Genomic DNA, 57,671 nt, shown 5'->3' on the forward strand with positions numbered 1-57,671 from the left:
TCATTTGAGCAGATGAACAGCTAATAATATCAATTGGCCCCCATGCACAATACGCAAAGACATTTGCTCCATCATACATTGCTTGTTTCATTGCAGATATATGGGCAGAAAGATAAGCAATGCGATAGTCATCATGAACTTTTCCATCTTTAAGTTCATCATACATCCCTAAACCATTTTCAGCTATCATTAATGGTTTCTTATAACGGTCCCAGTAAGTTGAGAGACTAACATATAATCCCTGTGGATCTATTGCCCATCCCCACGGACTTGACTCTACAGCCGGGTTAGGTGTGACAGATACTTGTTTTATTGTATTTTTAGAAGCATCTGCTGTGTCTGTATAATAATAGGACATCGCTAAATAATCCATTGTGTTTTCTTTTAATAATTGCTTATCTTCTTCCGTTATGTCTAAGTGAATACTATTTTCAGCAAAATAATTTAACGCATATTGAGGATATTCTCCAAAGAACTGTACATCGGTGTAGTAAAATTCCATGCGATTTTTCTTTAATGCCAGCACAATATCATCTGGCTTAGATGTTGCTGGATAAACCGTTACATCGGAAACCATTGTACCAATCTGCATTTCTGGATTAACTGATTCAGCATACTTTTTTAACATGGCACTTGCCACAAACTGATTATGAACTGCTTGATACGCTGCTTCCTCATAATTATCTACTGCATCAGAAGGAATTGCTGTCGAATTAAATGGCTCATAACCAATTAAATTAATTTGGTTGATGACAATCCAATATCTCACCTTATCTTTATAACGATCTAATACGACCTTACCGTATTTGTAAAATAAATCGATAACTTTACGATTATGCCAACCACCATATTTTAATGAAACATTAACCGGTGTTTCATAATGTAATATTGTAATGATAGGCTCCATACCAAGCTCAACAATTTTATCTATTAAATTGTCATAATACTTTAGCCCCGCTTCATTTGGTTCTTCCTCATCACCTGTCGGGAAAATTCTTGTCCAATCAATCGACGTTCTGAAATTTTTAAATCCCATCTCAGCAAGTAGTTCCAAATCTTTATCGTAAGTATGATAAAAGTCAATACCATATCTCTTCGGATAATAACCTTCTTTATCTTCTAAATTAGCTTTAATTTGCGAGATTGTCATACCTGCTTTTTGTTCAGCCTGAATTTCGAAATTGGATTTATCAGGATAATATTTATGAACATCCGCAAGGCTCTTCCCTTTTCCTCCTACATCATGAGCCCCTTCTGCTTGATTTGCAGCAATTGCTCCACCCCATAGAAAATCCTTTGGCATTTGATAATTATTAAGCATTCGAATACCCCCAATTATTTTTTCATTAGCTTCTCAAAAATTGCTATTAAATTTTCAGCTATTAATATCTCACTTTGTGCAGTCATCATTGTATCTTGTGCGTGAGCAAATAGAATCGAGTATCGAATTTGCTCTCCCATTGCTTCTTTTTGAATAGTGCTCGTTTGAAATGAGTGAGATATGGTAACCTCTTCTCTTGCCTTCTTTAAATAGTCATTCGCTTCCTCAAAGTTTTCATCATGAATGCTTTTTAGTGATTTAACCAAATAGTCACGTGCATTTCCAGCGTGTATTAAGACATTCATTGAAACCTGGGTTAACTCATCAATCTCTTCATTATGATCTAAATCTGACATGATCTAATTTTTCCTCCTTACAAATTGCTATTTTCTTCCTCTTCCTTTTTCAACAAGGATTTATCATATACTTTAAAGAATGGATAGAATACTGCCCATGTTATGGCAAATAGGACGATACACCAGATTATTGCCATAAAATCTTGCGTTGCAAAATAGGAAGCAAGTGGGTATGGCATATACCATAACAAGAAAGTTGATGATGGGATATCTACCCATCCCCAAGACATAATACCGTATACAATCGTTGGAACTAGTAAACCGTTTATCCACATAGGTACCATCAAGTATGGGTTAAAGGCAATAGGTGCACCAAATACCAATGGCTCGTTAATATTGAAAATAGATGGAACCACTACCGCCTTACCAACCGCTTTCAATTGCTGTGATCGACTAATAAATGCCATCATGATTGCTAATGCTAAGGTTGTACCTGTACCACCAATATAAATTAAAGCGTATAATGTTTCCTGGGTAGCAACATTAGCAGCAACCCCACCGCTTGCTACAGCATCAATATTACCTGCCAAGTTAGCCATGTAAATAGGATAGAATACCGGGAATACAGCCCATCCTGAAATACCAAACGAATATAAGAACACTGGAATAAATACGGATAAAACAAATCCAGGATATGTTGAAACAATACCAGCAACAGGTTTGAAAATACTTTGAATTACTTGGAATAAATCAACCTGGAATTGAATTGTAATCAACCAACCAACAAAAAGAAGGAATGTGATTGGTAATAGATTATCAAACCATCTTATGACAAAATCAGGAATAGAAGAATCTTCATCAAAGAATGATTTTGATGCCATAAAGTTCATAATCACCGCTACAAATAAACCAGTTATAATAGCTACTAACATACCTTCAATACCAAAACGAGATAAGGTAAACGAGATTTGCCCTTCCTCAATGGTTGGAAATAATAACAGTAGATACAAAACTAATGATGCTGCTCCAGAGATTAGTTTGTTATCCGAATGCCCCTTGTTTTCCATCACATAATACGGAAGGAAAAAAGCAATAATTAAACCAAACATACCAAATGAGAAAGTACTCATTAGTGAAAGATCAGGCATCCAGTCAAAAAAGTTATTCAAAATAGAAATCATCGTAATTAAAGAACCAACAAATACTAACGGTAAACCTGTAAGCATTGAACTTTGAATACCAGACACCCATGGGTTTGCAACAATTTTGTTCACTCGTGGAGCAAACTTAGTGCTCATAAAGTTCATTAATTTAGTCAGCATTTTTTATTCACTCTCTTCCAAGCTTAGAGCTAACTCCAAAGCTTTTTCTCCGTTTAATGATCCATAAATTAGTTGCGGAATAATAGCAACCTTAACATTCTTCCCTTGCGCTTTTTCTCTAATTTCATCTTCTTTATAAGCCAAATGAGGACCAATTAATAAATAATCTATATTATCAATTACTGAATCTAGTTGAGATTCACTTGCAGCTTTAACAGTGACCTGTTCACCTTTCTTCTTAGCAGCCTTCCGCATAGATGCGGCCATAAATCCACTTGATGCGCCAGAACCACAAACTAAAAATATATTTTTCATATAAATTCCTCCTTTTTCTTATCTGTCTTCATCTTATCTACGTTTGGGACCGCTTACAAATTTATATTTTTCCTAGTGATAGGAAACTAGATTAGGTCTTTTCCGATTATTAGAAAAGCGATATACGTCAAATATTGGGAGAAGTGAAGAATTTTTTAGTAAAACGGGGGATCTAATGGATTTAGAGCATGATAGACTTCAGCTTTCCTAAAAGGAAGAGCGATAAATATTATATAGTTAAAAAGATTGACATCCCATAGACTACAAATGTAATATAGGACTACAGTTGTAGTACTCGACTACATTTGTTGTCGAAATTTAGATAGAAGGAGGTAAGGTTTGGCTATTAATGACTACATCTGTGATTGTGAATATGTGCGAAAAGTAAAAGGACAGTAGACAGCCTACAAATTAATGACTATTTGGCAAGCATTGAAGACACATACTTCATCAGTGCTATGCAAAAGAAGTCAGTTTTATATTGGATAATAGAAACTAGAAAGAGGTCATCAAGTTGATAAAAAAATATAAAAATAAGTTCACCATGCGTCCATTTTCACTACTTTTGCTACTAGTCGCAGTGTTAACACTCACTGCTTGCGCGGATAAGGACGGTTCAAATAATGATTCTCCCAGTGAAGGAAATGAAGTGGAACAAAGGGAAAGTATAGATGAAAAATTTGCCGAGCTTGAGAATGAGTTTAACGCTCGAATTGGTGTCTATGCGATTGATACAGGCACAAATCAGACCATCGAATATCGCCCAGAGGAGCGCTTCGCTTTTGCATCGACCTACAAAGCCTTAGCCGCAGCCATCTTGCTGCAGCAAAATTCTTTGGAAGAGCTTGAGGAAGTGATTTCCTTCACCGAGGATGATTTAGTTCCCTATTCTCCAATTACAGAGAAACACGTGGATACCGGGATGACCCTTTTGGAATTAAGTGAGGCAGCGGTTCGATCCAGTGACAACACGGCAGGAAACCTCTTATATGAGGGATTAGGGGGCCCAAAAGGATTTGAACAAGCTTTAAGACAAATTGGTGATAACATCACCCATGCAGATCGCTTTGAACCAGATTTAAATGCATTCACCCCAGGAGATAATCGAGACACCAGCACACCGAAAGCTTTTGCCACCAATCTTCAGGCTTTCGCACTTGGTGACGTACTTTCCGATGAAAAACGTGAATTGTTCATTGATTGGCTAAAAGGCAATGCAACAGGAGATACACTCATTCGTGCAGGATCACCTGAAGAATGGGTGGTTGGTGATAAGAGTGGTGCTGGAAGCTACGGAACGAGAAATGACATTGCTATTGTTTGGCCACCAAACAGAGAACCAATCGTCATTGTAATTATGTCCAACCATGACACAGAGAATGCCGAATATGACGATAAGCTAATTGCACAGGCTGCCAAGGTTACACTAAGCTTTTTAAGGTGAAGATTGGATAATTCGGATTTGGACATTTAAGTTCTAAGGAGTCTTTAACTACAGAGCGCGTATAATATCCTTAAACAATGATATTAAGCGCTCTTTTTTTATTTAGCTATGTTAAAGGATAATGTTGATTTTTCATATGAAAAGATGGAACTCCATTAGGGTTTGGGGCTCCATTCTAGGTTAAAGACAGTTTTTAGGTTAAGGGCAGTAATTAACCAGACTATAATTGTAATATATCTAATTAAATGTATCTGCCACTATATTACTGAATTCCCTTAGATAATGAAGATAATTGTCTCCACCATAGTTATATCGCTTATTATACATTTTTGCTACGACTAAATTATGTTTAGGTATAACTAACAAAGTTGGACCAGTTATTCCTAATATTTGATAAGAGCCTTTAGGTACTCTTTCCCCAATTTCACTTTTAAGAGAAGGCGTATCTTGAACATACCAAAACAAGCCGTTAAGTGGTATCTCTATGTCATTGTAATTTGGGCTTTGTACTTTGGTAGCTAATTGTATTACTTCTTTTGGCACTATTTGTTTGCCATTCAAAAATCCTTCGTTCAAATGAAGATTACCCCATAATGCAAATTCACGGGCTGTTGTATGAAGGTTTGAGTCGCTTCCATCGTTTGTACTTCCTATTTTGAAGTTCGCAGCTTCGTTTGGATTATCAATCACTTTTACTAGTTCATCATTAGGGTTTGTATACCAGGCAGTTTCATATAAACCTAACGGCAGGAATACTCTTACTCTTAGTAATTCGGGAAAACTCTTTCCATATAGCTTATTTATTAAGTCCGTCATCATTAATACATTAATTCCTCTGTAAGCCCACCCTTTACCTGCGTCAAACTCTCTAAAAAGAGTCCCATCATCTTTCAGATGTAATCCGTGAGAATGTGTAACTAAATGCCTTATAGTTGTGTTTGCAAGTAATTCTTTATCATATCCATCAAAGTAATCTACTGCATAGTCATCTATACTTTTAATTTTCTTTTCATACAAAGCAAAAGCTACCGCTAGTCCTAAATAGCTTTTCCTTGCAGATGCTATGTTAAATTTAGAGGCTTCCGTAATGGGTACTGAACTAACTAAATTAGAATGGTAGCCGCCGTAGTGTTCTAATACGATTTCATTGTCCTTAATTACAACCAATGCAGAAGCACTGCTATGATTAAGTACCATTATTTCTTCTACATATGAAATTAATCTTTGATAGTTTACTGTCACTTTCTCCATTACCCCCGATGTTACTTATTTGGAAAGTTCTGATAGTCTAATTGTTTTAGTGGAAACGGAATAAAGAAACGCGCTTAGACAATCTTCTTTAATCACTTCTGTAAAAAAATACTAGCTTCCAACAGATAGCAACTTATCCTTATAAAGATTAAAAGTAATCAATAGGTAATTGTTACAACTATCATTTTAGTTTAATGCTAATGTACCTTCTTTTGTAGTAGTAAAAATTCTTCTAAGTTTGGTGATTGATTATATTTCATTGCGGCTTGCTTATCCTTTTTTATAATGGCCTTTGTTAAATCAATATGATTTATACTTGCAATGGCCACAGCGTAATGTATAACATCAACTAACTCTTTTTCTAAAGAAGTATCCCCTTTATTTTCCTTTCGCCCTTCCAACTGGTTCAGTACCTCTGCTACCTCACCAATTTCTTCTACTAGTTTCATAAACAAAGAAGATGAAGTGCGTCCTTCTTTATATTTTAGTGCTAGGTAGCTCTGTAGCTCTTGAAATGTTAGTTGCTTCATATGAGTCCTCACTTTTAATACTACTTTTTCTTTTAACTAGTCAAACAATAGTTTTCTTTATTCTATAGTTTCGAACAGCCTGTTTGGAAGCTTGATGATTACGCACATTGGTTTAGCAACATCTGAATCCGCGCACTGTTTTCACCTTCGTCTAAAATAAATTAGTTCGACAAATACTTCTCCCTAATCTAATATCCCTTACTAATCATTGTTAAATTAGCCTACACTTCGTACTATAGGAGTTCAAAAGCAACCTTTACTTGAATAGCTCCCCTGCTTTATTTTTTTCTTTTAAATATTCTTCTGTAAGTTTTCGCAGTTTTTCTTCGTTATCAAATTTACTTAATTCTTTTCCGTACCATGCTTGGAGATTTTCTTTTGTTATTTGATATTCTTGGTTATCAAAATTAAATGTTATCCATTCTGCATTTTGAACTAATGCAAATAAAAACGTAGCATTATATATCGCTGTTTCTTTATAATCTTGTTCTGATGCTAACCAATCATAATTTAAGATTATTCCATACGGTTTCTCTTTTGTTTTCAGTTCAAAACCTTTTAAATTCTCACCACTTCGCAACTGATTTGCAATGTTTCCTACTGCACTGTTATCCCCTACAAATGAATCTTTAAATTGAAATATATCTTCGTTTTTATTGTTCGAATTACATCCATATAAGAAAATCACTATCGTTAATGAAAATAACATTAATTTAATCATTTTTCCCAATTGGATTCCCCCTTTTTTGAATTGTCTATACAAATTTACCATACCATTTATTTATTTACAAAGACAGATTTCACAAAAAGATTAAGTACATAGCTGTTTTATCTGCCACTTATGAAAGTCATCAACATTGTATGACTTGTTGATATGGAGGAGGGAAATAGCAAGATACCCACTTAATTGTACATTTGCTTACCAGCTTGATTTCTTTACTCCGGGAATTTGTCCATTATGGGCGTATTCACGAAAGGCAATACGAGACATTTTAAACTTTCTTAAATAGCCTCTTGATCTTCCAGTTAGTTCACAACGATGATGTAAACGTGTAGGTGATGAGTCGCGTGGCAGTTTCCTTATTGCATCATAATCACCCTTTTCTTTTAATTCCTTCCGAAGCATCGCATATTTTGTCACTATCTCTTGCCTCTTTTTTTCCTTTATAATCTTAGACTTCTTAGCCATTTAATATTCCTCCTTCACTTTAGTCATTTAAAATGTAACCATTACACTTTCTATCAAAAATTATGAAATCGCTGAAAAACTCATGATTGCTGTAAATGCATTCGCTCAACCATTAACGAAGTAGTAGTTGCAGTTTTGAGAGGCACAAAGTTCGACACTCCCGCTTTCTATCCCTCTTTTTACCAAATCAATACCCAAAATAGACTTTGATATATGTCAGATTAAAATCTTTCATTCGTAATATCTGTATTTACGGCTACAGCTGCCTTGTTACCTTCTGCAGCTGCAATCATTAATGAAGATGGTGCTGATCGTGCAACCTCCCCAGCAACATAAACATTTTTCTGTGAGGTACGGTTAAAATCATCCGTTACAACTAGTCCATTTTCTTGTAGTTGGCAACCAAGGTGCTCAGCAAATTGATTTGGTCGATAAAACGATGGTGCAATGAATCCACCCTTTCTATTGATTTCAAATCCTGAGGTAAACACCACCTTTTGAAGGTAACCACTTTCCCCATATAAATTTTTTATTGGTTCTGTGATAACTGAGATGCCCTTCCGATCAAAATCATTCCAAATATGCTGAGATATTTTGTGACCATTGCTTGCAATTACTAAATCATTAGACCAATTACTAATTAATTTTCCCATATGATAAGCTGCATCTTCATATTCCGCGATGACAATTAGTGGTTGATCTCTTAATTCCCATCCATCACAATATGGGCAACTAAACAAGCTCTTTCCGTAATACTTACTGATTTCTGGAACCATAGGATATTTTTCTTGTATTCCCGTAGCTAGAATTATCCTCTCAGCGAGATACTCTCGTCCCCTAGAGGTAACGGTCTTGAACATTTGATCACTTGTTTGTTTTGTGACCTGTGTTACCGTTTCTTTGAAGAATTGAACAGATGGATACTTACCTAGCTCAGCTATTCCCAAATGCCTAAACTCTGCTGGGCTTACTCCATCTCGCGTTAGGAATCCATGTGATTCTTGAGTAACCTGGTTTCTATTTGTTCCATTATCAAATAAAGCTACATTTCTACGTGATCTTCCAAGTATTAAACTTGCACTTAATCCTGCAGGTCCAGCACCTAAAATTACACAATCAAATACTTTTTCCATTGTTAACCTCCTAATTCAAATTTAGTTACAAATATTTTGTTAGTATATTTAATTACAGATATAAACACTCTCTAATATCCGTTATTTACACAAAAAAATAACGATTGATAAAAGGGATTATTCATACAATAATACAGTCGAAAACAACCGTGTTTTAAAAAACGACAGTTGCTTTCTTAGCAAGATCAGAAATTTTATGCTGCCTCAACTCCTCCTCCATTTTTTCCTCTGCTGAAATCATTACCTTTTGAATCAGGCAATCGGGATTATCGTTCAAACAACCGCCGAATAAAGATGCAGATCCTTCAATAGCATGAATGACATCAAGAAATGAAATGCTCTCCCAATCTGGTTTTAACTTATATCCACCGTTTGCGCCAGTGGAGGATTCAATCATTCCTGCTTTGACCAGCTTAGTGAGGATTTTAGACAAATACGTCGGCGAAATATCTTGCTGCTCTGCCAGTTGCTGCACGCCCACACGTTGATTCGGAGTAGCAACTGCAAGATGAAGCAGAATGTGAAGGGCATAGTTCGTTGCTTTCGAGTATTTCATTTCATTACGCCTCCTTTAAAGACCTTTAATGTCTATAATATGACTCATAATAACTATTGTCAAACTCTTAAAATTGTAAAATTACAATGTAGATTCTTTATTCAACCCCATTATTCTTCTATAAACGAAACAGCCGTATCTATTCTCAACGAAACTGCAATATAGCTTTACTAAGCCTAATAAAAAGAGCGCATTACCTTGTTTTAGGTTAGCGCCTCTTAACTGAACGGACTCTAAGATAGAGCATTACTTAACCCCTTGATATAGTTCATACCAATCATGATACCAAGAAAATATTTTATAACGTTTCAACAATTGATAAAAAATCAGGCAGTGCTTTTTCATGCTTATCAAGCATAATCTGTTCTGGCTTAATGCCCTGTTCATACAGTACTTCAATGTTCTGAACTAGGAACTCGTCGCTACCGACAATATAGAAGAGTCCATCCTTATCTGTAGCAAGATTTTTCACTTCTTCATAGTAGTCTTTACGGTTATCAACGAACTGTGATGTGAAATTCTTGTCAGGTGCTGATTTAAAAATATTTGTAAATAAGAAGTCTTTTGATGAATCGATATTTAAGGAATGAATTTGATTGACGTTGTCAGCACGTTCGAAATAATCAAGTACAAGTGGACGGAAAGTTGCCAGGCCGACACCTGATGATAACAAGTAAACATTTTTGTTTTCTCTTTTAAGCGGGACATTCGAATGCGTTTTAAATATCGCAACTTCATTGCCGACCTCAAGATTTCTTAAAATCGCCTTAAATTCAGAGCAGTTCTCTCTGATGCGTGTTGTGATACCGATTAAATTTTCGTGCGGCAAAGTAGATATCGACATATGGCGAATCAAACTGCGGTTTGGTTTATCTCCCGCATTGAAACCTTCTAGTGCAAAGTGGGTGTGGGAACCTTCTTCCCATATAAAGTCTTCCGGACAGTCGAGCAGGTATGTTTTAACTTCAGCCGTTTCTTCAATAATCCTATTTATTTTAGTCCAGTATATTTGCATCATATATTCTCCTTACTCAATTATATGTATCGTTACTATTTACTATACAATAAGTGATAACGATTCTCAATTAAATAAGGTAATTATTTCGGGCTCGTAATCTTTACCATCAAAATAAAAATGGTGCAATACCATAGAGAGCACCATTTTTTTTGATCTTGCCTACTATTTTTTAACGTTGATCATTCTTCCAACACTTTCTCAGTACGGTCACCTTCAAACCATACTAATAGCCCAAACCCGAAACCTGTACTTCTTAATAAGAGCCCATAATCTTCCACATCTTCAGGTACAGAAAAGTCTAATATTGCTCGCATCTTCCCGTATAGCAATTTTTCATCCTCCCAGTCCTCAACTTCAAGAATCGTTACATTAATGGGGTAATAGCGTTCCTCATCAACTAGAATTAAGAACTCTTTATCTGGTCTCATCCTATATCCCATATCGTCTAGGTTTTCAAAATAGAATTCTATTGAAATATTCTTCATTCCTTCTTCTGGTTGTGGTTGTTCGCTTTTGATTTCTTTTGCGTAATAAGAAAGTATCGAATTTCCCGTATCCTTTATATCTTCACCTTCATCTAATACCTTATAGTACTTTTCATCTACAATATCATCTCTGCCCCAGCTGGAATCATTTCCCAAAAGTTCTTCCGATTCCTCTGGAATTTCATGATCTACAGATGTCTCTACACCAATCTCCCCCTCAGTTGGGCTAAATTCCTGCTCTTTGCCAACTTCTGGATTGGTATATTCGATATTTGGAGCTACCTTTATCATCGTAAATAAAAATGTTCCAACTAATGCGATGGCTGTAAAAATAACGATAAGCTTCATCCGCTTTTCGGTTACCTTTCGATTAGAATAGATTCCACCCATCCCTTGATTCGGTACAATCTGGACTGCACGTTCTGCCGGGAATACGGTTCCAAGTAAACCAATAATGACAGGAATTAATCCCGTAGCTAAGAGGAAGCCTATTTCTTCTGCAGGAAAAGAACCATATAATCCCCATATCATAAGGAATGCGATAGTAAGACCAATCACCGCTGCAAACAGGCCACTGAAGAGTCCCTCTGCTAAAATTAGCCTACGAATACTCCACCTTCTCCAGCCGATTGCTTGAAGTAACGAGATTTCTTCTTTTCGCTCTGATACATTTTGCCAGGTAATTTCTGCTGTTGTTAGTATCGCTATAATTAAGGATACAATAATAGCTACGTAATGTGCTGGCCCAACCTCTAGTGCTACGTACTCTCCTAGCAACGACGTGTACATAATTCCTCTTAAACGGAAGGTAATATAGAGGAAAATAGCTAGGAGAGCAGTTGGCAATGCAATTGAAATTACTGATAAAATGCTCCTCTTCCATTTCCCAATAAAGTGGTTAAAGGCCATGCGATTGATCCCTTTAGCCTTAAACAACCGTTTACTGCCACCCGTTATTTCCCCTGTTCGCATTGCTTCATAAGGAGAAATATTTTGTGTTAATAGCATTGGAATAATCGATCCAAGCATATATACGATGAGTCCAAATAATCCAGTCCATACAAATCGAGTTAAGGAAATAGTTCCGTCACTCGACACATAAACAAATGCCAACATCATCCAAGAAATTAATGCGACAAATAACCCAATTATGCTAGATTCCAAGAATAACAACCGACTTAACTGACTTGGCCGCCAACCTACAGAAAGAAGGACAGCAAATTCCTTTCTTCTCGCTAATAAGCTCACTATTCCTGAAGCCCATACATATACGACTGCAACAGCAATAACACTCGCCACAACTCCAGAAAAACTAACCTTGGTCTCTCGAAATATAGAAATAGAAGACCCAATATTTACCCAAGGTTGTTGAATCCAACCAAGGTCTTTTTCACCATTTAAGCCTGGCACATAGGTTAATGCCAGTTGCGGAGAAGAACCTAGCGTAATGTCGGTAATTAGTCCAGTTCTATTCTCAATTTCAGCAGCTATTTGTTCCAATAATGTTTGACTTTCATCACTCATATCAGTAACTCCAGCTACTTTAATCCGAATTGCTGAAATTGGTTCATCACCTAATAACATCTCTGCTGCTTCAATAGTAGTTAACATGCCAGGAGGATCTGTTAAGAAGCTATAGGGATCACCTGTAGGCTTTAATTGTTTTGGTGGATTGATTGGATTACCCTCTTTATCCATCACAAACTCTGCTGAAGCAGGACGATACGTTTCCATCGGCAATTCAGTAGTAGGATCTTTTGAGATTTTTAGATTACTTGGATCATAAAATCCTATCCAATTCGGCTTAATACGAGGAAGATCCACAAACTCCTCCGCCATTAATACAGGCTCTCGAAAGGATTCCTTATTTCGATATATTCCTATTGTATCCTCTCCATTTTGAACAGGGACTGCTTGATAGGAATATGGCCATCTTTCCGCGTAAGGGCTTGAAATTTCGCGATATTCCAATGGACTTGGTCTAAATACAATACCTGTCACATTTTCATCAATTGGTGACCGTAATTGACCTTCTCCTACAGATTCCTTTTCTTCTAAATCTATTACCTCACCTGTATTCCAATCCACCCCTGTCATCCGGCTAACAAAGGTTTGGAAGGTTTCCTCTCCAGTCACAGAGAACGTATCAATTACTTCACCTTCTACAGTATCTAAATAACTATCTCCCCCTTTTTCTTTTACCTCTTCCATTATGTCATTCGCATTGTCTAAGTTAATGGAAATATGAAGACGCTCATATGTAATGTTTTCTATTTTTTCCACAAACGAGTTTTGATTAACAATGATAGGAAATTCGCGGAGACCACTAGCCTCATTGAAATAATAGGAATCACTATCATCAAAATACCTACTCGTTCCTAAATCCATAATTGCTTCATCCAGCCCAACTAATTTCGCTTCTTGTTCTGGATCTATTCCAGCCAAGAGAGATTCTCCACCTACAATATATTCAGTAAATGGTGCACCAACACCATATTCTCCCCCTTTATTGATAATGTCCCAAACCTGGTTAGGGAAGTAGTAATTGCTAGATGCAACTTCTTCACCTATTCCATTATTTATAGTTTTCGTAGTCTTTCTTCTATATAGACCTTCTTCAGGTAATTCAACCTGTCCAAAATTCACTTGATAATCCGCATACCCAATCATCGCAATCGGTGCAGCGACTTCTACACCAGGTATATCCTTTATTGCTTCATATTGTTCAACACTAATTCCCCCACTTAAGCCACTCAAGTAGTTTGGTTCTAATAATCTTTTCTCTTCTGTAACACTTCTAGTACCTTCTGGTCGAACCACAATATCATACGAAGCTGACCACCTTTGTTGCAAGGTGTCTACAACGGTACCTTTATTTGCTTCGGACAGCCCAATTAAATAAGTCAAACCCGCGCTAACAATAAAAGCACCGATAATTAAGAGAATAAACCGTTCCTTCCGCCTCCACCAATTCTGCCATATAAAGCGAATCATATAGAGATACCTACTTTATCGGAAAGCACTACCCCATCCTTCATAGTAATGATACGATTTGCTTTGGCGGCTAAAGCTGGGTCATGAGTCACAAATAAAACACCACACTCTTCTTGTTCATTTAATTCTTTTAATAATTCATAAATCCGCTCTCCTGTTTCCGTATCTAGATTACCAGTAGGCTCATCTGCAAGTAACCAGCTCGGTTTATGTATGATTGCACGGGCAATGGCAACTCGTTGTTGTTGTCCTCCTGATAATTGGGATGGAAGTGAATTCATTTTATCCTGAAGCCCGACTTGTTTTAGGACTTCTTTTGCACGTTCTAATTTATTGTATGGGACTTTTCTTGAAAACAATGGGGTAAGGACATTTTCTAAGGCAGTTAAAGTAGGCAGTAGATGAAATTGTTGAAAGATGAATCCTATTTCTTGGAAGCGAAAGTCTGCTAATTTACCTTTACTTTTCTTTAAGATTTCTTCAGCATCGTAAGTGATTACACCCTCACTTGGACTATCTAGAGTACCAATAAGACTTAACAAGGTAGATTTGCCAGAACCTGATGGACCGATAATAGCGGTGAATTCTCCTTTTTGAAATCTCAAATTGACATTTTTTAACGCTATCGTTTTTGTTCCATCTCCTTTATAGTATCTCTTGAGATTCGTACATTCTATACGGCTGATCACTATCATATTCCCCCTTAAACCGGCATTGAACTTCTCACGTTTTTCTCGTTTAATAGCATATTATTAAGAACATTAATATTCTTAATATAATTACTTAATATAATAGTACTACTTTCATCAATAAGTACACCGTGAGGTACATTTCTTATAAAATATAAAGAAGTAATCTGATTAGACCTTATATAAATAATGCTATCATCGAGTTGTTTAGTAATATGATCATCGTTTGATACATTGTCACTATTAATTAGCAAAAAATTAATATCATAATCTGAAGAAATACTATTTATATCTGCCAACAAAGATTTACAAGTTGGACAATTAGTATTTATAAAAAGAATAAGGGTTCTCTTCTTACTAAACATCTCTTTTGAAATGACTTTCTCCCCAGTCTCACTAAATGTTCTAAATGAAGGTGCTTTTTCTCCTATATCTAACGAGTCTAGTTGGATCCCTTTTATGCTTTGTATTTGCTTCAAAAAGTTACTATTATACTTTAAAAAAAAATACAAAATCCCTAATTCTGCAGTTAATAATAATAATACTATGACTAATACAAAATCATTCCACATTATTTACTAACCCCCAAATGAAATACTCTTAATATTTTATCTAATACTTTCTTGCCAGCAATAAATTCTTTAATAATAGCCCAAATCATGATCAGACATATTGAAACAAATACTGTAAATGATGCCTCATAAAAAGTTAATTGGGTAATTGTATATTCACTATTTATAAAAACCAACAAATATACTAAGATTAAAAAAGCGTTTCTTATGACGAGCCAAAAATTCAAATTGCTACTTTCAAGAATACTACCACAGCCGCAAGAAATATTTACATTCCCTCTAAATAGATTAATCACTATTGCTACAGTATAAACAATTATTAACAACAGAAATACAAGTAAATTATAATAGTTTGCTCTCATTAATAGTAAAGAAATGCAAATAAAGTATTCAGCTACTATCATTAATACTGTAAGAGGTTTTATCAAGGAATCTTTAACTATTCTATAATTCTTAATTGTATCGATATGAGTATTCCAGTGTATAATCTTATCCGTTGCTGTTAATAAAAATATCATTACAATTATTATGGATAAAATATTAGTAAGATAAATCATGTTAATTGGACCTCCCCTTTACTAGTATCTGAGTACCACTGTTTCTGATGTTCATATAGGGTAAAGTACTCCCCTTCTAATTGAATTAACTCCTCATGGTTTCCCTTTTCAATAACTTCCCCCTCCTTTAAAACTATAATTTCATCAGCAAACTTTGTTGCTGCTAGTCTATGCGTAATATATACAATTGATTGGGTATCTCTAGAATTATTAAACAAAGACTCGATTAATTGTAACTCACTATTTGGGTCAAGTGATGCTGTTGGTTCATCTAAAAATAGAATATCTCCATCCCGAAAAAGAGATCTGGAGAGTGCTATCTTCTGCCACTGACCACCTGATAGTTCATTCCCTTCTTCAAACAGTCTACCTAAAGAGCTCTTGTATTGCTGAGGTAAACCTATGATGTAAGAATGGATACTAGTTCTAATTGCAGCTTCCTTAATTAAGTTATAATTATTCATTTTATCAATTCTACCTAACCCAATATTTTCTTTAGCTGAAAACTCGTACTTATTAAAGTCCTGACTTAAAACCGCAATACATTTATGATATGACTCTAAATCCAATTCTTTTATGTCAATATCATTCACCTTTATAAAGTTATCCGTAAGATATAAACCTGTTAAACACTTTAATAAAGTAGTTTTTCCTGAACCATTCACTCCTACAATCGCTATTTTTTTTCCCTGTGGAATATTGATATTAATATCTTTTAGTGCATATTGTTTGGAATTAGGATATTTAAATGTTAAACCAGAAACTTCTAAATTAATAACATTCTCAATCTTTTTCCGTGAATTTATATTAATCTCTTTTAAATTTAGAAAACTTTTAAGATCATTTATTAGAAAGCTTGATTCATAGATTTCCGATAAAGAATTAGTAAGGGTATTCAGTATCCCTTGTATTTTTTGTATAGATTGTAATATTGCAACAAAGCTTCCTACCAGAACTACCCCTCTTACGATTAAGATTATTGCGAATAAACCAGATACCATATAAACAATCATTTGAATCATTTGAGTTATCATTAGCCACTTACTCTGACTAATTAATATTTTTAGATTCTTTAGTGCACTAGTTTGGTAACTGCCTACCCATTTTTTAATGATATAATCCTCTATTAAATTCAGTCTAACTTCATGTAACGATTTAGGATTCTTAAGAAGTTCCTCTATATAATGTTCTTTTCTACCAAATGGTGTTAGAAATTTAAACAACTCATACTTTTTTCTTCCAAACTTAAACTGAACTATAATTAAGGGGATCATTCCTACTAAAAGCAAAGGTCCAAACCACCAGCTGATTGTAATAAGGTAAAACAGAATACCAATTAAGGAGATAAAATTAGACGAAAAATCGATTCCACTAGTTGTCATTTTTATTATTTTTATATCATTTGAGTTTATTCTATTCAGGTTATTTTGAAAGTCATGGTCTTCAAACATTTCAAAGGGTAGTACACGTTGTTTGCGAAACAAAATTTTCTTAAAATCTAATTTAAAAATATCTATCATTTTTTGTTCTACTATAAGCGAAACCTTTTGTAAAAAGAATGTTAGCAATGTTATTAACACTTCTAATACGAAATAAAATAGAACACCACTGATATGTCCCCTATCGTTAATGAAATTATTAACATTATTTATTAGTCTTTCTGTGCACCATATTAAACTAACAGGTAATGTAGCTAATAATAGCTTAATGACTACCAAAATTATTAATTGCTTTTTGCAAAACTTCCATGTTAGTTGATTGGCATAAATATATGATTTTAAAATTGTTTTCAACATCCTCATTGATACTCTTCCTTATACTTTTATTATTTTGAAACCCTTTACAGTTTATACTATATATAATATAATTGAAAATGTAAATAATTTAGAATATTTAAACCAAGAGGGGTTTGAAAATGCTTGTAATTAATATTTTGATAGGAATACTGATAATTTTTTCACTTTTATTTTCATTTCTACTCTATAAAAGGTTAGTAAAGTGGAACTTTGAATACAAGATTTATTTAGAAAGATTAAAAAGCCACAACCAAGAAAGTAGTGATATAAATCATCCTTCACTTGGTAAATTGGCTCCAAACTTTAAGGCGTTTTCAAAAAAATATAATACGAGAATAACTCTAGAAGGTATTATTCAAGATGATCTTGTCCTGGTCTTTTTGAATACTGACTGTATCTACTGTGATAATAATTTGGAAATATTCCTTGATGTGGCCCGTAACTATCCATCATTTAAATATGCTGTGGTAATGGATGAAAGTGAAGAGGCGGAAGCTGATATTTTATTTAATTTATATGAAAAGGATGTAGAAGTACTTATTGTTAGTGAACAGACATTTATTGATTATAAAATAGCCTTTTTACCATCTTTTGTTCATTTAAACAAAGAGTATGTAATAGAAAATATTACACCTATACCTACTTTTATATTTCTAGGTAGTCAATCAGCTTAATCGAATTAATAACTTTAGGTATAAAACCTAAGTTATATAATTTAAAAATAGGGAGGTGAAAAAAATGAGACCTATTTGTTCAGATCCTAATTTTATGACTTCATATTACTATTGCGCGTATGATGAGATGTGCTTTAGAACAGAACGAGCAAATGCACGTTATCGCAGAAGAACCGATCATGGAGATGTATGTGATGATGTAGCAATAGCATGCCCATGCTAATATTAACTTTTAGTCAGATAGTGTCTTAGGGACTTCTTCTAAGGCACTATCTATTCACTATATTTGTTAGTCGTTAAAACTTACTAAGTTAAACTTACAAATTAGAAAGAATAAACATAATTCGCATTTAAAAACTATCGTATTTATTTGATCTTCTCTTGACTTTTCCCACTTCTATTATAATTACCCCACTCACTTTACTACTTCCAAAATAAAAGTTTTTTCCCAAATCACTAAATAAAACAGCACTTTTTATTACCTTTGTGTCTTATAGGTGTTAAGTTATTTTATTCCCACTAGAGAGGTGGGTATATTGATACTAATCAGTACAGATCCTAGCAGATTCTTTACTTATTACTATTGTGCACCTCATATTAACTGTAGTGAACCCTAGCTCGTTATCGTAGAATGGTGGATTCTGGTGATGTATGTGAGGACATAACTATTGCTTTCCCATGCTACAGTCAACGGAAAGTGCCATAGTAATTATAAGTATTTTCTTTTTCCGAATATTGTCTAAAAATCTTATTTTTAGGATAGGTCCTAAATCAGCCTTTACCACTTTTATTGGCGTAATAATTGTTTTATCTGTTTATAAAATATAGAAGCAATTCTTAAACTGAGCTGACTTAGTAGAATGAGACAAGAAAAAGTTCCTATACTACCTTTTCCCTAATTTGAAGGGAAAGGTAGATTAATATTTAAAACGGTCGTATATAGTTGTCATAAAAAAAGGACTTCCCTTTACTAAAGGAAAGCCCCTGATTTTTTAAGCACCTTTTCACAGTATTTTGGTCTTTTGTGACTTCTCATTTTCATCTTACTTTATTAATTAACTCTATATATTGTAAATCTCCATAACCGACGGTTGGGAAAAGTTCAAATAACCTCTTGATTAATTCTTTTGTTGATAAATCATTATTATTACTAATATATTTTACCACTTCGTTATCGTCGTGTAGCATTTCTAAATAGATGTTTATTGCTTGATACATAACTGGAATGAGTTCATTAGTTGGTTTCGTGTGATTGATCATTACCTCTTTATATACGGAGTAATAATGACCTAAAGTAAGTTCGGTTTGATTAACTTTAAATTCATCTTCTCTAAAACTATTTAAAAATATCTTCCCCTCATAACCTGACTGTTCAAGATAGGAAAGTATGGTAAGTAGGTTCATTTGACAAAACATATCTTCACCAAACCATAAGACGATACATTCATACTCTTTATTAAAAAGATTGGCTAACGGGGCGATAACCTTTTTAATATATCCCTCTACGGGTTCATGATGACCTGCCGCTCGAATAGTTATAAATTCTTTAGCAAATATTTGTTCTGAAGTCGCATGGACGCACATCGCTTCATTAAATGGCGCATAATCAGAATCACCCATCAATCTGTTATTTTTAAACTCCTCATACATAACTTGGCCATTTAAGATATGTAATACGTCTTTATCAAACTCACTTCGATCACGATGTAGCTTTTCAACCTCAATTTTTTTGGAAATATTCATTTTATACCATTCCCCATTTTTATTAATAGTGAGTTTAACAACTGACTGAACAGGTAATTTGTTAACTTGAAGTTCTTTAGGATTGATGCCAAACACATTTTTAAATGCTCGACTATAGGCTTCCTGTGAAGAATAACCATAATCAAAAGCAATATCGATAATTTTCTTATTGTTTGCCAAGTCCTCCGTAGATAAATACAATCTTCTAAGAAGAATATAGCGCCTAATACTTATACCTGTTACTTGGTGAAATTTAAATGAACAGTAATAAGGAGAATATCCCATATAATTCGATAGTTCATCTAATGAAAACTTATTTTTTAAATTTGCTTCAATCCAATCAATCATAAGCTGTATTTGTTCATTCATTTGCCTCACTCCTACAATAATCATATGAGGAATTCGTTTCTATTTCTTGATATTTCTTGTGTTATACAATTTAACTTTATATAATCGGCAAAAACTCTTACTTTATGCTGTGAAAAATATAAGACTTAGTTTCTACAGTTGCATCTTTAAATTCCCAATCACCATAAACTTGAATTTGTGAAAAACCTACTCGTTGCAATGATTCATAGAGTTCTTCTTGTGTTCGGAATTTTAATTGCATTTTTTCATGAATTAGCACTTCATCTGTACGTGCATTCTTCACCGTTTCATAAAACGTATAAATATCATCTACAAAACCTTCGTATTCTGTCCAGATTTCAAGTGGCTCCCCAGTCGCCTGATTTATCGCAACATCAGGCGTCATATCTTTTTCCCACTGCTCCCACGCTCTTGCTAATGGGTTACGTGTATCAAAGATAAAATGCCCTGCCGGTTTTAATGCCCGATATGCGTCAGATATGACTTGTTGCCAACTTTTATCTGTAAGAAATACTTGTGCAACATTTGCTGTCATTATAACGGTATCAAACGCATTGGTTTGTAAATCTGAGCTATCACCAACAATCCAAGTCACCTCGCCTGGATACTTTTTATTCTTCGCATATTCAATTGCTTCTTCATTCGGGTCAACAGCTGTAATATGATAGCCCGCTTTCGCAAAATGAGTTGTTAATCTTCCGGTTCCACAGCCCAAATCAGCTATTTTTTTTACATTTATTTTTTTTTAATAATGCTAGAAAGAATTCATCGTCTTTGCCCCAGTGATTAATTTGGTCATATACTAAAGGAATCATTTATTTGCCTACTCCCTATATCATACTTGTTATTTTCTTCTACTTTTACCATACCTAAAAACCTACTTTCTTCATTTACCCTCAATTTAACTTAATCCCTATTTCAACAGTCTTGCTCATCATTATTGCATACTATGAAGAGAGCTATTCATTCATCTCTCCTTCCAGTCTTTTATTAATGTCTTCATCCGAATCTACGAAACCATTTTCTGTTAATTCTACAAAAACCATACTATGATATTCATAGCTTTCTAAGGAAGATGGATCTATATTTGCAACTTTCTTTAACTTATCATTCACTTCTTTATATTCATCATCGTTAAATATCCAATACGTTGCTGAAATAGAAGGGCCATTAAACACATCGTAGGATTGTTGAACTATCGTTTTTAATTTCTCTGCTGTAATACTTTTATCATTTTTCATGACAATTTCAACATGTATATAATCTGCATTCGATTTTTGTAGATAGTCTTCTATTGTCATATCTTTCGTGATTTCAATAGGTTGTTCCAAATGGATTCTTATCCAAGAAGATGCATCTAGACCCTCAGCTATAATCGCTTTATTAAAAACGGATGCAAATTTATTCATTAAAAGCATTTCTGGATAATTTTCTACGATGTTTTCCGATTTATCCATCAAGGCAGTAAACATTATATTAGAATCTAATGCTTTCACATAAGTCGTTACTGTATTATTACTTTTCGTACCCCATCGCTCTCCTAAATATTTTACTTCAAAGGACTCGTTGTATTTTTCGGATAAATATTCCTCGATGATATTAGCTGTTTGTTTATTTAAATCGCTGCATCCAAATAAACTTAATATCGAAATCCCCATTACAATAATGCTTACTTTCTTCAATAAATTCCTCATATCCTATGCCTACTTTCATAAAAAATATTTAAACCCTTTTCCACGTATGAGGAGTAAGGTTGGAGAAAATCATATACCCCAGCTCACTAATCTGCCAATTAGTTCAGGGACTTCGTATTCAAAATCTTATATGTATTTTAACATAATTATCCAATTATTAGGTGTTCCCAAACCATTCACTCCGAAAGAAGTCTAAGATAATAAATCAGAATAGTACCCTTATAAAAACCTCTGTTCCTATATTGGAACAGAGGTTGAAAAGATTGTTAAGTTTTCTACTTCTTTACTTTGAAGACTAAGTTAATATTGTATTTCCTATCACATTTTTGAAAGTAAAAGGTTAAGATAGACATCTCTTTATTGAAGCTTTATTGTACATTTACTAACAGAACAGGGACAGTCTTGTAGCTTTTAAAATAAAGTTTAATAAAGGGATACCATTTGCTTTTAGCACTCTACTTCACAATCAATGCTGCAATTGATAGGAAAAAAATGTTATTCTTTAAATGATAAACCATGTTCTTTTAATGAAGTTCTCATAACAGGTATGGAGGCTGGTCCAATACCATGCAATTTTAAGATTTCCTTTTCAGTGTACTTTGAGAGTTTTTGTAACGTATCTATCCCTTGATGGACTAGAGCATTTCTAGCAGGTGAACTTAGTTTTGATAGGAAACCACTTTCAGGTTTATCATCTTTATTACAAGTAGGGCAACTTGGACAATCACTACTTTTGTAATACATATGTCCTTTTTCGCATACCCTTAAGCTTTTCTCTGCTGTCAAAATAACCCCTCCTACTAATTTCTTTATCCATATCCTTCTTATTTACATACATAGTTATACAGTCCGATAAAACTTTGTATTTTCCTATTATCCAAAACCTGCCCCGTTAGAACACTATCTTGAATCTTCCTCTAGTAAAGTATCAATTAGTTAAAGTACATTCTTTCATAAGATTAGCTAACTCGTTTGACAAGAGATTGACCAAACTCATTTTATGTGAAGTTATACAATTTTATAAAAAATACTAATCATTTCATCGATGATCTTAATCAATCGCGACTGATTACCTAAGTTGATTGATCGTGTATTAGCCACCTACTAAATACAAGCAAAATGTTGGCTATGTAAATTAAGCTCCCGTATTTCTTTATCGTCATTAATTATTAGTATTTTGGGCTTCATGAATTAATTCCTTCTTACCTCCTCATAATTTACAATGAAGAATATAAGCCGGGGGTATATTTCTAAATTCTCTGTTCACTGTAATATTTGGGAAATAATTTCTCAAAAAAGGTATTTTAACCTTAGTATATTGAAAAGTCACAAACTCGCCACCTGTTTTTAAAACTTTTAAAGTGTTGGATAATATTTCTTTTGAAACATTCTGTGGTAAACTCGCAAACGGCAGACCAGAAATAATATAATCCACATAAGGAATATTGTATTCTTTTAAATACTGTTCAATATGTTCAGCCGAACCAAAAATAATGATTAAATTTCTAACATTATTGAATTTCTTCTTAAGTACTTGGTAAAACGCTTGATTACTTTCAATTACAACTACCAGCGTTTCTTTATTTCTTCTTTCTAGGATTTTCTCTGTGAAAACACCTGTACCTGGACCATATTCTACAATGTATTTTGTATCTTTATACTTGATTCCCTCCACCATTTTATTACTAAGAAATCCAGAGCTAGGACGTACTGCACCAACCGTTCTTGGATTAAATAAATATTGATAGATAAATGAGCCTTTTTTCATTTATATACTCCTCTGTGTAGATTTATAATCCAATATAAAATCAAAGCCTGTAGAGAAACCCTATTAGAAACTTAAGAATTCATAAGTTTTAAAAGTCTTTCTTATTCACCTAATCTGCCCGGTCCATCTGAGTACTTAATATTCAAAATCTTACACATATAGTAACATAAATATCCAATCCTAACTTAACTATTTTTAGGACGCAGCGAATTTGCGTTAGCAGGATTTTTATAAATAAATCCTGCTATAACTATTAATTTTTGTTCAATTATTGTGATTTGTTCCAGCTTTTATATTAATAGACATTCTGAATATTAAGTACCTACCAGTATCTATTTTTCCAAATACCCCTCTACGACATGGGATTTATAAGCCAAGGAACTAAACATGAAAAGAAGCCAGCATGAAAGTATATATATCAGGGTTAAAAAATATGGCATCATGACTTTATCTCCAAACGTCTCGAAAAGTATGCGTGTTTTTACATAATCACCACCGACCCCAAGAAATGTAATTAAAACTGGAATTACATAGTACATATATGCAATCCATGTTTTTATTTTTTTAATATCTCTATCTTTATCCGGGAAGACAATTGGCACTTCTGTTCGCTGATCAAATCTCGCCAAAAAGTACATACTTATAAATAAACCGACTAACAGCAATTGATAAAAGATCTCTTCCTTCAACACTTTAAGCAATGGGAAAGTGATTAAGAGGAGAGAGGCGTACCATTGATAAGTAATTGTCAACTTATACGCTTTCACCTTATTAGCAGAAAACCTGAAGACTAATACAATTGGCATTAGCAGCATTATGAGGAAAACAGCAAGGGTCCACATGGTGAACGAAGAATCATATGCTGGAGCGAAAACCGCCACCACTGCTGCGAACAGCAGCATTAAATAACTCCATATCATTAATTTAAATGGATTTCCCATTGAGTATGCCTCCAATGCAACGATATGTATAAACAATCAACTTTTTGGTTGTTTTATTCTCTCTTCATATAATAAAAATCAGTTGTGTTATATACGATAGAACAGAGAGTTAAGTTTCAAAGAGTTATCCTGATTATGTTTGGTTATTGATTATTGGTGCCTGGTAATTCCAACAAATGCAAGAGAGCAACGCAGAAATTTGCGTTGCTCTTAAATTATTGCACCATATAGTCTAGGTACATTTCTTCACAATCTCAGTCATATGTTTGTTAATTCTTAACAATGTCCCTTTTTAAATATGTAAAATCAATAAGTTTGTTTTTTAACAATGTAAAATGGAAATCGTATGGACTATCTTCATATAAGACAAAAGGTAGATATTTTGGTATTGCTTCACCTAATCCTAAGTTTTCCTCTGATAAAGCCCAATCTATACTTTTCCAATCCAATATCCCCTCTTTTGTCTTTATCGGGGTTGAATAACTAAAATCAGATGGAACTTCTACAAGATAAAGGTGAAAACCTCCAGCATCATTATTATCTACAGTCCAAGTGACCTGTCCTTTATATATTATTTGGAAATTCCTTATATCTATTGAAGTTTCTTCATTAACCTCTCGAATTACACATTCCAATGGAGTTTCAATACCTTCTATTTTTCCCCCAGTTCCATTCCATAGCCCTTTAGCTGGCTTGGAATTGCGATTTAGTAAAAGTAATTCATTATTCCTCTTAATAATACATAGCGTCATACCTACCACAATATACCACCGTTCTTCCATAACAATATACTGTAATTAATCATTCTGTTGTAACATATCCTTTATTCCATTAACCCGCCCCGTTAGTTGAAGTACTTAATATTCGGAATCCTATATGTATTTTAACATAAAATATCCAATGATTCGTTGTTCCTCAACTAATAACTCTGAAGTATTGTAAGATAATAAATCACAATAAAGTAACCAAATAATAGAACCTCTGTTCCTATTTTAGAACAGAGGTTGAAAAGATTTATCGTTTTCCAATTCTCTCGCTTTGAAATTTATTACTGGTTTGTAAGACTTGTTACATTTTTGAAAGCGGGGTTATAAATAGGCAAAATTGAAATTTACCACTAGAATGGTACTGGACATATACACATCTGTAGGTTTGAAATAAAGGTTGATTAAAAGGGATTTGATACTTTTCGCATACTAAGATTTTTTTATTAAAAATTTTATTATATCTAGGAACTCTTAATTTAACGAAAGCAAAAGTTAGATGGAAAAGAACCCTTTTTACGGAGTAAAATGGTACATTGCAATGACCTTATGGAATAATGTGAGGAGTTTGAAGCGTTTCCCCATCTTCAAGTGTACGAATTCCTCCGGATACTTCATAAGCTGCACCAATTGACACAAGAAAATCTCCTATAATAGCGATTTTTTGTTCTTGGAGAAGCTTTATTATATCTTCTTCGCCTATTTGACTTGATACTGATACAGCCTCTAATATTTGTCCAATTGTCTTAATCCAAACACCGGTCAAAATTTGTCGTTCACCAATTGAATCTGTATCATTCTCAATATTCAAAAGTTCCGTTAATCCTTTAATTTCAATAATCTGACCTATCACTTGAATCCATAGCCCCAACGCAACCTCCTTTTCAAGATCTATTATTTTTTTATTATCGAAATCTCTTCTATTGTTATCTTTTTTTTAGTGTGATCCATTTTTATCAGCTCCAGAACAAAGGTTTTGCTTTATTTTATGCTAATTAAGTTATTCTGTTACCTTCGATCGGTCACCTTAAAACAAGTAGATTATTGCTTTAGTAATTAGACACAACTAATAATTACGAGATGCAGTTCATTTGATGTTCGCGTTAATTTCATTCTTGCAATGACTCAATTCTTTCTTTTTGCTATTCAAACAAGAAAATCCAGCTGTTTAAATTGGAAAACATACAGTTGTTAGCACATGCTCCTATGAAGATAGGAGCATGTGGAAGCTCAGGAGTTGTATAGGAATATGCTTAGATTTTCCTTATCATCTACGGCAGCAAGCAGAATATCTTTGATGGTTATATTTGAATAGGTATCTTGAAGTTTTTTAAGAAGCCATTCTTCATCCCTTCCTATTTGGTGTAACTGCTTATAATTAATTGTTCCCTCTTTTATAACCGTATTTGGATAATAAAAAGGTTTGACTGGCTTGTTAAATGTGGCTGCTGTTAAAGGCAAATGTTCCGTCTTCAGGAAAATGGAAACCTTTCCGCCGTGTTCCCATAAGGCAAGTGCGACTTTTTGGATGTCTTCAATATTTTTCATTCGCAGTTCGGTTTGCAGTTCATCAAGTGAAATCCGGGCCCGCTTCATATTACGGTTATTGATCATTCCATTTTCTATTAATGGTATCGGATCGGTGATAAACCACTTTCTGAAATGTTTTGAATACAAACTTAAGTAAATCCCGATTATATACAAGATTAAAATCACACTCATTGTAATCATCGACCCTTCCAGACCTAATCCTTCATCGGACAGCGGATGGGCAATAATATTTCCAATAATCAGCACAATGACAAAATCGAGAAGTCCTACTTGGGATAGGGAGCGCTGACCCATTAATTTGACAAGTAAGACAAAAAACACAAATCCAACAATTGCCCGAAGCATCCATTGAACAATGGTTAAGGATTCCTGAGAAGTGAAAAATTCCATGATCTGACACACCTTTAAACAGAATTAGAAAAGAAGGCTTATCTTGATCAGCCTGTATTTATTAGATAAGAAAATATTTATTTTAGGCAGAGTTTACTGTTTTAAGTAGTTACATATCCAGGGAGAGCGGGGACTAAAGCTGAAACAAGACTTCCCAAATCTCATGACACGTTATGTGGTTTCGACTGGATCGAAGTTTCTCTGTGTTTCCTTTTCACTCCCGAGCATAAGATTTACTAAATCTTAATAAAGTCAAAATTTATTCATATACTCTCCTACCGGCCAAGGAAGTTTGACTAAAACCGCCACCCTGATCGACAACATCGAAACGCCCACATTTGTGTTCTTTCCTACCTTTGTTTTTCACCATCAATATTGTCGTTTTTCCTTGTAGTAATGACTTTTGAATTAAAATAATCATGGTTTAAGTCGACCTCAATCGCTCTTTTCACAGACATTCGCAATCCCTCATTTTCTTAGTAGTATTATTTTCCAATTTATAGATTTTATTACTATAAATTGGTCCAACGTGCTTTCATATAGTATTTCTTTTATTAAAAGCAGCGACAAGAACAAAGCAATCATATTATGATCACTTTGTTTAACTAATGCACCCTTTACTTAAATAAGGACTACATTAATAGGTCGTTATATTCAACCTCTATCCTTAAAATTCCTTTAATCTTTTATATAATTATCCCTGTTCAAAACAGCTTATTCCACAATCTGGTCCTAAAAAAACACTACCCTTATCTTTTGAAGGGTAGTGACTCCAAAAAGTTATAGTTTTTATTATGCAGCTTATTGGCTGGTTCTAGTACGGTATTGTATTGGACTTAATCCAGCCAATGTTTGAATTACGCTCTTTTCCGTATAAAACGCTTCGAACCTAATATAAAGAGTGAAACTATTATGCCACCAAGCACAAGCATTCCGAATGAGATATACAATCCACCAAGTCCATTTACCGTTTCGTTATAGGTTATAATTGAAGGCCCATCATTCTGCAAGACTACAAACCTGGTTATTTCTAAATATGCCAAATGGAAACCAATAGACGTCCAAAGACTTCTCGTCCAGATACGAACTAACTGCAAGCATATACCATAACATAAGATCAAAATAATATAATCAACGGTAATAGTGTTTCCGGGATTAAGTCCAACGAGAACTTGAAGCTGATTGACTACTAACGGAACAGATAAAAATAATAGTGTTTGAAATAATACAGCTAACCAAGTGGCAAAACGAGAACGTAAGACATCATATAGCAAACCACGTAAAGCTAATTCTTCGGGCAAAGCCTCATACAAAAAGGCAATGATAATGTTGAAAAGTAGCGGAGTAAACCAATAATCGGGATTATGCCATTGTTCAATAACGATCCAACCTTGAGTAGTTGCTATAATGAACCCCAACACAGCCAATGTAGTTGCCAGGAGAATTCCAGTAAAAAAGTGATATGCCCTTTTCCATGAATACACTGGTATTTTCGGTTTTACCCCGGTTATTCGATAAGCATGCCGATACAAATACAAAATAATCGGAACTACCAGTCCACTCATCACTAGACCCTGAATCAATAATTGAGAATTTCTAGATAAGCCAAACTGTTCAGCAACAGTACCAGAAAGAGAACCAAGGAACAGACTGCCGGTTATAGTTACCCATCCGAGTAGAAGAAGTTTCCATTTCATAGTATAATCACTTCCTAATTTTATTCATGTAGTAGTGTGTCTTGAATAAATTCCGTTTCTCGGTTGTAAATCTTAAGCATAAAATACAGAATAGTACCTGAAAAATAGAAGAGTATTCTTCTATTTGATCTTCAAATTGATTCTCATAGCTGTTCAACTTTTCCTCAAGTATATTTCATATACGTTTATCACGAGAAAGGGTTCCTTGAAATTAAATGATAACTTCTTTTATTATTCCTTTTTAAACTACTCGTTAGTTGGAATACTTAGTATTTTGATACAGGCACCCTATAGTTTAAGTGAAAATATTTGCATTTTTTAGAATCATATAAAAAAGACGCCTTCTTACTAAAGAAAAGCGCCCGTTTGGGGAATACCGAAAGTTAAATTGGATGAGAGAAGAATTCAGTCATTAACCATAATATCCCATGCTACACCAAACTTATCTCTAAAATGACCGAAATAATCTCCCCATGGTTGATCTTCAAGCGGATATATTATATGTCCCCCTTCACTTAATGCCGCAAATAACCGGTCAGCTTCTTCTCGTGATTTTGGATTAAGATTTATTGTTACATTTGGGACCAAATCCCAGTGCATTGGTTCCTTCGTATCACTTGCCATTAACATACTTTCACCTAAATCAAGCCCCATATTTAAAATAAGATTTTTTTCTTCATCCGGTAATTCTTTGTCACTTATATCCTGATAGCGTACAATTGGCCCTGCCAAATCAACCTTCAACGCATCTTTATAAAACAACATAGCTTCCTCTGTTTGACCATTAAATTTCAAATACACGTTTACCTTAACCATCGAACATCTCTCCTTCTTTATACTCTTTTATTCTAGCATTTCAATTTCTGTATAACTTCTTCTCGATTGCTCAAATATCTTCCTTTCTTCCATTACATGGCCCGATTGTTGAAAAAAGCTAATTTCGATTGTTCAACTAAACTGCCGTTAGTTGGACTACCCAATATTCTGAATGTTATATGTATTTTAACACAAATATCGCAACTCTTAATTCAAATTTTTCCTCACAATTAACCGTGATAAATTGTAAGTTTTCCAATCACTCTAATGTAACCAAATAAAAAACCCTCTGTTCCTAATTAAGGGCAGAGGGTGAAAAATGTTTCTATCCACTTTATTGAAATTTACCAACTTTCCCTTCAATCAGACGCACCTTATTGTTGAAAAATGCTTCTTTGCTAAGCATTAGAATAACGATCTGATAGTTTCTTTTTGTGCGACTGAAAGACTTCTTCTAAAGGGATATCATACTTGTTGGCAATTACTATTAAATTACCTAGTACATCACCTAACTCTTCGGTTAAATCCTGTTGATGTTCCTCATACGAACCTCTTATTTCATCTGGCCTATCTCTACCAATCTCAAGAGCTCTTATAGCTCGTGCAACCTCGCCTGTTTCTTCAGCAAGAAAGCCAATACGAATGAATATGTCTAGCTCAGACCAGCCCCTACTTTCATAATAATCCTTCACCCATTGCTGAAATTCAGTTACATTCATCCTCATCTGACCTCCAATTCAATACTTAAGTTTAACAAAGAAATGAAAGTTTTGTATAATCTTTAATGGTGTGACTTTCTAGGAGGTGATAAGTTGAAAAGGTTAGCAGTATTTTGTGGTTCGAGTAGCGGAGCATCTGATATATATGTAGAAGGTGCAAAAAAACTTGGTAAAGAACTAGCAAGCCGAAATATTGCACTTGTTTACGGTGGAGCGAGTGTTGGTATTATGGGTGCTGTTGCTGATTCAGTACTGAATGAAGGTGGATACGTAATTGGAGTTATGCCAAGCTTTTTAGATAATAGAGAGATAGCTCATAAAAACTTGTCAGAGCTAATCATCGTAGACTCAATGCATGAAAGAAAAGCGAAAATGGCAGATCTTGCTGATGGATTTATAGCATTACCTGGCGGACCAGGAACGATGGAAGAATTTTTTGAAGTTTTTACATGGGGGCAGTTAGGTTTACATAAAAAGCCTTGTGGCTTACTAAATATAGATAATTACTTTGATTTGTTGATTAATTTCTTTAGCCATATGAATAGAAAAGAATTTCTTCAAGAGAAATACCTATCCATGCTATTGAATGATTCTGAGCCTGCATCTTTAATAGAACAATTTCAAACCTATTCTCCGCCTTCAGTTAAAACCTATATTAAAGCTACTCAAACTTAATCATTTTAGAAAGAAACCATCGTATATTAGATGGTTTCTTGTCGAACTCTCCTACCCCGTTAGTACAATAACCTCTAAAACAAATTGAAGTAAACTCCATATTTTTGATTAATATCCCCAAGCATCAACACGCCAATTATCATTTTTACTATCCCTCCTCAATATCCAATTCCAATCGGATTGAGTTGAGTTTGGTTCGAAACTTCCATCGCCACCCGAAGAATTTACTTTAAAATTAGATAATAAAATCATAGTATTTTCGTCTTTCATACCATTCGAGCTTTCTGAATACCATAATTCCGTAAGCTCACATCCCCTAAACTCCTTAAACTTTTTCTTAACAGCAACTATGGCTTCGTTTATTTCCTCCTCGGAAAACTTAGTCGACTGTTCCAAACTAACCTGAACATTATTCGTCTTTCCGACTTGGGAGTAAAACATAATTGACAGTAAAACTATTAATATACCTACTATAAATATATTCCTCTTCATATTAACCCTCTTTACGTCAGATTGGGGGAAAATTCTACTAACTAGCTCAAATAGCTACACTCGCATTAGGTTTAATGAACTTACTCTAAAACCCTGTTAATTTTTATAGAAAGTGAAATTCTAATTTGATAATAACATAATATTTAGATAATTTAAACCGAGGTAATATTAGCAAACTTTCCCCCTTACATTCCTATGTATTCAACTGTTCTACTGATTCACCTTGTTCAACGAATCCACCCTTTTTTACCTTCTTCGTACATATCCTTGAAGTATTGAAATACATATCTTTTGTAAACTTCCTCCAATTTATCCATAAGTATTGAACCACTGGGGAGTGCTGTCCATGCATGATCAATTTCTTCTTCTAGTGCATTCTTCATTGATAACAGTGCTTCTTTTTCAAATGGTAATTCCTCTATTGTTGGATTAGACAATGCAGTTGTAATGAAATTATATACCTTACTATCTCTACACGCTTCATCTAGAAGATCAACAACTTCACATCCTAATGCTACTAATGCACCTTGTTTTAAGATTTCCATCTGTCTCGGATAAAAATCATCTAACTCTTTGTCAGTAGTAGCAAAGAAAAATCTCTCATATTCAAAATGTTCATAATCAATACCATGACCGAATCCATTATAATCTGTAGTCATATGATAGTACATCCACTGTACTTTGCCGAATTCTATTTGAAACTCCCTATAAGTATTAGCTTGTAATTTGAAATAATTTTGTCCCATCACTTCCACCTCCTAATACAAATAACCGCCCCGTGAAGGGCGGTTTATTAAGCTATCATTCTCTGCTAGCGAAACACTTAGTGCGCCTATTTCTCCACCTCATAGCGGGCCGCAATAATTCCCGAATTGAGCGTTCGGCTGGACAGCAGCTTGAGTCTAATTTTCTCGCCGCCACCGTCGAATACGGATTTTCCGCCACCCAGGACTACTGGACAAATTGTAAATAGGAATTCGTCAATCAGGCCGAGCTTAAGTAGCGTCTTCGCAGCTCCCGGGCTACCGAATATAACGAGATCTTTGCCAGGCTGCTCTTTGAGTGCCTTGATTTCCTCGGTGATATTGTCCTTAATCAGCATCGTATTGTTCCATTCCACCTTGTCCATCGTGCTGGAAATAACGATCTTCTTAACATCCTGCAGCCATTTGGCATGCTCCTTATCGTGCCTCGATGCATTTGGATTGTCCAGCTCCGTGGGCCAGTAGCTCTCCATCATGCGATACGTCGCGCGTCCGTAAACGGGTGATCCGACTTCGGCTACGACCTCCTCCGCGTATTTCTCTAATTCCTCGTCGTACGGAATCCAATCGAGTCCTCCGTTCGAATCCGACGCATACCCATCCAGCGACACATGCATGAACAATACGAGTTTTCTCATGTCCGTTTCTCCTCCTATTTTTCCAACAGATTCAAGTTAGTTTTTAATAAAAAAGATTAATCACTTTCTACCTATTTTGTTCAACAATCGCTCCCAACTGCCTAAGAATGACGCTATTTATAAAGATACCAAAAGTGGTTTTTACAGTCTGTCATTCAGTAAAGATAGCGGGATTTTCCAGGGGTGGAACTTAAACCTATGTCGTGCTCCTCCTTTCGTATTCCTTCAGGTACGTTCTCACAAATGTATAAAGAAAACTATGAGTCTTTTTTATCAGTATCGAAGAGTGAAGATAAATTCTTCAATCTCCTCATTTCGTGCATTTGCAAATCCTTTATCTTCTCCGGTTAACTGAAATCCACATTTTTCAAGAACCCGTCTCGATCCGATATTATCTTTTGCAGCACGAGCGTATAAAGGACGTATTGTTTCTAAAGACAGAAATTGCTTAAGTGCATCCGTTGCAATACCTTTTCCCCAATGTTCACGGTCTACCCAGTAAGTTACTTCACGCTCTGCAAACATTTCAAAGCTGGAGATATGACCCACGACCTTATTTTCTAATATAATAGCCTGCTTGATAATGGTGTCATCAGTTAATATACGGTTCCAATGCTGACAAAATTGAACCCAGTTTGTTGGATCTTTTGACGTGAAAGCTGCCATCTGATTGGCAATGTCATCTTTCTGATGTTCAAAGAATACAGGTAGATCACCAGATTTGATATCTCTAAGTATTACTTTATTCATAGTGGCCTCCTTTGGTATTTCTATAAGCTAATCATCCCCGTTAGTTCAATAAGTTCAACAAAAAGTGTTTCATGCCTACTTGGCCCAACGCACCCATTACTTTAAGTTATAACTATTCCACAATCTAGATTCCTTTTCAAACCAAGTGTAAGATTACCCTAAATACGATTAAACAAATAAGTATCATAAGTGCATTTTGGAAGTGGGGTCTTTTTATCCGTTCTTCTTGTTCTGGAAGCCATTATACTGGCTAATAATAAAAAGGTTGCTATTAAAAACGCTATTACACCAACAGGTCTTACAATGATAGTCAAAAACGGGATCGTTATACCGTTTGCATCTAAATAAAAATAGGTTGAAATTGGAACGGCACCAATAACAAAAAATATAATCGCCAACCACCTTGCTGTTGAATACTTCATTCATTTTCCGCCTTAAATATGTTATCCACAATTTATACTCTCATCTAGCTATACCTAACGGGTTCTTGTCACTACAACAATTTAAGCTAATATGCTATCATTCATTTTCGGTTAAATAGTTCATAGCAGTCACCCGTACCAATTCAATACTATCATAATATTCTAAACAATATTCATAAAAGATATCGAACTTTGTATTAAATGATCAATCATATTAATAATACTACAAAAACAGATGCTCTCATTATGTTGATTTTCCAAATATAAAAGAGCCTGCTTTTAAAAAAAGATTGATAAAAACAGGCTCTTTAAATATTTCACGGGGACGAATTTTATAAAAAGTTTAATCATTTTCTTCCTGTGTTACTAATCTGGATTATTCTACCTTTACGATATGGTGTTCTAATTTAATTGCTTACATCGCTCTTACTCCAGACTATCAACAGATTTAGGCCACTATGTTAAAGATGAAACGAAAACTGTACCGTCTCTGATTCATCCCCTCCAATTTTATTGTAGAATTCAAGAGCATGTTGATCTTCCACATCAGCTTGAACAAATAATTCCTTTATATCTTTTGATCTGCAATAATCCATTAATTCTCCAACTAAATTACTTCCAATTCCCCGACGTTGATAGTTCTTATCGACCGCCAAGTCATATAAATACATTGAAGAACCCTCCTGGTCATACATCAGTAATTCGTAACCAGTTAAACCACCAACAACTTCATCACCAATAAAAGCAACAAAACAAATAAAATCGGGTTTAGCTATAAGACTTCTTATGTTCTTATCGTTTACGTAGTTCAAATCTGGTGACTCAAATTCTTTGTTAAACAATAATACTAATTTAGAAAAACTACTTTCATCACCGATTGCCAGTTTTCTATATTCGACTACTTTTTCCACTCAATTTTCCCTCCGATCTAATCAGGTGTATATATCGTTGATTTTTTCAACAACTGTTCTGCCCCATTAATTGGAGTACTTAATATTCAGAATCCTATATATATTTTAACATAAATATCCAATTCTTAGCTGTTCCTCAAAAAATAACCCAGATAAACTGTAAGATTTTCAATCACCCTAAAGTAACCACAATAAACCCTCTGATCCTATTTAAGGGCATAGGGTGAAAAAATGTTCCTATCCACTTTTTTGAAATTTACCAACTATTATGTTACTGGACATCATGTTTCATCAAAAAATAGTTCTATACTCTGTCACCTTAATTTACCGAACTTGTAACAAAAACTGCTTGTTCAACTAAAGCACCCTTTCGTTTAAGCACAACCTTTCGTAAACAACCTATTTACAACCTTCTGAAAACAATATACAATTTGATTATCTAAAACAAGGAGGTAATTTACATGAGAAACATGACAAAAAAAGCCGTATTAACATATAAGGGTGGAGCATTATCTTAAAATATAAACGGTGACTCCCCTTATATGTGTTTAAATAAAACACACAAAAAAGGGGTAAATAATGAGTTTTCCAATCAAAAAATTTTTCTCATATTATAAACCATATTTAGGGTTATTTCTTTTGGTGTTGGCATGTGCTTTTATTACATCAATAGTTGATTTGGTTTTCCCGTTACTCGTTAGATTTATTACGAAAGATGTTCTCGAAGAAGACCTAACTATTGCTCTAAGTAAAGTATATTGGATTGGCGGGCTAATGCTCTTATTAGTCGTGATCAAGAATATTGGGAACTTCTTTGTGGACTACAAGGGTCATGAAGTTGGTGCTCGTATGGAAAGTGATTTGCGCAAGGAGCTTTTTGCTCATATGCAAAAGCTTTCTTTTAGCTTTTATGATAAAGAAAAAACTGGTCAGCTCATGTCAAGATTAACAAATGATCTTTTACTACTTTCTGAGTTGTATCATCACGGTCCAGAAGACTACCTTAAATATTCGGTTCGGTTAATTGGAGCATTTATCATTTTGTTTTTTATAAATGCACCATTAACGATTGCAGTATTCTGTTTTTTACCATTCTTAGTTATCTTCGGGTTATATTTTAATAAGATATTGAACAAAGCTTATACAAGAAACAAAGAGCGAATTGCAGACATAAACGGACAAGTGGAGGATAGTCTATCAGGAGTACGAGTAGTAAAAGCCTTTGCCAACGAGCATTTAGAGATTAAGAAGTTTAACATAGAAAATAATCGCTTCCTAGATAGTAGAAAGAAAACGTATAAGGCTGAAGCATACTTTTATAATTGTTTTGAAACAATTATCCAATTGATTACAATTACCGTGATTATCTTTGGGAGTGCCAGTATCGTTAGTTACAAGCTTGATTTGGCGGATTTAATTACTTTTTTATTGTATATCGGTTATCTAATTGAACCTATTCAAAAGCTCATCCATATGAGCACTCAGTTTCAGGAAGGAATTACAGGCTTCCAGCGTTTTATGGAAATCATGAATAAGAAACCGACAATTGAGAATAAGCGTAATGCCATAACGTTGACAGAGGTACACGGTGAAATTGAGTTCAGGCAAGTTTCCTTTCGTTACGAAGAGCAATTGAATGATATCTTGGTAAAATTGTCTCTTCATGTAAAACCTGGAGAGTACATTGCATTAGTTGGTCCATCTGGTGTAGGAAAAACTACTTTGTGTTCGCTTATTCCTCGCTTTTATGATGTATCAGATGGGGAAGTATTACTAGATGGGATAAACGTTCGTGATATCAATCTTCAATCATTAAGAAGCATAGTAGGTATTGTACAGCAGGATGTTTATATTTTTGCAGGGACGGTAATGGAAAATATCCGCTACGGGAATCCAACTGCAAGTGATGAAGAAGTTTTTACTGCAGCAAAGAAAGCAAATGCGCATGAATTTATCATGAGCTTGCCCAACGGCTATCAATCCGAAATCGGGCAACGAGGTGTCAGACTGTCTGGAGGACAGAAGCAACGACTCAGTATTGCTCGTGTATTTTTAAAGAATCCACCAATTCTTATTTTAGATGAGGCGACGAGTGCATTAGATAACGAGAGTGAAAATTTTATCAAACAATCACTAGAATCATTAGCAAAAGGACGTACAACCATCGTGATTGCCCATCGTCTTTCAACAATCCGAAATGCCGGAAAAATCATCGTACTAACAGAAGACGGTATTGTTGAACAAGGTACCCATGAAGCTTTACTTGCACAAGATGGGGTATATGCACATCTGTATTCCAAGCAATTTAAAATAAAAGTATAAGTTTTTCTAAACAGAAAACGGACCACTTCATAACAAAAGGGGTGGTCTGTTTTTTTATTCGCTTGAAGGATTCCAAAGCAAATTACTACTGGAATCTTCCACTAAACTGCCCCTTAGTTGAGGTACTTAATATTCTAATTTTTATATGTATTTGGGGGGCGAAGTTAACTCCCGAAAATTGTTACTAATGCCTCAAGCCTTTTAAACTAATTACCTGATTTTTTTGAAGATGTTTCCATTTGGTAGTAATAATGATTGATTTTTCAGAAAATAGGAGGATTTTTTTGATTTTAGATAGAACATTTCTATTAGCTTTGTTTCTATGAAAAGTAATCGCTCTTCAAAGTGGTTTGAGGAATTTTCATTTTATTTACTAACAAAAGTTATCAGGGAACAAGGCTATAAACCAAATGGGGAGGAATTTGAAAATGATTAGATTTAGGAAGACATTAATGGTGTTACTTACTATTTTACTAGTTATACCAACATTTAGTTTAAAGCCTGAGGAAGCAAGCGCAGCAGCTACATTTATTCGACCATCAGAAGGGACTGTAACATCTGGCTTTGGTCCGCGTTGGGGATCCATGCATTATGGAGTAGATATTGCTAAAAGTGGGACAGTTCCAGTCGTAGCATCGGCTCCAGGTACGGTTATATTTGCTGGTCAAGCAGGGACGTATGGAAATGTAGTATATGTTCGTCACCAGATTAATGGTGTATCTTATGTAACGGTTTATGCACATTTGAGGTCGATTAGTGTTCGTGTAAATGATGTGGTTTCACAAGGGCAACGATTAGGCTATATGGGGGAGACCGGAAATGCTCAAGGACAGCATGTACATTTTGAATTACATAAGGGAACATCAACATGGAACAGGGCGTATGCTGTTGACCCAATGGATTACTTTGACAAGAATATCGTACCAGTTGAGGAGGGATCTTTTAGGCTGTTAACAGGAACGTTTTCAACGGTAGCTTCCCAGCAAGAAGCAGCGGAACGTCTGCGTCAAGCAACGGGATGGACGGTTTATACTGTAAATGAGAACGGATTACGTTTAAAAACTGGAACATTTACAACTAGAGCTTCAGTGGAAGCCGGTCAACGATTAATCACACAACAATTCGGTTGGGTTTCCTACATCAAACAGGAGTACTTCCGTTTATTAACGGGCACCTTTAATTCAACAGCAGAACAAAATGCGGCATATGAAAGACTTAGAAATGACACTGGCTGGACAGTTTACAAAGTAAACGAGAATGGATTGCGATTGAAGACTGGTACGTTTAAAACAAGAACAGCAGTTGAACAGGCCCAACAGCTCGTGACAAATGATTATGGGTGGATAACTTATATCCAAGTAGAAGAACAATAGAAAAAACCCTAGCTAAATCTTTAGAATGAAATGGACTGCATATTTCATGCGGTTTTGTCTAAGAAATTAGTTGAGAAGATGGATGCGGAGTTAAGGGATGGATGGTTTATTCTACATATCTACCTTCCCATTCCACGGGTTCAAACACAAAAACGTCAGAGCATCATAAACGATAAAAGGACTTCAAGGTAGAAGTCCTTTTATCCTATTCAATAGTTAATTCAATTTTAAACTTAATAAGTATATCTATTTTATCTGCATGAAATAACATTAGGGAGTGCTTGAAGTTTATTATTGTTGCTCTATTATCTGTATAAGGTTTCCACATGTATCGTCAAATACAGCTATAGTGATATCACCCGTTTTGGTCGGTTTCATAGTAAACCTTACGCCTTGGTTAATTAATCGTTGATATTCTTCTTGAATATCAGGAACGCCAAACATAGTTACCGGGATACCATCGGCAAATAATTTCTTTTGGTATTCCTTAGCAGCAGGATGTTCATTCGGTTCGAGTAAAAGTTCAGTACCTTCCTGAGCTTCTGGAGAAACAACCGTTATCCACCGATATGCGCCTGAGGGAACGTCATGTTTTTTAACAAATCCTAACGTATTGGTATAAAAATCTAGTGCTTTGTCTTGATCTTGAACGAAAATACTGGTAACAATGATATTCATTATAACTAATCTCCTTCTTTTTTTGGTTATAGGTGCTTATTCTAACGGTTTATAGCAAAACAAAGAAAAAATGTTACGGCCTGGAGCTTACTATTACTCTACCCATCCCTTCAATAAATTTTTCAGTGGTTCGTTGTTAAATATAAGTACTCGATATTTTCCTTTTCGCTTTGACATTACGAGTCCTGCATCTTCTAATGTCGTTAGATGTTTTGAAATCGCTTGACGAGAGATGGAAAGGCCATGCTTCATTATGAGACGTACAGTAAGCTCATACAATGTCAATTCATTGCGTTCAGATAGTTCATCTAATATTAGTCGCCGAGTTGAATCAGCAAGTGCTTTGAAAATAGTGTCTTTTTCCAAATTCATATACCGATTATACGCAACCCTTAGGTTGCTTGTCAACTTTATGCAACTGTTTGGTTGCATAAAGAGTTCGTATTGAATGTAGCTATAAATAATGATAAAAAGCAGTCAAACAGTAAAGGAGCTTGGTTTATTTTCCAAGCTCCTCTTCCATCAATATCCTACCTATATTGATTAGTGAAAGTAGATATGCGCTAAACCTCAGATCGGCCAATTTCAAAAAAATGTTTTTAGGGACCGTTGCAAGTCTCCCGTCAGGAAGGCTCTCCATGGCCAGTTTGATACGTTGACATTCCCCGCCCGACAAAGTGCTCAGAGGCTGGCCCAGTGTTATGTATCCGAGTCCCACATCCTCAAGCGACTGCATTATACGGAGCAAATTCCTTCCCACTGAAGAATGTCGAAGCTTCCCGTACCGTCATAGCGAGTACGTCGCTGATGGAATCGGCATCCGGTTGGTTAAACCGGGGCAGCCGATTGCGGATGAATGCGGTAAAAGTCTCATTAAGCTGCCTCTGCGCTTCTGCACTTACAGTGTCGAACACCAAGGAAGATTTTCCCGAGCCCGAGACGCCGGTGAAGATTGTGATTTTTCGCTTCGGTATACGGACATTTACATTTTTCAGGTTATTCTCGCGAGCTCCTCTGATTATGATATCTTCAATGTTCATAGACTCCACCTCGTATTTCCATTTTTTTAGCTTTCACAGTATAACGGAATAATCACGACAACAGTGCCATGATTAGACGAATGATCTCAGGTGCAGATACAGCCTATTCGCACCTAGAAGGCTAATGATGTAGCTATACTCACCAGAGAAACCGGTGCAAAAATAAAGTTTTAGACTGAACCCATATGAAAAAGCGGCGGTCTAAGGCCAGAAAATCAAGTCCTAAACTTGCTGCTTTTAAAATGAAAATAACGATCTTATCTTTGGAATGTGCAATATTCATTAGTTCCCATCAAAATGATAAATTAGTTGTACAACACCTGAAGAGAACGTTCTTGTATCAACCAGTTTTAAATTCAATCTCTGTTTTATATCCACAAACAGCGGTTTCCCTTCTCCCAAAACAACAGGGTGAACAGATAATCTAAATTCATCAACAAGTCCTAAATTGATAAAAGTTGTAATAAGACTAGCTCCACCATATAGCCAGATGTCTTTACCAGACTTATTCTTTAATTTATTTACTTCTTCAAGAATATTATCATTTATGAATATTGCTTTATCATCAGTCCCCTTTTGCGTCCTGGAAAACACATATTTCTCTTTACTATGATACAATTCCCAAAGCTCTTTTTCAGAATCCGTATGTTCAATTTCCGGAGTAAATTGTCCCCATAAATCATAGCTTTTTCTTCCATATAAAATTGTATCAATTTGATTTAAAAAATTGATAAACCCCATCTCCGGGTCCATAATGCACCAATCAACTTCACCATTTTTCCCTTCAATAAAACCATCTAAGGTAACCGCTAAATCTAAAATTATTTTTCGTGTATTTAAGATATTTGACATTTTTATTCCTCCAATTATTATGTTTCGTAGTTATCCATGGTCAGCCCATTTACAGATTCACAGCCTGTTACATTAAATTAAACGGTGCTATCCTTTCGTTGTATTTTTCTATAAGTATCAGCCCTTTCTAAATAGAGGTATTTCTATTATAATGATTAATTCTCGACATCTTGTGTCATATTATATTAAATAAAACTAATTATTTTTAAAGAGTGGTGGGGAACGTTGAGAGGCGATCGATTATTATCGATTATGTTGTATTTACAATCTCATGGACAAATATCAGCAAAAGAATTAGCAAGCAAATTAGAGGTTTCGGAGAGAACCATATATCGTGATATAGAGGCACTCAGTAGCATAGGTGTTCCGGTTTACGCGGAGCGTGGGAGAAATGGTGGATTGTCACTAATTGAAGGGTATGAAACCAAGCTAACTGGACTCGACGAATTTGAAATCCGGGCCTTATTTGTTTCTCCCGCTGAACAAATACTAGAAGACTTAGGACTAAATCGAAATTCTGAAAGAGCTAGAAATAAACTTATCGCATCCTTACCTTCAATATCTAGGGAAAATGCTAAACGTGTATGGAACCGGATTCATGTTGATATAAGTTCATGGAGAGCACAACAAGAAAAAATGAATTCTTTTGAAGTTATTAAGGATGCAATTTGGAAGGAAAATAAATTAAAAATAGTTTATCAGCATCTAAATGGAAAGATTAATGAAGTAATAACTTGTCCACTTGGATTAGTCTCGAAGGGGAATAATTGGTACTACATAGCTTCCAAAGAAAATGGTGATATTCGAAATTACCGCATTTCTCGTATTCGTGAAGCAATCATTCTGAATGAGGCATTTTCAAGACCGCTAAACTTTGATCTTGCTCAATACTGGAAATCTTCAACAGAGGCCTTTATAGAAAACTTACCCAGCTTCGACGTATCGGTCGAAGTTAAGGCGTCTCTATTACCTAGGTTAAAATTCACGGGACGTTTTGCTCGGATAAAGGAAGTAGGATCTCAAAATAAGAATGGTTGGGTATCTGTAGAACTTTCCTTTGACACGGAGGATGAAGCAAAAGGATATATACTAGGTTTTGCAGACGATATAAAAATAATGAAGCCTATCGATTTGCGAGATAAGATTGTGAAAATGGCTGAATCCGTTGTAGCACTGTATAGACATGAAGACAGAACAACATAATTAACTAGTTTCCTTGTCTAAATACTTTTGAACTGTTATTGGAACAGGCTGTAAAAACTATAACAACAAAAGATGCACTTCATTTAAGAAGTGCATCTCTATAATCATACTTCGTATAATTATCAAAATACCCTTGAATATAAGATTTGGTTGAGTACATAACTTTATTTTTAAACGGCTGTCCATTTACAGTATAGTTCACAAATAAGGTTAACTCATTGGTGAATCTTCACAATCTTTTGTGTAGAAGCGCATAAAATAGACGCTTCTACTAAATAAAAGCACCCTAAATTTCATGTTATCACTTATCATTCGTAACTGTCACAATTACTCCACCCATATTGTCACCTGAAATCACATATTCCTGATGTTTTGGTATATTAATGGTCATGTTTTCAGAAAGAGGATAATAAGAAATAGTATATTTTTTACCTTCGACCTTAGCCGAAACCTTCTTTTTCTCCTTCAGGTAATCCAAATATTCTTCTAAAACAAAATTCTTTTCCTTCATAATTGCACTATGCGGCAACCCAACATAGCGGATATGCCATGGTTCGTATTGAATTCCTGTTATGTCCGATTTATTCTCTGGATAACGTAAAATGAACCCGTATTTCCAAGCATTTTCTTCTATCCACTCTCCTTCAGGTGCTTTAGCCATCGTCGTTTGAGTCGTTCCTACATCAAGCGATAACCCCAAATTGTGTTCGCTATATCCAGCAGGCAAAGCAGCATCAGAGCCCATTTGTTGATAAAGCTCCCTTTGCTCATCAAAGTTCCGGTAGCCACTAGTAATCCAGAAATTATGAACTCCTTCTTTTTCTGCGGCAGCAATCATTTCCGAAAATTCATGTGCTATATCCTCAGACAAATAAGTATCGTTATATAGCACTCCGTATCCCTTTACCAATTCATTGTGCGTAGAAAGATTGACGACATCTGATTTAATACCTTCTTGGCGAACAGGATATTCACTATTAACTAAAAGCAGATTTCCTTGATAGATTTGTTCCTCTGTAATCGTTATTGTTTGGATGTTATCCAATTCCTCTACTTTATCTTTTTCCTGTTGATCATATCCTCGTACTTCTACGTTTGGTATATCTACTTTTGTTTTAAAAAAAGAGCCGTTATTTATGAAAACAAAACACAAGCACACTAGTAATAAAATTAAAAATCCCCACTTCTTCATTTTTCAGCTTCCTCCTAATTCTTCCTTGCTTAAAAGAATAGCCAAAACTTTTTAAAAAAAGAGTAGGGTAAATCTTAAATTTTTCTTAAATCATGTATTTTAAGTTGTTCTATCTTCATTAATTCTTTAATCATTTACTTTCCTTTGGTAATCGGACTTCAAAAACTGTCTGTGTTACACTACTTTGAACAGTAATTGATCCGCTGTGTTGCTCCACAATATTCTTCGCAATGAACAATCCAAGACCAGTGCTATTTTTGTTTTGAGTTCTTGCTTTGTCTCCAGTATAGAGCATATCAAAGATATGCGGGAGGTCCTCCGGAGGAATACGATCTCCATAATTCACAACTTGTACAACAACTTCCTCCGACTCAATAAAGCCCTTAATGTCTACAAACTGACCGTCGTATCCATACCGAGTCGCATTGATCAACAGATTTTCAAACACACGTGCTAAAAGCTCTCCGTCACCGATAATAGGTAAGTCGGTAGTCATTTTCATTCGAACGATCAAATTATTTTTTGTGAAGACAGGATACAATTCTTCTTTCAATTGATTAAGGAGGTCACTTAAATTAATGTACTTTTGTTCAATTGGCAACATGCCATAGTTCATTCTCGTTATTTCAAATAATTCATCAATTAGACTTTCTAAACGTTGAGATTTAGTAAAAGCAATCGTTAAAAAATGTTTGACTTGTTCTTTCGTCAAATTTTCATCATTAAGGATTAAATCTAAATAACCTAATACGGAGGTGAGCGGTGTACGCAAATCATGAGCTAAATTTACAACTAACTGATTTTTACTGCTTTCCGAAAATTCTCCTTTTTCAATGGCCTGTTTCAATATTTCACTTGCCAAATTAATATCTTGGGCAATATCCCTAAATTCGTCATTTGAATGGATTTGAACACGGTGATTAAAATTTCCCCTCGCGAGATTATGAATTCCGTTTGAAATCTTATGAAAATAGGTCAAATAGCGCTTAGTGAGTAAAAAGAAAAACAATATCGAAAGTGGGATGAATATTAGTAAAAAAAAGTTAATGTCTCCAATTTCTCTAATGATTTTGCGGAAATGGGCGAACGGACTTTCATAATCAACTATAGTGTAATAAAAAAATTGAAGAGTTTTATAAATGATAAACGTAATCGTACCCGACAGAAGCATACTTAAGCCAAATATTATAATCATTTTCGAACGAAAACTTCTTGAGAATTTAACCATTGAATGTATACCCTACGCCCCACACAGTTTTAATCCATTTGTTTGTTCGTTTATCTTCTCTAAGCTTTTTCCTTATTGTACGAACATGGACCATAACGGTATTACCGCCCTCAAAGTATGCTTCGCCCCACACCTGCTGAAAAATATCTTCTACACTGTAAACCTTCTTTGGATGACTAGCCAGTAAATACAAAATATCAAACTCTTTTGGTGTTAGCTCAATGTTTTCCCCATATAGAGTAACCGTGCGTTGATCAAGGGAAATCACTAATCCACCAAATTCCAAGTTCGTATTATTACTCTTTTGGGGATGATTCAGCTTTATAAAGCGTCGCAACTGAGCATTTACACGAGCAACCAATTCAATGGGAGTGAAAGGTTTCGTTATATAATCATCAGCTCCAATTACAAGCCCTTGTACTTTATCAAAATCAGAAGTTTTGGCACTTAAAAAAATGATAGGCATATTATGTTGTTCACGAACACGGCGAGTTACCTCATATCCATCCATTTCCGGCATCATAATATCCAAAATCAGCAACTCAAATGCCTGATTCTCGACAACACGAACAGCCTCTTGTCCATCTGATACTTTAACAGCGTGGTATCCTTCTTTTTCCAAATGGAATACAATCAAATTAGCAATTTCCTCATCATCTTCAGCAATTAATATCGAAATATCTCTCATCTTTCCACTCCTAAATCAAGTTAACATAGAGGTCTATCTTTTTTTATATTCAAAAATATGGTCTTATTGTTGTACTAAAAATAAACACAGCTCGTCAGCTAAATTTCCCGTTATCATAATTACATTTCTTCATAATATCATTAAAAAATACCTTATTTTCCTTTAATGTGCTATTAGTTTAAGTAGATTTCTTCACAAACTCTCTTTTATTTTAACATAATATCTAAAAAAAACTGACAACACCCTTTCTTGCAAACCACCAAAAAGGGATAGAGTCTATTACTCCATCCCTTAAGATATTTATTAACTTTTTTGTAATTTACTAACTTTATTGTAAATGTACGGACCATAATGTTACTGGACATCAATTGTCTAATTACAGTATAGTTCGTAAATATATAATGCATATATAACAAGTTATTAGCTTTTTTTCGGGAACATAATAATTACAGTAAAGTTGGTAAATTCTCGCCTCCAAATGAAATTCTTAAAAGATAAACAGAAATAAAACAGACCCTGAATTTCCCCAATCATGTAAGAATTTCAAGGTCTGTGATGGAATTCTATCTTTGTATTGGTGCTACGTTTAAATGTTGATGAGAACCCATCTTAATACAAATTTTTAACTTACAAAACCATCTAGAAATTTACTCGCTTCACCATTAAATTTCCACATTACCCCAAACTTATCAATTAGCATTCCAAAACTTGCTGACCATGGCGTAGAAGATATTGGCATGACCACAGTACCTCCTTCAGAAAGCCCTTCAAAATATCGTTTATTCATTTCTGGATCAGCATCAATAATACTAATTAAGACGGTATTCCCTTTTATGATTTCTCCTATCCCAGCTTGCATAAAAAGTGGAACATCAGAAATCATTATAATATTCCCTGAAAACTCAATTCGAGATTCCATAATCATGTTTTGTTCTTCTTCTGTTAATGGGGCATTTGGATCTTGACCAAAATCACCAAATCTCACCATTTTTACACTAGTTGCTGCTAATGCATTTTCATAAAAGGCCAACGCTTCTTCCGCTCTTCCATCAAATTGTAGATAAGATATTGCTTTCATCACTTAATTCCTCCTTTTTATATTTGTAGTATAATAGGACATAGGCGACAAGTGTATGTCGTATATGGGAGGGAAATATGAAAAAAATTGAGCGACTTATCTCGATAGTGATGATCTTGTTACAAAAAGAGCTAGTTTCAGCATCAGAATTCAGCAGACTTTTTCATGTAACGAAACGAACCATTCAACGTGATATGGAAACATTAAGTTTTGCAAACATCCCTATTTATGCGGAATATGGTGCTGAAGGGGGATATGCGCTAATGGAAGAGTATAAATTCGATAAAAGATTACTAACTCACAAGGATATTGAAAATATACTTATAGCTTTAGGTGGCCTTGAGGGGATAATTACCAATCAAGAGATTCAAACGACTATTCAAAAAATCAAAGGAATGACCAGCTCAGATATTTCTCCAACACTTGATTTAACCTTCTATGATTGGCCGGGAAGAAGCCAAATCAACGAAGAAGTTTTATTTATCAGGCAAGCAATTGAGAACAATTGGTTATTAAAATTTGAATATGTGGATCAAATAGGAAACAAAACGTACAGACTCGTAGAACCCTATAAGGTACATTTAAGGGAGATGCATTGGTATCTGTTTGGTTATAGTTTAGAACGGAAAGACTACCGAACATTTAAGTTGACGAGGATATTAAATATCCAAAAAGATGGTTTTTTTGTTCCAAGGACTGATCAGGAATTTCAACATGAAAAACAATACAATGAACAAGAAAAATTAGTTAATGTACAGCTATCGATAGATGTTGCCGTAAGAGATCAATTTATTGAGAGATACGGAAAAAATTCCGTTACAAAAGTGACTCCAAGAAATTACCACGCGACAATTGAATTACCAGAGAATCAATTTTCCTACCAATTTTTAGCTGGTTTCGGTAACAAAGTTAAAATTTTGAAACCAAAAAGTTTTATCGCTAAATATTTAAACTTTCTAGAGGAAGCAGTGAAGCTCTACAAATAGAATCTTTCAATGTTTAAACATTGATTTAGTGTAGGATGGATATCAAACATCCTGAATTCAATCTTCATTCGCTTTCCTCATAATTGATTAAGCGACCATTATCATTCCACTGACCATACAGTTTATTTTCTCTTGTATTTTCAATAAACTTATCTATCCTATTATTAATAAGATTAGGTTCATTTCTAACTTTGTATCGTATCAATTCTAATCCTTCTATTACTTAGTTGAGGTACTTAATATTCTAATGTTATATGTGCTTTAACATAAATATCCAATTCTTAGCTCAAACAGTCCCTAGCCCCGATTATATGTAAGATTTCCATTCACTCTATAGTAATACAAATAACCCTCTGTCCCTATTTAAGGGCAGAGGGTTAAAAAATGTTTTGATCCACTATATTGAGATTTACCAACTATTATGTTACTGAACATACTGTCCAAATACATTATAGTTCCTAATTTTTAAATGCAACTATAACAGGTGGTTTACGTATTTCAGTGAACTAAATACTTATATTATAGTTGGTAAATTGGGATGGATGGGAAAATAACAATTACATTAAAGCCGGAAAGTATCTCCCACTATCTGTTAAAGAGTTCTATAAGTAAAAGTAATGGATCTCCACAGAGAAGTATACCTTTGTTCTTGTTGAACTAAGCCCCCCGTTACTTGAATAACTTATACCAATACAAAGTGGTTTCTATATTTGGATTATATGACTGTTTCAATGTGTCAACTCCACCTAGTATGAATCCTTGTTTCACATAAAACCTGCACGCTCCAAGATTATCATCTTGAGCCTCTAGAGACATTCCGATAAGTTTTCTTTGTTTTGCCCACTCTTCCGCTTTAGTTAAGAGCAACTTCCCGATTCCATATCCTCTAAATTCTTTTTTTGTAGCGATATTTTCAATATAACAGAAGCGATTCCAATCCTTAATTATTCTAATTTGCCCAATGCAATTATTATTCTTATTAGCTAAAAATAGAGCTTTATCTTCACGGTTTATATATCGGCTCCAATCAAGTTTATCATCTGGGAAACGAATTTCTTCAGTTTCATCAAATAGATTCTCTTCAAAAGACCATTTTCCTGATTGAAAACTGGGTACAACCTTACCAAACACTTTAAAATAATCATTTGTTTTATTGATGTCCTCAATTAATTCATCCTTTAATGGAGAAATTATTATTTCCTCTGCAATATTCATTTTGACACCTCCCCATTCTGACTATTGTGTATTATGCGGCTTCATTCAGCTTCCATAAATCTTGCATATGACAGGATGAATAACAGGGGCATCTCATCTTCTTGAAGTAAAGCACCCTATAGTTCAAGAACCATTGCACTTAAAAGTTCTAAAGTTTATGCTCTTCGATTAAATCAATACTTCTCTTTTTTAATGTATAATCTTGAATTTCCTTTCCAATATTTGCATATAGTTGAATATCTTCTATTTGTGATAATGGTAACCATATTACAGCAGTTTGATTTGGATCTGGTTTTTCTGGGATTCTTGCAATCGAACCACTTTGCAATGCACTTTCAAACATCATAACTAAAGTATGGGTGGTCCAAATTTTTCAGAATTCAAGTGTGGTGCATATTCATAAACAAAAGCTAATGGACCAACTTTAATATCAACACACGCTTCTTCCTTAGCTTCCCTTTTAACGGTATCAATAATGGACTCATTAGGTTCAACCCCTCCAGCTGGTAAATCATAAACCACACCTCTGTTTGGGTCGTTATATTCCGTTAATAAAATTCTCCCATTCTCAATTATAATCGCTCCTGCTCTAACCCTTATGTGGTAAGACATTTTTTATTTCCTTTCTTAATACTATTCTTAAACTCTTCTGCCCCGTTAGTTGAAGTACTTAATATTCAGAATACTATATGCATTTTAACATAAATATCCAATTCTTAGTTTCACCAACAATTAACTCCCATAAATGTTAAGACAATAAATCACAACAAAGTAACCATATAAAAAACCCTCTTTTCCTATTTTGGAACAGAGGGTTAAAAAAATGTTTCTATCCACTTTATTGAAATTTACCAACTTTATTGTAAATTTACTAACTATAATGTAAATGTACGAACTATAATGTAAATTTACCAACTATAATGTTACTGGACAACAATGTTTGTTAGATTAAAATAAAGTTGGAAACTGTAAACCCGCGTTTTATAATTAACTAAAAACCAAATACAAAATTAGTTGGAAACTAAGTTTATAATAATTTATACTTTTGGACAAATAAACTTGAAAACTAGCTGAAGGTTTGAACCCCACACCACACACATTTATTACCCAACAAAAAACATAGGCAAAGCTGGCTCTTCTTGTTTGAGATATTTATTTGTATTTTAAAATTCTTTTTTATTCTTCTTCACGAATTAAAGAATAGATAGACTGATGTTTAACTAACCTTACTACAATAAACCATCCAATAGTAATCCACAATAGAACAATTAAAATAGTTAGAATAAAATATTGAAGATAATAAAAGTACGGATAAATGTTATCTAAAAATTGAGTTAGTGAGAATAGGACTAATGCAGCAATTGTTCCCAAAATCAAATATAATACCATCTCAAAAAATAGTAGTTGATAAAGTTCTTTTTTCTTCATACCCAACGAAAGGTAAATCCCCCACTCTTTCCTCATTATTTTATACTTACTAAAAACTAGGACTACTATACTTAATATAGATAGCAAAACTGATGTAGAATAGGTTAATTTCCCTAAATGTCCGACAAAATAGGATATTCTTCTATCTTTTTCTATCACGTTTGAAATATTTTGATATAAGCTCCCTGGTCTAATAGCGATAAGTTTATCTAGTTTAGATTGAATTTCTACTGTCTCTTTGTTGTTTATTTCATCCTTAAGATATATAGATAATTCGTTAAAACCCGGAAACATTTTTTTCTCAACAGCCGTTTCTTCTGCTATAACAACTGTAAATTCAGAGTACTCTATTTGTAATGAATCATATCTTAATACAAATGGGGTGTTATTCATAGCTAATATTTCGAATTCCCACTGATTTGTTAGATATCCAGATATATCCCTTTTTTTCTGTACAAAAGTTATTTTTTCCCCATTTAACTTTCCTTCATTCGAAACGCTATGAATCGGATTATATAATATAACTTTGTTTAGAAGGTCTTCATAATTTAGATTAGGATAAAGTTGCATAAATTCCTTTTTATTCAATAAAACATATCTAACATTTGGTATTAGATATCCATGTTCATAAGTATGATTATTAATACCATTTTGGTTGATCCATTCTTGAATGGATGGAGTTACTAAATTTTCTTGTATCATAGGATGTACATCTATCATAAAAGGGGTTTTTTCTACATACTTTATACCGCTTTTGTCCTCTACCTGTTTAACTTCGTTTAATGAAAAAGTTAAACCCTCTTGAAATAATACTGTCAAGTTATCTATTTCTTTTGATGCATAAACTTCTTGTGAGTTTAAATAGTAATCTATTTCCGTATCCCAAATTCCAGAAGATTCTTTTTCTACAAAAATAGAGACAGAAAGTGTTAATATCGACAAGGTTATAATAGATACTAACAATACACTGTGTTTTGGATACGTTTGCAATTGATGCAAAATTTTATTTATAGTGAACTCATTTGATTTTATTGATAATTTCGTAGACTTTTTCTTTTTGTACTGCAGATCTTTCAACATTTCGTTAATAGAATTTTTCTTGAGTCGATTAATTGATAGATATGAACTAATAAAAGTAACACCAAATATAACACTAGTCCATAGAATAACTATTATAAAAACATACAGTGCATTGGATACTTTTAAATTACTTATATTAAAAGTATTTTGGATTATCCATACATGTAAGAAATATTGGAAGGGTAAAGAGACTAATACCCCCCAAAACAATAAATATAAGATTTGGGAAATGTTTATTTTTAACAAGTTCAAATTAGTTGAACCTATTGCCTTTAATATAGCTAACTTCCTATTCTGAGTAGTATTAAAAAAATATAATAAACAATACATACATAAAAAAGTTGCTAACAAAATGACAACTTGAAAGATAATAGAAAGTATCGTGATATGTTTATAGTTTGCTAATCCATTATAAAATAATCTCTGATTGAAGTAGCCTGAATATGATTCAAGAAATTCAGAAGACTTTTTGTGCATTTTATCAATGCTTCCGTAATTTCCTTTTAGCTGAATTAAATAATTCCGGTATTTAACATCTTTATCATTTTTTATTGGAATAAATATATTAGGGAAATCATTAATTCCCTTTTGAACATCATAAGGGACAGTCCACCTAGCAGAGTAATTTTCCACAATACCTGTTAATACATATTCTGTAATTGTACCATTTATCTTCAGTGCTCTCTTTTCGTTAATTCTCCATGTACTATCAATTAAAGATAAATAAGTAGATTCAATTGCTACTTCGTTCTTTTCTTTTGGGAGCGAACCTTCAATTAATGTAATTTTCCCTATATCAATAGCGTGGTTATCCATCTCTCCGACTGTCCCAATATGACCGTTAGGTAATTCAGCAGTTCCAAATAATTTAATCTCGCCTATTTTTTTTACATCACTGTTGTTAGCAATAGAATTTTTAGTATCGTTACTATTCAATACAACAACCGAATGTTGTCCATATTCATTATATGCCTGTTCCTTAATACTCATCTTAATAGATTCAGAAGCAGTTGAAATAGATGTTATCGATGCAAGGATAATTACTAGAGATGTGAGCATTAAAAAAAACCATTTTTTCCGTGAAATCAAAAGTTTATAGCTTAATTTAAACATCTCTATTTTTCACCCTCAGTTCTCCATCTTGAATTTCAAACAAATGATGTGGTTCTTTAATTAATTTCTTCTCGTGTGTAACAATAACTAGAGAAATACCGTAAATATTACTAAGTTCAGAAAGTAAATTAACAATCTTCCGTGTTGTTTTATGATCAAGATTACCAGTTGGCTCATCTGCAAATACAATATCTGGCAATGTTATTAGGGATCTTGCAATTGCCACTCTTTGTTGTTCTCCACCAGATAATTTAGTTGTTTCTTTATCTAAAAGATATTCTATTTCTAATCTCTTTGCTAAATCTTTAGTCTCCAATCTGTTATCAACAGTATTAAAAGTTAAGGGCAACTCAATATTCTGTTTAACAGATAACTCTGGTATAAGATGAAAAGATTGAAAAATAAAGCCAAATGATTTACCTCTTATTTCGGATTGCTTTTCATCATTTAATTCATAGAAAGAACTATTCCTGTAATAAACCCGTCCTGACGTCGGCTTTTCGAGTCCACCCAGAATACTTAATAAAGTAGATTTTCCAGAACCACTTTTTCCCTCAATAACATAGATTTCCCCTCTATTAATCTTAATCGATGTTGGCTTTAAAACTAACTGCTGATTTGAGAAGGTTTTACTTACCTTTTCTGCATTTAAAATAACTGACAAACATAATACCCCCTAAATTCTTTTCTAGTTAATTTATTAATAGGATTTTCCATTAATATAATAACCCAATTTACAGAAACGCCAAAATAATTGCATCTTTCCCAAAAATAGCTATTACATTTATCTACCATCCAATATTTAATTCAGCTCACTAATATTCTAACTATTTATTAAACTGACAAAATAACAAATAAACAAATATTATTGAAAAGTGGAATAATATTTGTTAGAATGATAGAGAATACTATTTTTAGGAGGAAAAAATGAAAAGATCTAAAAAATTAAAAATTTTACTTCCAGGATTATTCATCATCGCACTACTATTCCCAATCGCAACAAGTGCATATAGCGGTTCCTACACTTTTACTATGTCAGCTGCAGTTTTAGGGAAAACTAAACACAACTTAGCTAATAAAGCTACTACTACAACTGCTAAAGGTACAACTTATGACATTGATGGAAAAGTAACTACTAGTTCCACTTTCAGTGTTCAATTACATAATAATTGGTTTACAGCGTACACAGTTACCGGTTTTACTGCCAATAACTGGAACTACACAAAAAGTTTTGGAACGGTTAAAAAAGATGGTTATGTAATTAATGTTACAAAAACAAAAGCAGGGAAAGCCGGAGATTATATTAAAGGAAACGGCACTATAAATCAATAGTAAAACTATAGCTTAATAGATTAATTTTCTATTAAGCTATAATTTTTTTATTGACGGGGCCCTTCAGAAACAACTATATAGTTAATGATAACTTTATAATTATTATATTAACTATCTTCAATAAGCAAACCAAACACTAATGTAATTAAACTCTCGACTATTGAGTTCCTTAATCTATATATAACACTGAAAGTTTAGATGGTAAAATGAAAAAATAAAAAAAATTTATTCAGTTTAAGTTTTTTAATTTACTTATTTACATTAATATTTGTTCTGTTCGTAAATTGAAGGGGAAGGGGAATATGGTTAAATCTAACATCGATAGAATATATGAAAAATTCCTCTAACTTTATTCCGCTTAAAACAATAAGCCCATATGTAACAGCGATTTTTAACGGGAATATTAATATAGGTATACTTATAAAAAATTTTTTTGGATTTTATTATGTTATTGCCTATGGGCATTTATGTTCCTTCATGTATTTTGTTCAAGACGTTCAATAGAATAGGTAACTTCGAAGTCCGATAAACTAGTAGAAGCAGCATTTAGTGATCCATTTCAGGAAACACTTTACCAGAGTAATATCATGAGCACTAAAATGTATATTAAGATGCTTATGAATACAAAAAGCACCTATCCAAACTTGAGGATCAAATAGCTGTTTTGGTATAAGAGAAGAATGTAAGATTATCAAATCCATCCCTGGTAACGGCAGAAAAAATTACGGCACTTGAAATTTAAAATCGTATTATTTATATTATCCTGTTAAACTAAAGCACCCTTTACTTTAAGTACATTATTTCACAAAATTAGAGCAGTTAGATATAGTTTGTTGAGCAGTATTCATGTAGTGTGCAACAAATAGAACTGGTGCTTTTCGTCATGCTTTTTCACCATTCCCCTCTCATTAGAGAACATTTGTTACTTTAGAATAAGATTGATAGAAATGTTACCATAACCTAAATTTAACATCAATAAAAAGAATCCATAAAAAAAGATTAATTAAAGGGGGGATTTTTATAGAATCTTTAAAAGGGAACAATAAAAGTTAGGTTATATTTTTGCATTGTTTAACAACTATCTAATTTTTAATATTATTTTCCCTTTCGCCCTTCCAGATTCCGCATACTCCATCGCCTTTTGAGCATCTTCAAATGGCAAAACTCTATCAATTATAGGTTTGATTTTGCCAGTCTCAATATAGTTTGCTATTATACGTAATTGCTCTCCACTCGGCTTCATAAACAAAAATGTATATTGTGCATTATGCTTTTTTTCAAGTGCAGAAAGTTTATGACTTGCTGCTGAAAACAATAACGTTTTAAAATATCCAGAACCATATTCTTTACCAAAACGCGCATTTGGTAATCCCGAAACGGAAACAATTCTTCCTCCGCTTTTTATTACTTGAAATGATTTTTCGAGGATCTCTCCACCAAGTGTATCAAATACTGCATCATAGTTTTTCAGTTTATCTTCAAATTTCTCTGTTTTGTAATTTATTATTTCATCTGCACCAAGCGATTTTACTAAATTCGCACCAGCGTCACTGGCAGTTGTTGCAACAGTAGCACCGATTAACTTTGCCAGTTGAATAGCAAATGTACCAACACCACCAGCCCCAGCTTGAATTAAAATCTTTTGTCCCTTTTGTAATTGCAAAATGTCTGTCAGGGCTTGATAAGTGGTTAGCCCAATCAGTGGAATCGAGGCTGCTTCTTCAAAGCTCAAATTTTTAGGTTTTAAGGCGATGTCATCTTCATGAATAGCGATATATTCAGCGAAAGTACCAATTTTACTCTTACGTGGTCGTGCATATATTTCGTCACCAACTTTAAAACGAGTCACTTTTGAGCCAACCTTTGCAACAACCCCAGAAAAGTCATTCCCTAAGATAAGAGGCATTTTATATTTAACTAACAATTTTACTTTCCCATCGCGTATCTTAAAATCAATAGGATTAATACTAGCTGCATGAATTTCTGCAAGCACCTCATTTTCGCCAATTTCAGGTGTGGGCATTACTGCTAAACGCATTGGCACTTTCCCATATTTATCAATAATCATTGCTCTCATAGTCTATACCTCCTATTAATGTGTGTTTCATATTCCATTATTTCAATAAAAGTTCTGCATGAACTTATCAATATCCAGCACAAGCTCTTTTAATAAACCTAATTCTGAACTTACATTAATATAATAAAAGTTTTTTGTCCCTTCTTTACGCATTAAAATAACGCCAGCATCACGTAATACTTTAAGGTGGTGAGACACGGCAGGTCGAGAAAGATGTGTTTGTTCAGTGATTTCACCAACAAGCCTGATTGACAATCTGTCCCCATTAGAACTAACAAGATCGATTGACGTGTTTCATCACCAATTGCTAATAGTACTTTTTGACAATTAATAAAATCCTCTTTAATCATATTTAGTTGGTCCTGTTTATTCATTTGGTAATATACCTCCAACAATAAGTTTAATGGTTTAAGTTGATGAACGGTAATGCAGAATACAACAATACACTATTGTTATGTCAGGTGCAATATTGAGAAAGCAAATCGAGATGAAGTATTTATGTACCGCAGTATGAGTCTACTATGTATTAAGCAATGATGACATGCTTCTTCAACTAAACTGCCTGTTAGCTTAATAACTTCTATTCAAGCGGAATATTCCAAGGATAAAGTTAAAATTTTAACCATAAGAAAAAGGCGACTACAAGGATCACCTTTTTAACTATTGCACCCGTTAGTTGAATCGGCATATTATGAATTAGATAGAATTTCATTTTTCAATTCAACTTTCTGATTGCAATATTCATCATAAAGTAACTTCATTGCATCAATAATTATTTGATCTGCTAATGTCTCTTTATGTCGATTTGGTAACTCCTTTGCACCCAAAACATATAATAACGGATTTTTGGAAAACTCGCCCATTATCCCAATATCAACTACTACATTATCTAGTCCACCAGTCATACGATTTAAGAAATGGCTTGGTATACCTTCTATATCACCTTGTTGCCTTACTAAACCATTAATAACTGGAATCCATAAATCAGGATTAGTTATGTATCCTTGATGTATTAATCGTAAAAGCTCTAACATCTCACTCAATTCTCCGTTGCTATCCAAGTCTCTTGGATTTCGAGTAATATTTATGGTTTTAAAATATGATTTTATTTTATTGTTAGTCAAATCCCATCCACCACAAAATTGAACAATTCGCTCTGCTACAAAGCTATCGTGACAGGCTATCATGACTTCCACCGCATCTTGGAGTGCCAAGCTTTCTCTATTTTGAAAGTGAGGATACACTTCGTTGCTATCCTCTTCAGGATTAAAAATCACATCAACAATGTCAGTCCATTTATAGTGTCTTTCTTCAACCAATTTTGCGATACAAAAGGCTATTGCAACTTTTGCCGCAGAAGCGATAGGTACTAATAGCTCTTTATTAATTGATAAAACTATATCCTGTTTTACATGAGAATAAATAATAATCCCCACTTCACAGTATTTTCTACTTACATGTTCTCTCTGAAACTTGTACTTATTCAACTAACCTGACCCGATAGCTTAGTACTGTTACTTTAACACTAACATAATATTCC

The 57,671-nt window shown here is 34.1% G+C and carries 57 protein-coding genes and 3 pseudogenes (1 of these 60 running past the window's edge); 9 read left to right on the top strand and 51 right to left on the bottom strand.

The genetic code is table 11. The annotated features are described in order from the left end of the window. The 4 genes in view from KI338_RS10110 to KI338_RS10125 are tightly spaced (at most 17 nt apart) and all read right to left on the bottom strand, a layout consistent with a single transcriptional unit that may run on beyond the window. Nucleotides 1-1,321 carry the 5' portion of a glycoside hydrolase family 1 protein gene (locus KI338_RS10110; protein ID WP_212920882.1) on the bottom strand. The gene continues 125 nt to the left of window position 1, outside the view, so the window shows 1,321 of its 1,446 coding nt (coding positions 1-1,321); its start codon is at nt 1,319-1,321; the stop codon falls past the left edge of the window. 14 nt (nt 1,322-1,335) lie between these two features. Then, entirely contained in the window at nt 1,336-1,677 is a 342-nt protein-coding gene (locus tag KI338_RS10115; RefSeq protein ID WP_212920883.1) for a PTS lactose/cellobiose transporter subunit IIA, read from the bottom strand. Nucleotides 1,678-1,694: 17 nt separating this feature from the next. Then, a complete protein-coding gene (locus KI338_RS10120; RefSeq protein WP_212920884.1) occupies nt 1,695-2,939 on the bottom strand; it encodes a PTS sugar transporter subunit IIC in 1,245 nt (414 codons plus the stop codon). A gap of 3 nt (nt 2,940-2,942) precedes the next feature. Further along, complete coding sequence (locus KI338_RS10125) at nt 2,943-3,254, bottom strand: PTS sugar transporter subunit IIB (RefSeq protein ID WP_212920885.1); 312 nt, start codon at nt 3,252-3,254, stop codon at nt 2,943-2,945. Between the two features lie 514 nt (nt 3,255-3,768). Between KI338_RS10125 and bla the strand changes: the two genes are divergently transcribed. Further along, a complete protein-coding gene (gene bla, locus KI338_RS10130; protein ID WP_373306338.1) occupies nt 3,769-4,698 on the top strand; it encodes a class A beta-lactamase in 930 nt (309 codons plus the stop codon). Between the two features lie 237 nt (nt 4,699-4,935). Here bla and KI338_RS10135 read toward each other — a convergent pair whose 3' ends face one another. The 12 genes from KI338_RS10135 to KI338_RS10190 all read right to left on the bottom strand — a co-directional run bounded on the left by KI338_RS10135 (nt 4,936) and on the right by KI338_RS10190 (nt 17,474). Then, nucleotides 4,936-5,949 (bottom strand): serine hydrolase domain-containing protein, encoded by a 1,014-nt coding sequence (locus tag KI338_RS10135; RefSeq protein ID WP_212920886.1) that lies wholly within the window; start codon nt 5,947-5,949, stop codon nt 4,936-4,938. Between the two features lie 197 nt (nt 5,950-6,146). Further along, complete coding sequence (locus tag KI338_RS10140; protein WP_212920887.1) at nt 6,147-6,479, bottom strand: MazG nucleotide pyrophosphohydrolase domain-containing protein; 333 nt, start codon at nt 6,477-6,479, stop codon at nt 6,147-6,149. Between the two features lie 256 nt (nt 6,480-6,735). Further along, nucleotides 6,736-7,200, bottom strand: coding sequence for a DUF4825 domain-containing protein (locus KI338_RS10145; protein WP_306345311.1), 465 nt, complete (start codon nt 7,198-7,200; stop codon nt 6,736-6,738). Nucleotides 7,201-7,398: 198 nt separating this feature from the next. Continuing rightward, nucleotides 7,399-7,668 (bottom strand): 30S ribosomal protein S14, encoded by a 270-nt coding sequence (gene rpsN / locus KI338_RS10150; RefSeq protein WP_212920889.1) that lies wholly within the window; start codon nt 7,666-7,668, stop codon nt 7,399-7,401. Between the two features lie 221 nt (nt 7,669-7,889). Beyond that, nucleotides 7,890-8,801, bottom strand: a complete 912-nt coding sequence (locus KI338_RS10155) for an NAD(P)/FAD-dependent oxidoreductase (protein WP_212920890.1) — start codon at nt 8,799-8,801, stop codon at nt 7,890-7,892. A gap of 154 nt (nt 8,802-8,955) precedes the next feature. Next, the gene (locus KI338_RS10160; protein ID WP_212920891.1) at nt 8,956-9,357 is read right to left on the bottom strand and encodes an Rrf2 family transcriptional regulator; all 402 of its coding nucleotides are present in this window, start codon (nt 9,355-9,357) and stop codon (nt 8,956-8,958) included. A gap of 298 nt (nt 9,358-9,655) precedes the next feature. Further along, nucleotides 9,656-10,372, bottom strand: coding sequence for a dihydropteridine reductase (locus tag KI338_RS10165; RefSeq protein ID WP_212920975.1), 717 nt, complete (start codon nt 10,370-10,372; stop codon nt 9,656-9,658). Between the two features lie 182 nt (nt 10,373-10,554). Then, a complete protein-coding gene (locus KI338_RS10170) occupies nt 10,555-13,854 on the bottom strand; it encodes an ABC transporter permease (RefSeq protein ID WP_212920892.1) in 3,300 nt (1,099 codons plus the stop codon). Then, nucleotides 13,851-14,543, bottom strand: coding sequence for an ABC transporter ATP-binding protein (locus tag KI338_RS10175; RefSeq protein WP_212920893.1), 693 nt, complete (start codon nt 14,541-14,543; stop codon nt 13,851-13,853). The genes KI338_RS10170 and KI338_RS10175 overlap by 4 nt, the downstream gene beginning before the upstream one ends. A 14-nt stretch (nt 14,544-14,557) precedes the next feature. Continuing rightward, a complete protein-coding gene (locus tag KI338_RS10180; RefSeq protein ID WP_212920894.1) occupies nt 14,558-15,115 on the bottom strand; it encodes a TlpA family protein disulfide reductase in 558 nt (185 codons plus the stop codon). After that, nucleotides 15,115-15,672: a MauE/DoxX family redox-associated membrane protein gene (locus KI338_RS10185; RefSeq protein WP_212920895.1), complete on the bottom strand. Its 558-nt coding sequence runs from the start codon at nt 15,670-15,672 to the stop codon at nt 15,115-15,117. The genes KI338_RS10180 and KI338_RS10185 overlap by 1 nt, the downstream gene beginning before the upstream one ends. Beyond that, nucleotides 15,669-17,474: an ABC transporter ATP-binding protein gene (locus KI338_RS10190; protein ID WP_212920896.1), complete on the bottom strand. Its 1,806-nt coding sequence runs from the start codon at nt 17,472-17,474 to the stop codon at nt 15,669-15,671. The genes KI338_RS10185 and KI338_RS10190 overlap by 4 nt, the downstream gene beginning before the upstream one ends. 113 nt (nt 17,475-17,587) lie before the next feature. On the opposite strand from KI338_RS10190, the gene KI338_RS10195 reads away from it, so the two are divergent. Then, a complete protein-coding gene (locus tag KI338_RS10195) occupies nt 17,588-18,142 on the top strand; it encodes a hypothetical protein (protein WP_212920897.1) in 555 nt (184 codons plus the stop codon). A 64-nt stretch (nt 18,143-18,206) separates the two neighbouring features. Then, nucleotides 18,207-18,365 (top strand): hypothetical protein, encoded by a 159-nt coding sequence (locus tag KI338_RS10200; RefSeq protein ID WP_212920898.1) that lies wholly within the window; start codon nt 18,207-18,209, stop codon nt 18,363-18,365. Nucleotides 18,366-19,180: 815 nt separating this feature from the next. Here the strand turns inward: KI338_RS10200 and KI338_RS10205 are convergent. From KI338_RS10205 to KI338_RS10260, 12 genes are all read right to left on the bottom strand, one after another. Then, nucleotides 19,181-20,254 (bottom strand): helix-turn-helix transcriptional regulator, encoded by a 1,074-nt coding sequence (locus tag KI338_RS10205; RefSeq protein WP_212920899.1) that lies wholly within the window; start codon nt 20,252-20,254, stop codon nt 19,181-19,183. Between the two features lie 97 nt (nt 20,255-20,351). Further along, a complete protein-coding gene (locus KI338_RS10210; RefSeq protein WP_244853536.1) occupies nt 20,352-20,969 on the bottom strand; it encodes a class I SAM-dependent methyltransferase in 618 nt (205 codons plus the stop codon). Nucleotides 20,970-21,213: 244 nt separating this feature from the next. Continuing rightward, nucleotides 21,214-21,936, bottom strand: a complete 723-nt coding sequence (locus KI338_RS10215) for a hypothetical protein (RefSeq protein WP_212920900.1) — start codon at nt 21,934-21,936, stop codon at nt 21,214-21,216. A gap of 507 nt (nt 21,937-22,443) precedes the next feature. Beyond that, nucleotides 22,444-22,734 (bottom strand): RNA polymerase alpha subunit C-terminal domain-containing protein, encoded by a 291-nt coding sequence (locus tag KI338_RS10220; RefSeq protein ID WP_212920901.1) that lies wholly within the window; start codon nt 22,732-22,734, stop codon nt 22,444-22,446. 424 nt (nt 22,735-23,158) lie between these two features. Beyond that, nucleotides 23,159-23,716, bottom strand: coding sequence for a class I SAM-dependent methyltransferase (locus tag KI338_RS10225; RefSeq protein WP_212920902.1), 558 nt, complete (start codon nt 23,714-23,716; stop codon nt 23,159-23,161). A 332-nt stretch (nt 23,717-24,048) separates the two neighbouring features. Further along, nucleotides 24,049-24,657, bottom strand: coding sequence for a hypothetical protein (locus KI338_RS10230; protein ID WP_212920903.1), 609 nt, complete (start codon nt 24,655-24,657; stop codon nt 24,049-24,051). 269 nt (nt 24,658-24,926) lie between these two features. After that, nucleotides 24,927-25,409, bottom strand: a complete 483-nt coding sequence (locus tag KI338_RS10235; protein ID WP_373306340.1) for an NUDIX domain-containing protein — start codon at nt 25,407-25,409, stop codon at nt 24,927-24,929. 559 nt (nt 25,410-25,968) lie between these two features. After that, nucleotides 25,969-26,292, bottom strand: coding sequence for a hypothetical protein (locus KI338_RS10240; protein WP_212920905.1), 324 nt, complete (start codon nt 26,290-26,292; stop codon nt 25,969-25,971). Nucleotides 26,293-26,651: 359 nt separating this feature from the next. Continuing rightward, the gene (locus KI338_RS10245) at nt 26,652-27,362 is read right to left on the bottom strand and encodes a DUF421 domain-containing protein (protein ID WP_212920906.1); all 711 of its coding nucleotides are present in this window, start codon (nt 27,360-27,362) and stop codon (nt 26,652-26,654) included. 857 nt (nt 27,363-28,219) lie between these two features. Next, the gene (locus KI338_RS10250) at nt 28,220-29,059 is read right to left on the bottom strand and encodes a CPBP family intramembrane glutamic endopeptidase (protein WP_212920907.1); all 840 of its coding nucleotides are present in this window, start codon (nt 29,057-29,059) and stop codon (nt 28,220-28,222) included. 405 nt (nt 29,060-29,464) lie between these two features. Further along, on the bottom strand, nt 29,465-29,875 hold the full coding sequence (locus KI338_RS10255) for a VOC family protein (RefSeq protein WP_212920908.1): 411 nt from the start codon (nt 29,873-29,875) through the stop codon (nt 29,465-29,467). Nucleotides 29,876-30,273: 398 nt separating this feature from the next. Then, complete coding sequence (locus KI338_RS10260; protein WP_212920909.1) at nt 30,274-30,594, bottom strand: MazG nucleotide pyrophosphohydrolase domain-containing protein; 321 nt, start codon at nt 30,592-30,594, stop codon at nt 30,274-30,276. Nucleotides 30,595-30,687: 93 nt separating this feature from the next. Between KI338_RS10260 and KI338_RS10265 the strand changes: the two genes are divergently transcribed. Next, nucleotides 30,688-31,269: an LOG family protein gene (locus KI338_RS10265; RefSeq protein WP_212920910.1), complete on the top strand. Its 582-nt coding sequence runs from the start codon at nt 30,688-30,690 to the stop codon at nt 31,267-31,269. Nucleotides 31,270-31,377: 108 nt separating this feature from the next. Here the strand turns inward: KI338_RS10265 and KI338_RS10270 are convergent, their stop codons facing one another. From KI338_RS10270 to KI338_RS10295, 6 genes are all read right to left on the bottom strand, one after another. Continuing rightward, complete coding sequence (locus tag KI338_RS10270; RefSeq protein WP_212920911.1) at nt 31,378-31,761, bottom strand: hypothetical protein; 384 nt, start codon at nt 31,759-31,761, stop codon at nt 31,378-31,380. A gap of 227 nt (nt 31,762-31,988) precedes the next feature. Further along, the gene (locus KI338_RS10275; protein ID WP_212920912.1) at nt 31,989-32,507 is read right to left on the bottom strand and encodes a hypothetical protein; all 519 of its coding nucleotides are present in this window, start codon (nt 32,505-32,507) and stop codon (nt 31,989-31,991) included. An 86-nt stretch (nt 32,508-32,593) separates the two neighbouring features. Further along, nucleotides 32,594-33,163, bottom strand: coding sequence for a dihydrofolate reductase family protein (locus KI338_RS10280; RefSeq protein WP_212920913.1), 570 nt, complete (start codon nt 33,161-33,163; stop codon nt 32,594-32,596). Between the two features lie 273 nt (nt 33,164-33,436). After that, the gene (locus tag KI338_RS10285; protein WP_212920914.1) at nt 33,437-33,913 is read right to left on the bottom strand and encodes a GNAT family N-acetyltransferase; all 477 of its coding nucleotides are present in this window, start codon (nt 33,911-33,913) and stop codon (nt 33,437-33,439) included. A 158-nt stretch (nt 33,914-34,071) separates the two neighbouring features. Continuing rightward, nucleotides 34,072-34,335, bottom strand: coding sequence for a hypothetical protein (locus tag KI338_RS10290; protein WP_212920915.1), 264 nt, complete (start codon nt 34,333-34,335; stop codon nt 34,072-34,074). 461 nt (nt 34,336-34,796) lie between these two features. Continuing rightward, nucleotides 34,797-35,246, bottom strand: coding sequence for a GNAT family N-acetyltransferase (locus KI338_RS10295; protein ID WP_212920916.1), 450 nt, complete (start codon nt 35,244-35,246; stop codon nt 34,797-34,799). A gap of 579 nt (nt 35,247-35,825) precedes the next feature. On the opposite strand from KI338_RS10295, the gene KI338_RS10300 reads away from it, so the two are divergent. Then, on the top strand, nt 35,826-37,568 hold the full coding sequence (locus KI338_RS10300; RefSeq protein WP_212920917.1) for an ABC transporter ATP-binding protein: 1,743 nt from the start codon (nt 35,826-35,828) through the stop codon (nt 37,566-37,568). A 428-nt stretch (nt 37,569-37,996) separates the two neighbouring features. Continuing rightward, on the top strand, nt 37,997-38,941 hold the full coding sequence (locus tag KI338_RS10305) for a M23 family metallopeptidase (protein ID WP_212920918.1): 945 nt from the start codon (nt 37,997-37,999) through the stop codon (nt 38,939-38,941). 291 nt (nt 38,942-39,232) lie between these two features. On the opposite strand, the gene glxB is transcribed toward KI338_RS10305, so the two are convergent. From glxB to KI338_RS10325, 4 genes and pseudogenes are all read right to left on the bottom strand, one after another. Next, a complete protein-coding gene (gene glxB / locus KI338_RS10310; RefSeq protein ID WP_212920919.1) occupies nt 39,233-39,619 on the bottom strand; it encodes a methylglyoxalase in 387 nt (128 codons plus the stop codon). Nucleotides 39,620-39,712: 93 nt separating this feature from the next. Next, a complete protein-coding gene (locus KI338_RS10315; protein ID WP_212920920.1) occupies nt 39,713-39,991 on the bottom strand; it encodes an ArsR/SmtB family transcription factor in 279 nt (92 codons plus the stop codon). A gap of 410 nt (nt 39,992-40,401) precedes the next feature. Next, nucleotides 40,402-40,668, bottom strand: a pseudogene (locus KI338_RS10320) (excinuclease ABC subunit UvrA); the annotation flags it as partial. Nucleotides 40,669-40,941: 273 nt separating this feature from the next. Further along, nucleotides 40,942-41,511, bottom strand: a complete 570-nt coding sequence (locus KI338_RS10325; RefSeq protein ID WP_212920921.1) for a dihydrofolate reductase family protein — start codon at nt 41,509-41,511, stop codon at nt 40,942-40,944. A gap of 225 nt (nt 41,512-41,736) precedes the next feature. Between KI338_RS10325 and KI338_RS10330 the strand changes: the two genes are divergently transcribed. Continuing rightward, nucleotides 41,737-42,714 (top strand): helix-turn-helix transcriptional regulator, encoded by a 978-nt coding sequence (locus tag KI338_RS10330; protein ID WP_212920922.1) that lies wholly within the window; start codon nt 41,737-41,739, stop codon nt 42,712-42,714. Between the two features lie 301 nt (nt 42,715-43,015). Here the strand turns inward: KI338_RS10330 and vanY are convergent, their stop codons facing one another. The 4 genes from vanY to KI338_RS10350 all read right to left on the bottom strand — a co-directional run bounded on the left by vanY (nt 43,016) and on the right by KI338_RS10350 (nt 46,900). Continuing rightward, the gene (gene vanY, locus KI338_RS10335) at nt 43,016-43,906 is read right to left on the bottom strand and encodes a VanY-A/VanY-F/VanY-M family D-Ala-D-Ala carboxypeptidase (protein ID WP_212920923.1); all 891 of its coding nucleotides are present in this window, start codon (nt 43,904-43,906) and stop codon (nt 43,016-43,018) included. Nucleotides 43,907-44,036: 130 nt separating this feature from the next. Beyond that, nucleotides 44,037-45,134 (bottom strand): sensor histidine kinase, encoded by a 1,098-nt coding sequence (locus KI338_RS10340; RefSeq protein WP_212920924.1) that lies wholly within the window; start codon nt 45,132-45,134, stop codon nt 44,037-44,039. After that, nucleotides 45,127-45,822, bottom strand: coding sequence for a vancomycin resistance response regulator transcription factor, VanR-F/VanR-M family (gene vanR / locus KI338_RS10345; RefSeq protein WP_212920925.1), 696 nt, complete (start codon nt 45,820-45,822; stop codon nt 45,127-45,129). The genes KI338_RS10340 and vanR overlap by 8 nt, the downstream gene beginning before the upstream one ends. A 622-nt stretch (nt 45,823-46,444) precedes the next feature. Beyond that, nucleotides 46,445-46,900 carry a VOC family protein gene (locus KI338_RS10350; protein ID WP_212920976.1) on the bottom strand — a complete coding sequence of 152 codons (456 nt, stop codon included), beginning with the start codon at nt 46,898-46,900 and terminating at the stop codon, nt 46,445-46,447. A 77-nt stretch (nt 46,901-46,977) separates the two neighbouring features. Here KI338_RS10350 and KI338_RS10355 point away from each other — a divergent pair, with 77 nt between their 5' ends. Beyond that, on the top strand, nt 46,978-47,886 hold the full coding sequence (locus tag KI338_RS10355; protein WP_212920926.1) for a helix-turn-helix transcriptional regulator: 909 nt from the start codon (nt 46,978-46,980) through the stop codon (nt 47,884-47,886). A gap of 64 nt (nt 47,887-47,950) precedes the next feature. Here the strand turns inward: KI338_RS10355 and KI338_RS10360 are convergent. From KI338_RS10360 to KI338_RS10380, 6 genes and pseudogenes are all read right to left on the bottom strand, one after another. After that, nucleotides 47,951-48,104 (bottom strand): annotated as a pseudogene (locus KI338_RS10360) (YdeI/OmpD-associated family protein); the annotation flags it as partial. A gap of 451 nt (nt 48,105-48,555) precedes the next feature. Next, nucleotides 48,556-49,101, bottom strand: a complete 546-nt coding sequence (locus KI338_RS10365) for a GNAT family N-acetyltransferase (protein WP_212920927.1) — start codon at nt 49,099-49,101, stop codon at nt 48,556-48,558. 148 nt (nt 49,102-49,249) lie between these two features. After that, nucleotides 49,250-49,429 (bottom strand): NUDIX hydrolase, encoded by a 180-nt coding sequence (locus tag KI338_RS17890; RefSeq protein ID WP_306345309.1) that lies wholly within the window; start codon nt 49,427-49,429, stop codon nt 49,250-49,252. Between the two features lie 20 nt (nt 49,430-49,449). Then, nucleotides 49,450-49,713, bottom strand: a complete 264-nt coding sequence (locus tag KI338_RS17895; RefSeq protein WP_306345310.1) for an NUDIX domain-containing protein — start codon at nt 49,711-49,713, stop codon at nt 49,450-49,452. A 564-nt stretch (nt 49,714-50,277) separates the two neighbouring features. Continuing rightward, complete coding sequence (locus tag KI338_RS10375) at nt 50,278-52,722, bottom strand: FtsX-like permease family protein (protein WP_212920928.1); 2,445 nt, start codon at nt 52,720-52,722, stop codon at nt 50,278-50,280. Next, entirely contained in the window at nt 52,715-53,386 is a 672-nt protein-coding gene (locus KI338_RS10380; RefSeq protein WP_212920929.1) for an ABC transporter ATP-binding protein, read from the bottom strand. Before KI338_RS10380 ends, KI338_RS10375 begins: the two co-directional genes overlap by 8 nt. 263 nt (nt 53,387-53,649) lie before the next feature. Between KI338_RS10380 and KI338_RS10385 the strand changes: the two genes are divergently transcribed. Continuing rightward, complete coding sequence (locus tag KI338_RS10385) at nt 53,650-54,054, top strand: hypothetical protein (RefSeq protein ID WP_212920930.1); 405 nt, start codon at nt 53,650-53,652, stop codon at nt 54,052-54,054. 1,078 nt (nt 54,055-55,132) lie between these two features. On the opposite strand, the gene KI338_RS10390 is transcribed toward KI338_RS10385, so the two are convergent. From KI338_RS10390 to KI338_RS10400, 3 genes and pseudogenes are all read right to left on the bottom strand, one after another. Continuing rightward, entirely contained in the window at nt 55,133-56,131 is a 999-nt protein-coding gene (locus KI338_RS10390) for an NADP-dependent oxidoreductase (protein WP_212920931.1), read from the bottom strand. 42 nt (nt 56,132-56,173) lie between these two features. Next, nucleotides 56,174-56,505 (bottom strand): annotated as a pseudogene (locus KI338_RS10395) (ArsR/SmtB family transcription factor). Nucleotides 56,506-56,820: 315 nt separating this feature from the next. Further along, a complete protein-coding gene (locus KI338_RS10400) occupies nt 56,821-57,618 on the bottom strand; it encodes a serine hydrolase (RefSeq protein WP_212920932.1) in 798 nt (265 codons plus the stop codon). Nucleotides 57,619-57,671 lie beyond the last annotated feature (53 nt).

The sequence above is a fragment of the Ornithinibacillus bavariensis genome, from assembly GCF_018333235.1.
GTDB classification, from domain to species: domain Bacteria; phylum Bacillota; class Bacilli; order Bacillales; family Amphibacillaceae; genus Ornithinibacillus; species Ornithinibacillus bavariensis.

Excerpts from the sequence above, each read along its gene's own strand:
- KI338_RS10115 (WP_212920883.1), bottom strand. The coding sequence starts at position 1,677 with ATGTCAGATTTAGATCATAATGAAGAGATTGATGAGTTAACCCAGGTT.
- KI338_RS10120 (WP_212920884.1), bottom strand. The coding sequence starts at position 2,939 with ATGCTGACTAAATTAATGAACTTTATGAGCACTAAGTTTGCTCCACGA.
- KI338_RS10125 (WP_212920885.1), bottom strand. The coding sequence starts at position 3,254 with ATGAAAAATATATTTTTAGTTTGTGGTTCTGGCGCATCAAGTGGATTT.
- KI338_RS10135 (WP_212920886.1), bottom strand. The coding sequence starts at position 5,949 with ATGGAGAAAGTGACAGTAAACTATCAAAGATTAATTTCATATGTAGAA.
- KI338_RS10140 (WP_212920887.1), bottom strand. The coding sequence starts at position 6,479 with ATGAAGCAACTAACATTTCAAGAGCTACAGAGCTACCTAGCACTAAAA.
- KI338_RS10145 (WP_306345311.1), bottom strand. The coding sequence starts at position 7,200 with ATGATTAAATTAATGTTATTTTCATTAACGATAGTGATTTTCTTATAT.
- rpsN (WP_212920889.1), bottom strand. The coding sequence starts at position 7,668 with ATGGCTAAGAAGTCTAAGATTATAAAGGAAAAAAAGAGGCAAGAGATA.
- KI338_RS10155 (WP_212920890.1), bottom strand. The coding sequence starts at position 8,801 with ATGGAAAAAGTATTTGATTGTGTAATTTTAGGTGCTGGACCTGCAGGA.
- KI338_RS10160 (WP_212920891.1), bottom strand. The coding sequence starts at position 9,357 with ATGAAATACTCGAAAGCAACGAACTATGCCCTTCACATTCTGCTTCAT.
- KI338_RS10165 (WP_212920975.1), bottom strand. The coding sequence starts at position 10,372 with ATGCAAATATACTGGACTAAAATAAATAGGATTATTGAAGAAACGGCT.
- KI338_RS10170 (WP_212920892.1), bottom strand. The coding sequence starts at position 13,854 with ATGATTCGCTTTATATGGCAGAATTGGTGGAGGCGGAAGGAACGGTTT.
- KI338_RS10180 (WP_212920894.1), bottom strand. The coding sequence starts at position 15,115 with ATGTGGAATGATTTTGTATTAGTCATAGTATTATTATTATTAACTGCA.
- KI338_RS10185 (WP_212920895.1), bottom strand. The coding sequence starts at position 15,672 with ATGATTTATCTTACTAATATTTTATCCATAATAATTGTAATGATATTT.
- KI338_RS10190 (WP_212920896.1), bottom strand. The coding sequence starts at position 17,474 with ATGAGGATGTTGAAAACAATTTTAAAATCATATATTTATGCCAATCAA.
- KI338_RS10195 (WP_212920897.1), top strand. The coding sequence starts at position 17,588 with ATGCTTGTAATTAATATTTTGATAGGAATACTGATAATTTTTTCACTT.
- KI338_RS10200 (WP_212920898.1), top strand. The coding sequence starts at position 18,207 with ATGAGACCTATTTGTTCAGATCCTAATTTTATGACTTCATATTACTAT.
- KI338_RS10205 (WP_212920899.1), bottom strand. The coding sequence starts at position 20,254 with ATGAATGAACAAATACAGCTTATGATTGATTGGATTGAAGCAAATTTA.
- KI338_RS10225 (WP_212920902.1), bottom strand. The coding sequence starts at position 23,716 with ATGAAAAAAGGCTCATTTATCTATCAATATTTATTTAATCCAAGAACG.
- KI338_RS10230 (WP_212920903.1), bottom strand. The coding sequence starts at position 24,657 with ATGGGAAATCCATTTAAATTAATGATATGGAGTTATTTAATGCTGCTG.
- KI338_RS10235 (WP_373306340.1), bottom strand. The coding sequence starts at position 25,409 with ATGACGCTATGTATTATTAAGAGGAATAATGAATTACTTTTACTAAAT.
- KI338_RS10245 (WP_212920906.1), bottom strand. The coding sequence starts at position 27,362 with ATGGAATTTTTCACTTCTCAGGAATCCTTAACCATTGTTCAATGGATG.
- KI338_RS10250 (WP_212920907.1), bottom strand. The coding sequence starts at position 29,059 with ATGAAATGGAAACTTCTTCTACTCGGATGGGTAACTATAACCGGCAGT.
- KI338_RS10255 (WP_212920908.1), bottom strand. The coding sequence starts at position 29,875 with ATGGTTAAGGTAAACGTGTATTTGAAATTTAATGGTCAAACAGAGGAA.
- KI338_RS10260 (WP_212920909.1), bottom strand. The coding sequence starts at position 30,594 with ATGAATGTAACTGAATTTCAGCAATGGGTGAAGGATTATTATGAAAGT.
- KI338_RS10270 (WP_212920911.1), bottom strand. The coding sequence starts at position 31,761 with ATGAAGAGGAATATATTTATAGTAGGTATATTAATAGTTTTACTGTCA.
- KI338_RS10275 (WP_212920912.1), bottom strand. The coding sequence starts at position 32,507 with ATGGGACAAAATTATTTCAAATTACAAGCTAATACTTATAGGGAGTTT.
- KI338_RS10280 (WP_212920913.1), bottom strand. The coding sequence starts at position 33,163 with ATGAGAAAACTCGTATTGTTCATGCATGTGTCGCTGGATGGGTATGCG.
- KI338_RS10285 (WP_212920914.1), bottom strand. The coding sequence starts at position 33,913 with ATGAATAAAGTAATACTTAGAGATATCAAATCTGGTGATCTACCTGTA.
- KI338_RS10290 (WP_212920915.1), bottom strand. The coding sequence starts at position 34,335 with ATGAAGTATTCAACAGCAAGGTGGTTGGCGATTATATTTTTTGTTATT.
- KI338_RS10300 (WP_212920917.1), top strand. The coding sequence starts at position 35,826 with ATGAGTTTTCCAATCAAAAAATTTTTCTCATATTATAAACCATATTTA.
- KI338_RS10305 (WP_212920918.1), top strand. The coding sequence starts at position 37,997 with ATGATTAGATTTAGGAAGACATTAATGGTGTTACTTACTATTTTACTA.
- glxB (WP_212920919.1), bottom strand. The coding sequence starts at position 39,619 with ATGAATATCATTGTTACCAGTATTTTCGTTCAAGATCAAGACAAAGCA.
- KI338_RS10315 (WP_212920920.1), bottom strand. The coding sequence starts at position 39,991 with ATGAATTTGGAAAAAGACACTATTTTCAAAGCACTTGCTGATTCAACT.
- KI338_RS10325 (WP_212920921.1), bottom strand. The coding sequence starts at position 41,511 with ATGTCAAATATCTTAAATACACGAAAAATAATTTTAGATTTAGCGGTT.
- vanY (WP_212920923.1), bottom strand. The coding sequence starts at position 43,906 with ATGAAGAAGTGGGGATTTTTAATTTTATTACTAGTGTGCTTGTGTTTT.
- KI338_RS10340 (WP_212920924.1), bottom strand. The coding sequence starts at position 45,134 with ATGGTTAAATTCTCAAGAAGTTTTCGTTCGAAAATGATTATAATATTT.
- vanR (WP_212920925.1), bottom strand. The coding sequence starts at position 45,822 with ATGAGAGATATTTCGATATTAATTGCTGAAGATGATGAGGAAATTGCT.
- KI338_RS10350 (WP_212920976.1), bottom strand. The coding sequence starts at position 46,900 with ATGAAAGCAATATCTTATCTACAATTTGATGGAAGAGCGGAAGAAGCG.
- KI338_RS10355 (WP_212920926.1), top strand. The coding sequence starts at position 46,978 with ATGAAAAAAATTGAGCGACTTATCTCGATAGTGATGATCTTGTTACAA.
- KI338_RS10365 (WP_212920927.1), bottom strand. The coding sequence starts at position 49,101 with ATGAATATTGCAGAGGAAATAATAATTTCTCCATTAAAGGATGAATTA.
- KI338_RS17895 (WP_306345310.1), bottom strand. The coding sequence starts at position 49,713 with ATGTCTTACCACATAAGGGTTAGAGCAGGAGCGATTATAATTGAGAAT.
- KI338_RS10375 (WP_212920928.1), bottom strand. The coding sequence starts at position 52,722 with ATGTTTAAATTAAGCTATAAACTTTTGATTTCACGGAAAAAATGGTTT.
- KI338_RS10385 (WP_212920930.1), top strand. The coding sequence starts at position 53,650 with ATGAAAAGATCTAAAAAATTAAAAATTTTACTTCCAGGATTATTCATC.
- KI338_RS10390 (WP_212920931.1), bottom strand. The coding sequence starts at position 56,131 with ATGAGAGCAATGATTATTGATAAATATGGGAAAGTGCCAATGCGTTTA.